General features: G+C 57.1%; 50 protein-coding genes (2 of these 50 running past the window's edge). 27 read left to right on the forward strand and 23 right to left on the reverse strand.

What is annotated here, in order from left to right:
* From BUC26_RS06715 to BUC26_RS06725, 3 genes are all read right to left on the reverse strand, one after another.
* On the reverse strand, positions 1-316 hold the 5' portion of the coding sequence (locus tag BUC26_RS06715) for an HDOD domain-containing protein (protein WP_073374564.1). The gene continues 572 nt to the left of window position 1, outside the view; only the first 316 of its 888 coding nucleotides appear in the window; its start codon is at positions 314-316; its stop codon lies beyond the left edge, outside the window.
* Positions 313-1,980: a bifunctional diguanylate cyclase/phosphohydrolase gene (locus tag BUC26_RS06720; RefSeq protein ID WP_073374567.1), complete on the reverse strand. Its 1,668-nt coding sequence runs from the start codon at positions 1,978-1,980 to the stop codon at positions 313-315. Before BUC26_RS06720 ends, BUC26_RS06715 begins: the two co-directional genes overlap by 4 nt.
* 178 nt (positions 1,981-2,158) lie before the next feature.
* Complete coding sequence (locus tag BUC26_RS06725) at positions 2,159-2,881, reverse strand: hypothetical protein (protein ID WP_073374569.1); 723 nt, start codon at positions 2,879-2,881, stop codon at positions 2,159-2,161.
* Between the two features lie 116 nt (positions 2,882-2,997).
* On the opposite strand from BUC26_RS06725, the gene dnaG reads away from it, so the two are divergent.
* The 9 genes from dnaG to BUC26_RS06770 all read left to right on the forward strand — a co-directional run bounded on the left by dnaG (position 2,998) and on the right by BUC26_RS06770 (position 14,196).
* Positions 2,998-4,800, forward strand: a complete 1,803-nt coding sequence (gene dnaG, locus BUC26_RS06730) for a DNA primase (RefSeq protein ID WP_073374571.1) — start codon at positions 2,998-3,000, stop codon at positions 4,798-4,800.
* Between the two features lie 197 nt (positions 4,801-4,997).
* Positions 4,998-6,659 carry a sigma-70 family RNA polymerase sigma factor gene (locus BUC26_RS06735; RefSeq protein ID WP_084540507.1) on the forward strand — a complete coding sequence of 554 codons (1,662 nt, stop codon included), beginning with the start codon at positions 4,998-5,000 and terminating at the stop codon, positions 6,657-6,659.
* A 113-nt stretch (positions 6,660-6,772) separates the two neighbouring features.
* Positions 6,773-7,885 (forward strand): DNA-processing protein DprA, encoded by a 1,113-nt coding sequence (dprA, locus tag BUC26_RS06740; RefSeq protein WP_084540508.1) that lies wholly within the window; start codon positions 6,773-6,775, stop codon positions 7,883-7,885.
* Positions 7,886-7,938: 53 nt separating this feature from the next.
* On the forward strand, positions 7,939-8,628 hold the full coding sequence (gene rpe / locus BUC26_RS06745; protein WP_073374573.1) for a ribulose-phosphate 3-epimerase: 690 nt from the start codon (positions 7,939-7,941) through the stop codon (positions 8,626-8,628).
* Positions 8,629-8,646: 18 nt separating this feature from the next.
* Positions 8,647-10,236, forward strand: coding sequence for a glucose-6-phosphate isomerase (locus BUC26_RS06750; protein ID WP_073374575.1), 1,590 nt, complete (start codon positions 8,647-8,649; stop codon positions 10,234-10,236).
* Between the two features lie 293 nt (positions 10,237-10,529).
* A complete protein-coding gene (dsrA, locus tag BUC26_RS06755; protein WP_073374578.1) occupies positions 10,530-11,810 on the forward strand; it encodes a dissimilatory-type sulfite reductase subunit alpha in 1,281 nt (426 codons plus the stop codon).
* Between the two features lie 57 nt (positions 11,811-11,867).
* Positions 11,868-12,995, forward strand: coding sequence for a dissimilatory-type sulfite reductase subunit beta (gene dsrB, locus BUC26_RS06760; protein ID WP_073374580.1), 1,128 nt, complete (start codon positions 11,868-11,870; stop codon positions 12,993-12,995).
* A 92-nt stretch (positions 12,996-13,087) separates the two neighbouring features.
* A complete protein-coding gene (locus BUC26_RS06765; protein ID WP_073374583.1) occupies positions 13,088-13,330 on the forward strand; it encodes a dissimilatory sulfite reductase D family protein in 243 nt (80 codons plus the stop codon).
* A 77-nt stretch (positions 13,331-13,407) separates the two neighbouring features.
* The gene (locus tag BUC26_RS06770) at positions 13,408-14,196 is read left to right on the forward strand and encodes a biotin--[acetyl-CoA-carboxylase] ligase (RefSeq protein ID WP_073374585.1); all 789 of its coding nucleotides are present in this window, start codon (positions 13,408-13,410) and stop codon (positions 14,194-14,196) included.
* A 34-nt stretch (positions 14,197-14,230) separates the two neighbouring features.
* On the opposite strand, the gene ahcY is transcribed toward BUC26_RS06770, so the two are convergent.
* Both ahcY and metK read right to left on the reverse strand, forming a co-directional pair.
* Positions 14,231-15,529, reverse strand: a complete 1,299-nt coding sequence (gene ahcY / locus BUC26_RS06775; RefSeq protein ID WP_073374587.1) for an adenosylhomocysteinase — start codon at positions 15,527-15,529, stop codon at positions 14,231-14,233.
* 48 nt (positions 15,530-15,577) lie between these two features.
* Positions 15,578-16,741 (reverse strand): methionine adenosyltransferase, encoded by a 1,164-nt coding sequence (gene metK / locus BUC26_RS06780; protein WP_073374589.1) that lies wholly within the window; start codon positions 16,739-16,741, stop codon positions 15,578-15,580.
* Between the two features lie 355 nt (positions 16,742-17,096).
* On the opposite strand from metK, the gene BUC26_RS06785 reads away from it, so the two are divergent.
* Positions 17,097-18,068 (forward strand): KpsF/GutQ family sugar-phosphate isomerase, encoded by a 972-nt coding sequence (locus BUC26_RS06785; RefSeq protein ID WP_073374591.1) that lies wholly within the window; start codon positions 17,097-17,099, stop codon positions 18,066-18,068.
* A gap of 17 nt (positions 18,069-18,085) precedes the next feature.
* Here BUC26_RS06785 and BUC26_RS06790 read toward each other — a convergent pair whose 3' ends face one another.
* A complete protein-coding gene (locus BUC26_RS06790; protein WP_073374593.1) occupies positions 18,086-20,746 on the reverse strand; it encodes a hypothetical protein in 2,661 nt (886 codons plus the stop codon).
* A 361-nt stretch (positions 20,747-21,107) separates the two neighbouring features.
* On the opposite strand from BUC26_RS06790, the gene BUC26_RS06795 reads away from it, so the two are divergent.
* The gene (locus BUC26_RS06795) at positions 21,108-22,166 is read left to right on the forward strand and encodes a DUF4388 domain-containing protein (RefSeq protein WP_073374595.1); all 1,059 of its coding nucleotides are present in this window, start codon (positions 21,108-21,110) and stop codon (positions 22,164-22,166) included.
* 32 nt (positions 22,167-22,198) lie between these two features.
* Here the strand turns inward: BUC26_RS06795 and BUC26_RS06800 are convergent, their stop codons facing one another.
* The 4 genes from BUC26_RS06800 to larB form a co-directional block, all read right to left on the reverse strand.
* Positions 22,199-22,822: an HAD family hydrolase gene (locus BUC26_RS06800; protein ID WP_073374597.1), complete on the reverse strand. Its 624-nt coding sequence runs from the start codon at positions 22,820-22,822 to the stop codon at positions 22,199-22,201.
* Positions 22,823-22,874: 52 nt separating this feature from the next.
* Positions 22,875-23,603 carry a YkgJ family cysteine cluster protein gene (locus tag BUC26_RS06805; protein WP_073374599.1) on the reverse strand — a complete coding sequence of 243 codons (729 nt, stop codon included), beginning with the start codon at positions 23,601-23,603 and terminating at the stop codon, positions 22,875-22,877.
* Positions 23,600-26,188 (reverse strand): protein translocase subunit SecDF, encoded by a 2,589-nt coding sequence (locus BUC26_RS06810; RefSeq protein ID WP_073374601.1) that lies wholly within the window; start codon positions 26,186-26,188, stop codon positions 23,600-23,602. The genes BUC26_RS06805 and BUC26_RS06810 overlap by 4 nt, the downstream gene beginning before the upstream one ends.
* A 202-nt stretch (positions 26,189-26,390) precedes the next feature.
* Positions 26,391-27,146 (reverse strand): nickel pincer cofactor biosynthesis protein LarB, encoded by a 756-nt coding sequence (gene larB, locus BUC26_RS06815; RefSeq protein ID WP_073374603.1) that lies wholly within the window; start codon positions 27,144-27,146, stop codon positions 26,391-26,393.
* Between the two features lie 303 nt (positions 27,147-27,449).
* On the opposite strand from larB, the gene BUC26_RS06820 reads away from it, so the two are divergent.
* Genes BUC26_RS06820 through BUC26_RS06830 form a run of 3 tightly spaced genes read left to right on the forward strand, consistent with a single transcriptional unit; the run spans position 27,450 to position 29,570 of the window.
* Entirely contained in the window at positions 27,450-28,469 is a 1,020-nt protein-coding gene (locus tag BUC26_RS06820; RefSeq protein ID WP_073374605.1) for a phosphotransferase, read from the forward strand.
* Positions 28,450-29,097, forward strand: a complete 648-nt coding sequence (locus BUC26_RS06825) for a P-loop nucleotide/nucleoside kinase family protein (protein WP_073374607.1) — start codon at positions 28,450-28,452, stop codon at positions 29,095-29,097. Before BUC26_RS06820 ends, BUC26_RS06825 begins: the two co-directional genes overlap by 20 nt.
* A gap of 14 nt (positions 29,098-29,111) precedes the next feature.
* A complete protein-coding gene (locus BUC26_RS06830) occupies positions 29,112-29,570 on the forward strand; it encodes an NIL domain-containing protein (protein ID WP_073374609.1) in 459 nt (152 codons plus the stop codon).
* Here the strand turns inward: BUC26_RS06830 and BUC26_RS06835 are convergent.
* The 3 genes from BUC26_RS06835 to trxA all read right to left on the reverse strand — a co-directional run bounded on the left by BUC26_RS06835 (position 29,560) and on the right by trxA (position 31,714).
* Complete coding sequence (locus tag BUC26_RS06835) at positions 29,560-30,369, reverse strand: outer membrane protein assembly factor BamD (protein ID WP_073374612.1); 810 nt, start codon at positions 30,367-30,369, stop codon at positions 29,560-29,562. The genes BUC26_RS06830 and BUC26_RS06835 overlap by 11 nt on opposite strands.
* 11 nt (positions 30,370-30,380) lie before the next feature.
* Entirely contained in the window at positions 30,381-31,310 is a 930-nt protein-coding gene (trxB, locus tag BUC26_RS06840) for a thioredoxin-disulfide reductase (protein ID WP_073374614.1), read from the reverse strand.
* 77 nt (positions 31,311-31,387) lie between these two features.
* On the reverse strand, positions 31,388-31,714 hold the full coding sequence (trxA, locus tag BUC26_RS06845) for a thioredoxin (protein WP_073374616.1): 327 nt from the start codon (positions 31,712-31,714) through the stop codon (positions 31,388-31,390).
* 491 nt (positions 31,715-32,205) lie between these two features.
* Here trxA and hemL point away from each other — a divergent pair, with 491 nt between their 5' ends.
* Positions 32,206-33,498, forward strand: a complete 1,293-nt coding sequence (gene hemL, locus BUC26_RS06850; RefSeq protein WP_073374618.1) for a glutamate-1-semialdehyde 2,1-aminomutase — start codon at positions 32,206-32,208, stop codon at positions 33,496-33,498.
* 43 nt (positions 33,499-33,541) lie between these two features.
* On the opposite strand, the gene BUC26_RS24500 is transcribed toward hemL, so the two are convergent.
* Positions 33,542-33,883, reverse strand: coding sequence for a hypothetical protein (locus BUC26_RS24500; protein ID WP_425267077.1), 342 nt, complete (start codon positions 33,881-33,883; stop codon positions 33,542-33,544).
* Between BUC26_RS24500 and BUC26_RS06860 the strand changes: the two genes are divergently transcribed.
* The 5 genes from BUC26_RS06860 to rimO all read left to right on the forward strand — a co-directional run bounded on the left by BUC26_RS06860 (position 33,882) and on the right by rimO (position 37,523).
* Positions 33,882-34,256, forward strand: a complete 375-nt coding sequence (locus BUC26_RS06860; protein WP_161949809.1) for an ATP synthase subunit I — start codon at positions 33,882-33,884, stop codon at positions 34,254-34,256. The two genes, BUC26_RS24500 and BUC26_RS06860, sit on opposite strands and share 2 nt — an antisense overlap.
* A 9-nt stretch (positions 34,257-34,265) precedes the next feature.
* A complete protein-coding gene (gene atpB / locus BUC26_RS06865) occupies positions 34,266-34,988 on the forward strand; it encodes a F0F1 ATP synthase subunit A (protein WP_073374624.1) in 723 nt (240 codons plus the stop codon).
* Between the two features lie 78 nt (positions 34,989-35,066).
* Positions 35,067-35,315, forward strand: coding sequence for an ATP synthase F0 subunit C (gene atpE, locus BUC26_RS06870; RefSeq protein ID WP_073374626.1), 249 nt, complete (start codon positions 35,067-35,069; stop codon positions 35,313-35,315).
* A 112-nt stretch (positions 35,316-35,427) separates the two neighbouring features.
* Positions 35,428-36,162, forward strand: coding sequence for a phosphorylase family protein (locus tag BUC26_RS06875; RefSeq protein ID WP_073374628.1), 735 nt, complete (start codon positions 35,428-35,430; stop codon positions 36,160-36,162).
* Between the two features lie 14 nt (positions 36,163-36,176).
* Positions 36,177-37,523 (forward strand): 30S ribosomal protein S12 methylthiotransferase RimO, encoded by a 1,347-nt coding sequence (gene rimO / locus BUC26_RS06880; RefSeq protein ID WP_073374630.1) that lies wholly within the window; start codon positions 36,177-36,179, stop codon positions 37,521-37,523.
* A 20-nt stretch (positions 37,524-37,543) separates the two neighbouring features.
* On the opposite strand, the gene BUC26_RS06885 is transcribed toward rimO, so the two are convergent.
* From BUC26_RS06885 to BUC26_RS06905, 5 genes are all read right to left on the reverse strand, one after another.
* On the reverse strand, positions 37,544-37,825 hold the full coding sequence (locus BUC26_RS06885; RefSeq protein ID WP_073374632.1) for an HU family DNA-binding protein: 282 nt from the start codon (positions 37,823-37,825) through the stop codon (positions 37,544-37,546).
* 244 nt (positions 37,826-38,069) lie between these two features.
* Positions 38,070-38,795: a pseudouridine synthase gene (locus BUC26_RS06890; protein WP_073374635.1), complete on the reverse strand. Its 726-nt coding sequence runs from the start codon at positions 38,793-38,795 to the stop codon at positions 38,070-38,072.
* Positions 38,786-40,564 carry a UbiD family decarboxylase gene (locus BUC26_RS06895; RefSeq protein WP_073374637.1) on the reverse strand — a complete coding sequence of 593 codons (1,779 nt, stop codon included), beginning with the start codon at positions 40,562-40,564 and terminating at the stop codon, positions 38,786-38,788. Before BUC26_RS06895 ends, BUC26_RS06890 begins: the two co-directional genes overlap by 10 nt.
* Entirely contained in the window at positions 40,557-40,823 is a 267-nt protein-coding gene (locus BUC26_RS06900; protein WP_073374640.1) for a hypothetical protein, read from the reverse strand. The genes BUC26_RS06895 and BUC26_RS06900 overlap by 8 nt, the downstream gene beginning before the upstream one ends.
* A gap of 6 nt (positions 40,824-40,829) precedes the next feature.
* Complete coding sequence (locus BUC26_RS06905; RefSeq protein ID WP_073374642.1) at positions 40,830-41,234, reverse strand: secondary thiamine-phosphate synthase enzyme YjbQ; 405 nt, start codon at positions 41,232-41,234, stop codon at positions 40,830-40,832.
* A gap of 225 nt (positions 41,235-41,459) precedes the next feature.
* On the opposite strand from BUC26_RS06905, the gene BUC26_RS06910 reads away from it, so the two are divergent.
* The 5 genes from BUC26_RS06910 (at position 41,460) to BUC26_RS06930 (ending at position 49,732) form a co-directional block, all read left to right on the forward strand.
* Positions 41,460-41,990: a shikimate kinase gene (locus BUC26_RS06910; protein WP_073374644.1), complete on the forward strand. Its 531-nt coding sequence runs from the start codon at positions 41,460-41,462 to the stop codon at positions 41,988-41,990.
* Positions 41,991-42,097: 107 nt separating this feature from the next.
* Positions 42,098-43,735, forward strand: a complete 1,638-nt coding sequence (locus BUC26_RS06915) for a glycogen synthase (protein WP_073374646.1) — start codon at positions 42,098-42,100, stop codon at positions 43,733-43,735.
* A 90-nt stretch (positions 43,736-43,825) separates the two neighbouring features.
* On the forward strand, positions 43,826-44,830 hold the full coding sequence (gene gap / locus BUC26_RS06920) for a type I glyceraldehyde-3-phosphate dehydrogenase (RefSeq protein WP_073374647.1): 1,005 nt from the start codon (positions 43,826-43,828) through the stop codon (positions 44,828-44,830).
* Between the two features lie 248 nt (positions 44,831-45,078).
* Positions 45,079-49,353 (forward strand): PEP/pyruvate-binding domain-containing protein, encoded by a 4,275-nt coding sequence (locus BUC26_RS06925; RefSeq protein ID WP_073374649.1) that lies wholly within the window; start codon positions 45,079-45,081, stop codon positions 49,351-49,353.
* 154 nt (positions 49,354-49,507) lie between these two features.
* Complete coding sequence (locus BUC26_RS06930; protein WP_143165938.1) at positions 49,508-49,732, forward strand: hypothetical protein; 225 nt, start codon at positions 49,508-49,510, stop codon at positions 49,730-49,732.
* On the opposite strand, the gene BUC26_RS06935 is transcribed toward BUC26_RS06930, so the two are convergent.
* Positions 49,729-49,947: a YgaP family membrane protein gene (locus tag BUC26_RS06935; RefSeq protein WP_073374653.1), complete on the reverse strand. Its 219-nt coding sequence runs from the start codon at positions 49,945-49,947 to the stop codon at positions 49,729-49,731. The two genes, BUC26_RS06930 and BUC26_RS06935, sit on opposite strands and share 4 nt — an antisense overlap.
* Positions 49,948-49,981: 34 nt before the next feature.
* Positions 49,982-50,284 carry an ArsR/SmtB family transcription factor gene (locus tag BUC26_RS06940; protein ID WP_073374655.1) on the reverse strand — a complete coding sequence of 101 codons (303 nt, stop codon included), beginning with the start codon at positions 50,282-50,284 and terminating at the stop codon, positions 49,982-49,984.
* 505 nt (positions 50,285-50,789) lie between these two features.
* Here BUC26_RS06940 and acs point away from each other — a divergent pair.
* Positions 50,790-52,778: an acetate--CoA ligase gene (gene acs / locus BUC26_RS06945; protein WP_073374656.1), complete on the forward strand. Its 1,989-nt coding sequence runs from the start codon at positions 50,790-50,792 to the stop codon at positions 52,776-52,778.
* Positions 52,779-52,942: 164 nt separating this feature from the next.
* On the opposite strand, the gene BUC26_RS06950 is transcribed toward acs, so the two are convergent.
* Complete coding sequence (locus BUC26_RS06950) at positions 52,943-53,701, reverse strand: slipin family protein (RefSeq protein WP_073374659.1); 759 nt, start codon at positions 53,699-53,701, stop codon at positions 52,943-52,945.
* 22 nt (positions 53,702-53,723) lie between these two features.
* On the reverse strand, positions 53,724-55,199 hold the full coding sequence (locus BUC26_RS06955; RefSeq protein WP_073374661.1) for an NfeD family protein: 1,476 nt from the start codon (positions 55,197-55,199) through the stop codon (positions 53,724-53,726).
* Positions 55,200-55,497: 298 nt separating this feature from the next.
* On the opposite strand from BUC26_RS06955, the gene alaS reads away from it, so the two are divergent.
* A protein-coding gene (gene alaS / locus BUC26_RS06960) for an alanine--tRNA ligase (protein ID WP_073374663.1) crosses the window boundary here: on the forward strand, positions 55,498-57,671 show its 5' portion. It continues 481 nt past the right edge of the window; the window shows 2,174 of its 2,655 coding nt (coding positions 1-2,174); its start codon is at positions 55,498-55,500; the stop codon falls past the right edge of the window.

Genomic DNA, 57,671 nt, shown 5'->3' on the forward strand with positions numbered 1-57,671 from the left:
CTCGGTTGTTGCGGCAAATGGATTGAAAGGAGGTGAAAACCGCTTTGCCGATAACGATATTGCGAATCTCGTTGAAACCGAGGACCATTACCGCCTTCTCCAGATCGCCCACTTCCCGGGGCATGCCGAAAAAAGCGGAATTGGCGAGTTTGAGAATGGTGGCGCACATCGCCTGATCGGGAATGACCGCCAGCATCAGATCGCGGGCCGAACTCTCGGGATCTCCGGTTACCTGCATGACCTTGGATACCGTAGCAGGAAGGGCCGGCAGGGTGTCGATCTGTTTGAGTATCGAAGTGGAGAAGGAATGCTTCATGACGAGTGACCTGACGTCCTGGCGCCGAGGGTGTGGAGCGATGAATCGATCAGAGCGGGATCGACTTCGAGGAGCCGATGTTTGGCAATGACCTGGAGGGCGCGGCTAACCAGGTCTGGATCGAATTGTGCGCCGGAGCCTTCCGTTAGTTGGGCAATAATGTCTTCAGGCGGTAACCGTTTGCGATACGGTCGATCGGCGTTCATCGCTGCAAGTGCATCGACGAGGGCGAAGAAGCGGGCGCCCAATGGGATTTCGTCGCCCTTGAGTCCTTCGGGAGAGCCAAAACCATCAAAACGTTCGGCATGATGGAGCAGAATCGACCGCTCACCCTGGAAAAAGTCAAAGAGTTCGGTCAATTCTAGCAACTTGTAGGGAAAATCGTTCATTACTTCCCGTTCATCGGAAGAAAATTCCTGCCGTTTTTTTATCATCTCGTTGTGCAGCAACAGCCTGATCGACGTGTGCAGTGTGATCGCGTTCTTAAAGGTGCGAATGAGCGGTTCCGGCAGGTTCATGTGCTGGCCGATCAACTCGACGTACCGGCGAACCGTTTTGATATGCACCTGGTTTTCCTTGCCGGCGATATCCTTGGCCAGCAATTGCAGGGATTCGATGGCAGACTTTTTCGTTTTATCGAGCGTTTTGCTCAAGGTTGCCTTGACCTGAGCCAAATTCTGCTGAGAGGTGTTGGCGCCGGACCGTTCGCCAAGGCGAAAACCGACAACGCGGTTACGACCTTCCGATTTTGCGAGAAACAGCGCCCGTTCGGCCATCGTAATGAAATGGTCCGGATCGTTTGGCTGATGGTCGATCAGCGAGGCGACACCTGCCGAGGCGGTGACCTGGTGTTGTTCCGTTCCCCTGACAAAGGGCTTGTCGGCCAGGTTTCGGCGAATCGACTCGGCGATGGTGACCGCTTCTTCCTGCCCGATATCGGGGAGCAGAGCGACAAAGACCTCACCGCTGAAACGAAAACAGATACCCTTTGGTGTGGTCATGCTGGTCAGACGGGCGGCAAAGTCATTGAGCACGAAGTCGCCATAGGACCGTCCGGCATTTTGATTGAGTTCATCGAAAAAGTCGAGATCCAGGATGAGCAGGGATAGTTCGGTTTGCCGGTCGGTGGCCGAGTCGAATTCACGGGTCAATACCTTGTTGAGATGACGCCGATTGTAGAGACCGGTCAGGCCGTCCCGGGAGGCGAGCACGTCGAGGAAATCGCTGTGCTGCTTCATCGATTGCTGCTGCTGGCCGAGTAGGCGGTCAAGTTCTTCGATCCGCTGCTGCCGCTCGTCCAGGGTGCGTTGCAATGCCCGGACATGACAGAGCAGACGTATCTGACCGATCAGGGTTTCCTCCGACGGTTCGTTCAGGACAGAGCAGAATTTCGGAAGCTCTGCTTGATAAATCGGCGTGGCCGGCAAAAACAGGATTGGAATGTCGGCCGAGCAGTGGGGCGAGGGCAAGGGGGCGATTGCTTCGTCTTCAGGAGAACAAGCAACGACCAGGTCGAAATCGTGGCGTCGACAAAGTACTGCCGCAGCAGTTGACGAGTCGGCTGCGAAGAGTTGGAGACCGTGTCTTTCAAGTAGATTTGAGATCTGCTCAGCCGAGGCGATACCTGCCGTCAGCAGCAAAACTTTCCACTGTGGTTTGTTCATTGCACCTGTTGCTCATTGCCTGGCTGGTTTTCGTGCGACGGGACAGTGCTTCTCGACAGAGTATAGTAATTTGATAAAAAGATTACAAATACAAGGGAAAAAAAGAGGTGGTCGAAAAAGCCGCCGGCGATCCCCGGTCGACAAAAAATCGGGTAGCGCCACTTGCCGCGCCTTGTTCTCAAGGGGAGCAGAGCGTCTTGACGTCAAGCTCGGGCGGGTTTTTCAGCGCCGTATCGAGCAGTGCGAATAAGGGCTTTTTAATCGTTTTCAACGGCGGTAACACCGGGACATCAGGGAGCAGATTGTCCGCCGGCTCGGGAGGGACCATCTCCAACTTGCGTTCGAGCGCGCTTCGATCGCCACTCGTCGTGTTGGTCTGGAGAATTGCGTGGCTTTCATCGTGATCGAGAGAGCGGAGAAATGACAGAATGTTCTGCAAATCATTTTTCTGGTAGAAGAGGGTGATCTGCTCGCGGATGGTTTCCTGTTCTTCTATCAATTGATTGCGGGTTTCCTGGTAGGTCACGGATTGAGTCTGGAGACGCCGATAAATAGATGAGAAGAGCAGTCGCAATCGCGATCTTCTGGTCAGCCCTTTGACCGGATAACCGGCGAACAAGCGTTTGCGGATCGTTGGTGATGAGCAGATATAGGAGTCATAGTAGAGATCATGGGCGATGCCGATGAGCGCCTGGAACTTCCTAATCAGCGATGGTTCGCCAAGCAGGATATAGAGCCTGATCAGATCGAGACCGACGGAAGCTTCGAGTTCAACGGTCGCATCGAGAACCGCTTTGATATAGGCGGCACTGTCCCGCTCGATCATCTTTCTGAAGTTGAAATACCGATCGGCGATGTCTTTTTTAATTTCGTAGGCGAGAACTTTGTCGATATCTTCCATGGTTATTCTCCTGGGGGACGGTCGCGGCAAAAGCATGGCAGTGCTTCGCCATCGATATTATAGTGGATTCGTCCGGGCAAATCACCATCCTTTGACAGACGATGACGGAAGCTTTTATGGAAACATGGGAAGAGGCAACAGCGACGGTCAAACAGCAATCCGATATCGTGCAGGTCATCGGCGAGCACGTCAACCTGAAACGTAGCGGCGTCAGGTATCTCGGTCTTTGTCCGTTTCACCAGGAGAAGACACCGTCTTTTTCGGTCCACCCGGGGCAACAGTTCTACTATTGCTTCGGATGCGGGGCGGCCGGTGATGTCTTCAATTTCGTGATGAACTACCATCACCTCGAATTCAAGGACACCCTGAAGATGCTGGCCGACCGGTGCTCTGTCGAATTGCCGCAACGGCGGCAATCTCCCCGGGAAGCCGAGCGGCAAAAGCGACGCGAATTATTGTTTGCTGTCAACCGGCGAGCCGCCGACATCTATCGCGACTATTTGTGTCGTTTGCCGGGAGGTGCTGCGGCCCGTCGCTATCTGCAGCAGCGTGGGATCAGTGAACAGATCCAGGAACGCTACCAGCTGGGTTATGCCCCGTCTGTCGAGCAGACGGGCTGGCACTTTCTCGGAGCCCAGCTCAATCAGGACGAGCAGCAGGCTGCCCTGACGAGCGGCTTGCTCGCTGCCCGGGAGCAGGGCGGCAGCTATGATCGTTTTCGGGATAGGATCATGTGCCCGATTTTCGATGCTAAAGGTCGCATCGCCGGTTTCGGCGGCCGCATCCTCGGTGACGGCAACCCGAAATATCTCAATTCTCCGGAAAGCGAGATCTATATGAAAAGCCGCTTGCTCTTCGGCCTGTACCAGCAGCGGGATGCGATTCGAAGCCGGCGCCGGGCGACGTTGGTGGAAGGCAATTTCGATCTGTTGTCCCTGGTGACGCACGGCTATGAGTCGGTGGTTGCCCCGCTGGGAACGGCATTGACCGGAGATCAGGTCCGACTGTTGAAAGGGCTGGCCGACGAGGTTGTCCTACTGTTCGATGGTGACGAGGCCGGCATCAAAGCGGCGGAACGCGCCGTCCCGCTCTTTCTTGCCGAGCGGGTCAGCGGCCGGGTGGCGCTGCTGCCGGTCGGGGAGGACCCCGACACCTACATCCGCCAGCATGGGGTGGCGGGGATCAGCAGTGTCGTCGAGCAAGCGGAAACGCTTCCCGAATTTGCCCTGAAGCGGATGGTTGAACGGCACGGGTTGAGCCTGGACGGCAAGACGAAGATCGTCGAAGAATTGAAACCGCTGTTGGCTGCTGCCGACTCGACGTTGCAGCGGTCGCTGGTGGCGGCCCATTTTTCCTCCTTGCTGGGTGTTCCCACGGAGACGCTGCTCGCCCAAGTTGCTCCCGGTTCTTCCGCGGATGAGTCCCGGAAACCGGCTTCGCTATCGCGCGGGTCGGGACAGCGGCCGGAGCCGGTCCCGAAAGGGATGCGGGAACTGCTCGCCTTTATGATCTTCAGGCCGGATCGGTTGGCGGATCTGGAGCAGGCGGGAGCAACGGATGTCCTGTCCGGCAGCATAGGGGAAATCATCGTTCTCCAGCTGAAGCGATTGGTTGATGAGCGCGGCTCCGCGTTGCAGCCGGAAGAATTGTTGTCGAGCTTGCCGGAAGGAGAAGAGCGATCGCTGGTCGCATCCGTACTGCTTGATCCGACGCTTTCAGGCCGCTTCCCCGTCGATCCGAACCAGGAAGAAGATGGTCTGCAGGATATTATCTCCTGGGTGCGGCGCATCGTCTTGAAGAAACGTTCCGATGCCCTGATGAATGATCTTGGCCAGGCCCAGAGAAATAACGATTACGAGCAGATAAACAGCTTGATGCGACAAAAGATGGTGATCGATACGGAGCTCAAGGCACTTTGATCGGGTCAAACGCCTGTTTTTTCACCATTGTTCCAATTAAAGAAAAATGGCCATCGGGTCGATGAAATCTTTCGACACATGATACGAATTGTTGATTTTCATGTACTTATACTCTAATAATAGGTGAGTCCAGACAGGCAGTGACGGTGTATGACCGACTGGGGTGTTTTTGGGGGACGAGATGGCATGGGGGAGTGATGGCGGCAGATGACTATAGCGATGTTGGCATGGACGAATATGAGGCCACGGAAGATGGCGAGCAGTTCGTCAATGACGATGAGGATTCGTCTATCTGGGATCTGACCGGAATTTTTCATCCTGAGGAAAAGGCTGTTCCGGTCGTTTTGCCTGAAGACGTGCCGGAGGATCGGCGCAAAAACGTCAGGGACCGGAGGAAGAGTCCCTTCGGCGATCGGCGTCAGGGGGACCGGCGGCGGCTGTCGAGATCACCGCTGCAAAACGGGACTCATTCCATCGACCCGATGAACATCTATCTTCGTGAAATGGGTAGCCTGACTCTGCTCAGTCATGAAGAAGAGTTGAAGTTAGCCAGGATGATGGAAGAGGGTAAGTTCCGTATTCAGACGGCGGCGCTTTCGACCCAACTCGCGTTTCCGGTGTTGCAGCAATTGGCTACCGATCTGTCGTCCGGTCGCAGCAGGATCTTCCAGATAGTTCACGGTGTCCCCGATAACGAACCGGAACTAGTCAAGCGTGAGACCGAGGTGTTTCTCGACCGATACCGGCAGGCCGCCGAACTCGATGGTAAACGGGCCGAACTGCTCGCCCAGGTGCGGGCGGGGAAGGTGGCAGAGCAGCAATATCGAGGGGTGCGGCGGCGGATTGTCGCCATCGGCGAGCAATGCGCTGCGCTGTTTAGCGAACGGCTGATCTGCCAGGAATGTATTAATTCGGTAGCGGCAGGACTCGAAGAGTTGTCTCGCCGATTTCGACAGGTTCTCATTGCGGTGATGAGGGAGGCGAGTCTGTCTCCTTCGGCGCCGTCAACGGAAGCGTCGTTGATCAATGCCGTTGAAGCTCAGGTCAATCGCCAGTTCATGGGCGAGTCGGGCCTCGATGCCGAGGTGCTCACCGCGCTTTATTCGGAGATCGAGGCCGGGCGTGAAGTTACCAAGTATGCAAAGGAAGCGCTCGTTCGCGCCAATCTGCGCCTGGTGATCTCCGTATCGAAGAAGTTCGTCAATCGTGGTCTGCAGTTTTCCGATCTGATCCAGGAAGGTAACATCGGCTTGATGAAGGCCGTCGACAAGTTCGATTATCATCGTGGATACAAATTCAGCACCTATGCCACCTGGTGGATCAGGCAGGCAATCACCCGGGGGATTGCCGACCAGGGTCGGACCATTCGGTTGCCGGTTCACATGATCGAAACGATCAACCGGTTGCTCAGAGTATCCAAAGAATTCTTATTGGAAGAACATCGGGAGCCGACTCCGGAGGAAATGGCCAACCAGCTCGGTACCGAGGTGAGCAAAGTGAAGACGGCCCTGAAAATCGCCAAGGATGCGATTTCTCTTGATACTCCGATCGGTGATGATGGGGAGACGTTTCTCGGAGATTTTATCGAAGACAGCGATAGACCGGGGCCTGATGCCATTTCGATGACCGCCAGTTTGCGGGAATGCCTGAACCAGGTGATGTCGACGCTGACGCCGCGGGAAGCGAAGGTACTTCGTATGCGCTACGGTATCGACGTCGATTACGATCACACCCTGGAGGAGGTGGGGCGATGTTTTGCGGTAACCCGCGAACGGATTAGGCAGATCGAAGCCCAGGCCATCCAGAAATTGAAACACCCCTCCCGAATTGAGGAATTGCGGGTGTTCATGACTGAATAGTCGTTTCTCCGAGCCCGTTATCACCCCCTCTTGTCGCGTTCCATGGGCGTCGCTCGCCGTTGTCGGGCTGAGATTCATTTGCGTCCTCTTTGCCTGCACGTACTACCGGATGGATGAAACAGACCAGGGATTGGATACAATTGAGCATGGTCGATGGGCTCGGACCGAACGGATTCTGGGCGCTCGTAACCCACTTCGGCTCTCCGGGAGCTGCCCTGGCGGCGTCAGGCGCTGAGTGGCAGGCGTTACCGGGGCTGCGCTGGAGACAGGTTCCGGCCCGCGGGGCAATCATCGCCGGCGGCGAGCGGGTTGACCGGGAATTGGCAGCCCTTGCCGACATCGGCGGGAGGGCCGTCAGTTACCCCGATCCGGATTACCCGAGCCTGCTGCGCTCCATCGCCTGCCCACCGCCGGTCCTTTATCTGTGTGGCCGGAGTGGAGTGGGCAACACAACGGCCGTGGCGATAATCGGTTCGCGTGCCGCCACCAGTTACGGTCGCCGTACGGCCCATCGGTTGGCCATGGATCTGGGTGGCCGGGGAGTGACTGTCGTATCGGGTCTGGCCCAAGGGATCGACGCTGAAGCGCATGCCGGTTGTCTTGCCGGCGGTGGTTTTACCGTCGCCGTTCTCGGTTGCGGGCTCGATGTCGTTTATCCCCGGATCAACGGTCGCCTGTATCGCCTGATTGCCGAAGCGGGACTGTTGGTCAGCGAATACCCGCTCGGCACCAAGCCCGAGGGGTTCCGGTTTCCGGCCCGCAATCGGATTATCGCCGGTCTGAGCAGGGGCGTGGTTGTCGTCGAGGCAGCCCGACGCTCGGGAACCCTGATAACCGTGCAGCATGCCTTGGAAGAAGGCCGAGAGGTCTTTGCTGTTCCCGGTCAGGTCGATTCTGCCAAGAGTGCCGGCAGCCATTGGCTGCTGCAGCAGGGGGCCGGTTTGGTCGTCTGCGCCGACGATATCGCTGAGGGCCTGGGGCTGCCTTCATCTCCGGTCCCGAAGCAGGAGACGGCTCAGGAAGCAGGGGCGATCGACAGTGGAGCCGCCCAGGTGTTGGCGTTGCTTGAACCGTATCCGCTGCTGCGTGACGACTTGCTGCGCCGCTCCGGGCTCGGTTCGGCCCGGCTCAGCGAACTTCTGCTGATGCTCGAGTTGGCGGGATGTGTTGAAATTTTGCCGGGAGACCGGGTGCGGAGAATCGATACAGCCGCCTGTTGTTCGTAAAGCGAGTCGAAAATGTCGAGTAAGAGCGAAAATCAGCTCAAAAAGGAAATGCAATGAACGAGATTTTTCTTGCCCCATCCATCCTGTCCGCTGATTTTACCGATCTCGGCGGCGAAATTCGCGCCGTCGTATCGGCAGGGGCCGATGTCGTCCATGTTGATGTTATGGATGGTCATTTTGTGCCGAATATCACCATCGGACCGTTGATTGTCGAAGCCGCCCGGCGGGTGACCGAGCGCCCGCTGGACGTCCACCTGATGATCAGTGATGCCGATCGTTATATCGACCAGTTCGCCGCCGCCGGGGCCGACTGGATTACCGTTCACGTGGAGGCCTGCCCGCATCTGCAGCGAACGGTCAGTCGAATCCGCGAGCATGGCCTGAAGGCCGGGGTCGTTCTGAATCCGGCGACATCGCTGACCACGCTCGATCATATTCTCGACGATATCGACCTGGTCATGCTGATGTCGGTTAATCCGGGATTCGGCGGGCAATCTTTCATCCCGGCGACGCTGGAGAAGATCTCCCGGTTGCGCCGGCTGATCGATGACCGCGCTCTGGAGATCGGCATCGAGGTTGATGGAGGTATCGGCTTGGCTACCATCTATCGGGTCGCCCGTGCGGGAGCCAACATCTTCGTTGCCGGTTCCGCTGTCTACGGGGCGCCGTCTTACGCCGAGGTGATCGCCGCATTGCGGGTCGAGGCCGTTCGCGGCTGGCAGGATCGAAACGGGCCGGAGTAAGCGGCCCAAGGAGTCGCCATGAAAACAAAACCGACGGAAACGACGATCTGGCAAAAGCTGATACGACTGGCCGAAAAACCGTACGATTTGACTGCACCGGGAGCATTGTCGGGTTCCGGACGGATCGGCACCATGGTTTGCCGATCGGCCGGCCTGCGGCTGCTCTATGCGATGCAGCGGGTCGACGAGCAGGTGCTGACCGCTTTTCAGGAACTCGCCGACGGTTTTGACCTCGTCGGACGATTCCAAGAGATGCGCGGCGGGGCGGTACTCAACCGAATCGATGGCTGGCCGAGCGAGAACCGGCAGGTATTGCATACCGCGAGCCGCGATCTATTTTCCGAAAATCCGTTGGCCCCGGCAGCGACCGCCCAGGCCAAGCGCGAGCTGACACAACTCGAACGGTTTATCTGGGAGGTCGATGAGCGCCACCTGCTCGGTTCTACCGGTAAACCGTTCACGACGATGGTCAATATCGGCATCGGCGGTTCGGACCTCGGTCCCCGTGCAGTCAACGAGGCGTTGCGGGCTTATTATCGTCCCGGCCGACAGGTCCGGTTTGTCGCCAATGTCGATCCCGACGACGCTTCGGCGGTGCTCGCTTCCGTCGATCTGTCCGAAACCCTGGTGACCATCGTTTCCAAAAGCGGCACGACCCTGGAGACCTTGACCAACGAGGAACTGGCCCGAAGCGCCTATCGCAGTGGCGGGCTGGATCCCGCCCGCCATTTTCTGGCGGTGACCGGGGTTGGCTCGCCGATGGAAGATCCGCAGCGCTATCTGCGCTCATTTGCGATGTTCGATTACATCGGCGGCCGCTATTCGACCACGTCGATGGTCGGTTGCGTTACCCTCGGGTTTGCCCTCGGAATGGAGCATCTGTATGCTTTTCTGCGTGGCGCCGCCGAAATGGACGAGGCCGCCGGGCACCCAGCGGTACGCGACAATCTGCCGTTGCTGCTGGCCTTGTTCGGTATCTGGAACCGCAACTTTCTGGGGTATCCGACACTGGCAATTCTCCCCTATAGTCAGGCCCTGCACCGGTTTCCTGCCCATTTGCAACAATGCGACATGGAGAGCAATGGTAAATCGATCACTCGGTTCGGAGAGCCGGTATCTGCAGCCACCGGACCGATTGTCTGGGGAGAGCCGGGAACCAACGGCCAGCATGCTTTTTATCAACTGCTTCACCAGGGGACCGAAATCGTACCGGTGGAGTTTATTGGATTCCGGGAAAATCAGTACGGTCAAGACTTGCCGGTTGACGGCACGAGTTCTCAGCAGAAACTGATTGCCAACCTGCTTGCCCAGGCGGTGGCGTTGGCATCCGGCCGGGACCATGACAATCCCAACCGCCGTTTTGCCGGTAATCGCCCCAGTTCGATCATTGTCGGCAACCGTCTTGATCCGCGGACCATGGGTAACCTGCTGGCACTCTACGAGGCGAAAATCGTCATGCAGGGGTTTGTCTGGCAGATCAACTCGTTTGACCAGGAGGGTGTCCAGCTCGGCAAACAACTGGCGACCGAGTTGCTCGACCTGCTGAAAAGCGGTACCAATAATGGTTCTACAATCGGCGGGGAATTGCTCCGGGAGTTCGAAAAATAAAGGAACAAGCGTTTGTTCCCGGCGCTGAATCGCAGTTCATTTTTGGACCTGGAAACCGCTGCTTTTTTGTTGACAAAAAAACGCTTCGGTTATATCCTCCTCTGCTACATATTTCGCATTGACACGCAGGTTTGTGCCCGCTGATAATGGCTGCAATCTGAAGTGAAGAAGCACAGGCAGAAAGGAGTTTAACGGCCTGAGGAGGGTGGCTCAACTTTCTGTGCGGATAGGTTTTTAGTACAAGAATAATTGGATAGGGTAGCAGTATAAACAGTAATTCAAAGGAGGAAATCATGGCAAAACATGAGACACCCTTGTTAGACCAACTGGAGACTGGCCCCTGGCCAAGCTTCGTTACCGACCTGAAGAAGCAGGCCGAGACCAAGCCGGAGGTGTATGACATCCTCGGCCAGCTTGAACTGTCTTACGAGGATCGCATCACTCACTGGAAACACGGCGGTATCGTTGGTGTTTTCGGTTATGGCGGCGGTATCGTCGGACGTTACTCGGATATGCCCGAAAAATTCCCCGGCGTCCAGCACTTCCATACGATCCGTGTCGCTCAGCCGGCTTCCAAGTACTACTCCTCCGATAATCTGCGTGCGCTGATGACTTTGTGGGAGAAGCATGGTTCGGGTGTTACCAATTTCCACGGTTCCACCGGTGATATTATTCTGCTCGGCACCAAGACCGAAAATCTCGAACCGTTTTTCTGGGATCTGACCCATGAGTTGGGCCAGGATCTCGGTGGTTCCGGATCGAACCTGCGGACCCCGGCCTGCTGCCTCGGTTCTTCTCGTTGTGAATGGTCCTGCTACGATACGCAGGAGGTTTGCTACCAGTTGACCCTGAAATACCAGGACGAGATCCATCGCCCGGCGTTCCCGTACAAGTTTAAATTCAAGTTCTCCGGTTGCCCGAACGACTGTGTCGCGGCCATTGCCCGTTCCGATATATCCGTTATCGGTACCTGGCGCGACGAGATCCGCATCGACCAGGCGGCGGTCAAAGAGTACGTTGCCGGAAACTATCCGGCCAACGGCGGCGCGCACAGCGGCCGTGACTGGGGTAAATTCGATCTGCAGAAAGAGGTCATCGATATCTGCCCGACTCAGTGCATGTGGCTGGAAGGCGACGAATTGAAGATCGACGACAAAGAGTGCACCCGCTGCATGCATTGCATCAACGTCATGCCGCGTGCCCTGCGCCCCGGAGCGGAGCAGGGAGCTTCGATCCTGATCGGCGCCAAGGCCCCGATCCTGGAAGGCGCCCAGATGTCGACCCTGATCATCCCGTTCATGAAAATCTCCAAAGATGACGAATACGAGGATTTGATCGAGCTGATCGAGAAGGTATGGGATTGGTGGATGGAAATCGGGAAGAACCGCGAGCGTGTCGGTGAGACCATGCAGCGTGTCGGCCTGCCGACCTTCATCAAGGTCATGGAGATCGACCCGATTCCGCAGATGATCAAAGAGCCGCGTTCAAACCCGTACGTCTTCTGGAATGAAGAAGAAGTGCCGGGTGGCTTTGCGCGAGACATCGATGAATTCCGTGCCCGTCACAAAGCTTAAGACGAGCTGTCTATTCATTTTTTAGAACAGAATAATTCAGATAGAAGGAGTAGCATCATGGGTTATAATCCAGACAAACCGATGGAAGGTCGTCTCACCGATCTCGGTCCGCCACACTACGAACAATTCATGCCCCAGGTCATTAAAGACAATAAAGGGAAATGGTTGTGGCACGAGATCGTTCAACCCGGCGTCCTGATGCATAAATCGGAGACCGGTGACGAAGTGTACACGGTGCGTGTCGGTTCCGCTCGCCTGGTTACCTGCCAGTTCATCCGCGAAGTATGCGAGATCGCCGATAAGCATTGCGAAGGCAAGCTGCGTTTCACGACCCGGAACAATATCGAGTTCATGGTCGATGCCAAGGACAAGGTGCAGCCGTTGCTTGACGATTTGGCCAGCCGCGGCAACCGTTTCCCGGTCGGTGGTACCGGCGCCGGTGTAACCAATATCGTTCACACCCAGGGCTGGATCCACTGCCACACTCCGGCTACCGACGCTTCGGGCCCGGTCAAGGCGGTCATGGACGAGCTGTTCGAGTATTTCACATCGATGACGTTGCCGGCCCAGGTGCGTATCGCCCTGGCCTGCTGCCTCAACATGTGCGGGGCTGTCCATGCCTCCGATATCGCCATCCTCGGTATCCATCGTAAACCGCCGATGATTGATCACAAGCGGATCACCGGTGTCTGCGAGCTGCCGCTGGCCATCGCTTCCTGCCCGACCGGTGCGGTCAAGCCGGCTAAAGCAGAGGTTGACGGCAATGAGATCAAGACCGTCAAGGTCACCGTTGAGCGCTGTATGTTCTGCGGTAACTGCTATACGATGTGCCCGGCTATGCCGCTGGCCGACCCGGATGGCGACGGTATTGCCATTCTGGTGGGCGGCAAGATATCCAACCGGATTTCTGCACCGAAATTCTCCAAACTGGTCATTCCGTTCCTGCCGAACACACCGCCGCGTTGGCCGGAAGTCGTTGAAGCGGTCAAGACGATTCTTGAGGCCTATGCCAAAGACGCCAAGAAATACGAGCGCGTCGGCGAGTGGGCCGAACGGATCGGCTGGGAGAGTTTCTTCGAGAAGTGCAATATTCCGTTTACCGAGAAGAGCATCGACGATTATCGCTTGGCCTACAACACCTGGCGGACCACCACGCAATTCAAGTTCACCAGCCATGTTAAGTAATTGACTGGATCTTGACGAGAATGGCCCACTCCGCTCTGCGGAGTGGGCTTTTATGCCTCTGTTTACGGGCAATTCAAGAAAAGGAGAATGCTATGGCTCTGAGTGCTGATGAATTGAAAGCTGCTATGGTGGAGAAGGCTGAGAAATCGCCGAAACCTGCTTTGTATGTCAAGGATTTTTATGCCTGCGATCCGGATTCGAAACCGCGGGTGATCAAGAATATTGCCAATGAACTGGTCCGGGAAGGGAAATTGATGTTCTGGTCTTCCGGTTCGACGACCATGTATGCAACCCCCAGTCGGGTCAAAAACGACGATAGGGAAGACGGGGTCTGATCGTTCTCAGGATCTCTCGTCATCTGTAAGCGCAATGCCCGTCAAGGGTTTTGCGCTTTTCTTTTTTTAGTCTTCCGATGAAAACGGCGTATCACGATGAGTTCCTGCCGGTCGTCGATTCCACCAATCGACGAGCCAGACTGCTCGCCGACCAGGGTGCTCCCCATGGATCTGGCGTCCGGGCCGACCGGCAGACCGCCGGCCGGGGGCGTCTCAGTCGCACGTGGTACTCTCCGGCCGGGCGCAATCTCTATTGTTCCTATATCCTTCGCCCACGTCTGTCGCCTGCTGCCTATCCCCGCCTGACCATGGTTGCCGGCCTGGCCGCGGCAGAGTTGCTGCAGCGCTGCTCTCCAGGCGTCAGGGTCGGTTTGAAATGGCCGAACGATCTGATGATCGGCGGCAAAAAGTGCGGCGGCATCCTCTGCGAATCGTCTGTGGATCACACCGACGACAGTCATAGTTTTGCTATTGTCGGTATCGGTATCAATCTCAATCTGACGAGCGAAGAGATGCCGGCAGCGTTGCGATCGATAGCCACATCGCTTGCTATTGAAGGGGCACCACCTGTCGATGCGGCGGTCATGTTTACCGCGCTGCGTGATCAACTGCTCGCCGATGTCGCCGTTTTCGAGACGGAAGGATTTCAGGAGGTGCTGACTCGTTGGCGCCGTTTCGATGTGCTGGCGGGGAAACGGGCAACCTGGGTGGCACAGACGGGCGAGGTGGTCGCCGGCGTCAGTCTCGGACCAGATGAAAAGGGATTGTTACGAATCGAAGATGAATCGGGCGTTATTCACACCGTGGTCTCCGGCGACATCAGCATGGCCGGAAAGCAAGGTACCAACAGAGGATCGGCCGACTGACAAAGCATGTCTGCCGGCCGATCTCGAGGACGATTCAATAGCGGTAATATTCTGGTTTGTACGGACCGTCGACCGGCACGCCGATATATCGTGCCTGCTCCTCGCTGAGAGTGCTCAAGTGGGCCCCGATTTTCTTCAGGTGGAGCCGGGCGACCATCTCGTCGAGGTGTTTGGGCAGGAAATAGACTTGTTTCTCATAGTGTTCCGGGTGGTTCCATAACTCGATCTGGGCAAGAACCTGGTTGGTAAAGGAATTGCTCATCACAAAGCTGGGATGGCCGGTGGCACAACCGAGGTTGACCAGTCGCCCTTCGGCGAGGACGATGATTTTCTTGCCGTCCGGGAAGATCACGTGATCAACCTGGGGTTTGATATTCTCCCAGGTCAAATCCCTGATCGATGCAATATCGATTTCCGAGTCGAAATGACCGATATTACAGACGATTGCCTGATCGGGCATGCGCTCCATGTGCGATCGGGTGATGACGTTGATGTTACCAGTACAGGTAACGAAGATCGACCCGACAGCCGCCGCCTCTTCCATTGTGACGACCCGATAGCCCTCCATGGCCGCCTGCAGCGCACAAATCGGATCGATTTCGGTGACCAGTACGGTTGCGCCCATGCCGGATAGCGCCTGGGCACACCCTTTGCCGACGTCGCCATAACCGGCAACCACGGCGATCTTTCCGGCGATCATCACATCGGTACCCCGCTTGATACCGTCGATCAGCGACTCTCGGCAGCCGTAAAGGTTATCGAATTTTGATTTGGTTACCGAATCGTTGACGTTGAACGCCGGGCAGCCCAGGGTCCCTTCTTTGGCCATTTCATTGAGCCGATGGACGCCGGTGGTCGTCTCTTCAGTGATCCCCCTGACCTGTCGCAATTCATCCTGATATTTTTGGTGCATGACCAGGGTGAGATCACCGCCGTCATCGAGGATCATCGTCGGCCGCCAGCCATCCGGGCCGAAAATGGTTTGATCGATGCACCACCAGAATTCTTCTTCGCTTTCGCCCTTCCAGGCAAAAACGGGGATGCCGGCAGCGGCCATCGCTGCTGCGGCATGATCCTGAGTTGAAAAGATATTGCACGATGACCAGCGGATCTCGGCTCCCAATTGGATCAGGGTCTCCATCAGGACTGCGGTTTGAATGGTCATGTGCAGGCAACCGGCGATTCTGGCCCCTCTCAGTGGCTGCGACGCGCCATATTCGGCACGCAGGCTCATCAGTCCGGGCATCTCCGTCTCGGCGATGGCGATTTCTTTTCTGCCCCAATCGGCCAGGCTCAGGTCGGCTACTTTAAAATCTTGGCTAGGTGTGGACATTGCTACGATTCCTCTCGGGTAATCAGCTTTTCGCTGTAACGATGGTGGTTAGAGTCCGGCGGCGGCCTTCAAGTCGGCTGCCTTATCGGTGCGCTCCCAGGTGAAGTCGTCTCGACGCCGGCCAAAATGGCCGTAGGCCGCGGTGGCCTTGTAGATCGGACGGAGCAGGTCGAGATGTTGAATGATTGCCTTGGGGCGCAGGTCGAAATGATCCAGAACGAGTTGCCTGATTTGATCGTCGCTGATTCGGCCGGTATGGAAGCTGTTGATGTTTACCGAGACCGGCTGCGAGATCCCGATGGCATAGGCGACCTGTACTTCGATTTCCTTGGCGATACCTGCAGCCACCAGATTTTTGGCGATATATCTACCCATATAGGATGATGAGCGGTCGACCTTGGACGGATCCTTGCCGGAGAAAGCGCCGCCGCCATGGGATCCCTTGCCGCCATAAGTGTCGACAATGATCTTGCGGCCGGTGACACCGCAATCGCCGACGGGTCCGCCAATGACAAACCGTCCGGTCGGGTTGATAAAATATTTTGTGTTACGATCGAGCATGTTAGACGGCAGGACCGGTTTGATAATCTCTTCCATGACCCCTTCTTTCAGGTCTTCGTAGTCGATGGAGGGGGCGTGCTGAGTGGAGAGGACGACCGCATCGATGCGACTCGGGGACCCATCGACATATTCGATGGTAACCTGGCTTTTCGCGTCAGGGCGCAGCCATGGCAGGAGTCCTGATTTACGGACTTCGGCCTGACGTCTGGTTAATCGATGGGCGAAATGGATCGGCATCGGCATAAATACGTCGGTGTCGTCGCAGGCGTAGCCGAACATCAGGCCCTGGTCGCCGGCACCCTGGTCAAGATCGAGACCGCTGCCCTCGTTAACTCCCTGGGCGATATCCGGCGATTGCTTATCGATGGAGGTCAGTACGGCGCAGGACTGCCAGTCAAAACCCATTTCCGACGAGTTGTAGCCGATCTCCCGGACGGTCTGTCGGGCGACATCGGGCATGTCGACCCAGGAAATGGTGGTGATTTCACCGGCGATCAGGATCATACCGGTGGTAACCATGGTTTCGCAGGCGACCCGGGCGTTCTTGTCTTTAGCGATGATGGCATCGAGGATGGCGTCGCTGATCTGGTCGGCGACCTTGTCGGGATGGCCTTCGGCCACCGATTCTGAAGTGAAAAGGTATTGTGCCATGATAACTCCAATGATTCTATTGAAAAAGTACTGCTTGTGACAGCGGGAAGACGACGTGCCGGTACGGATCAGAGTAGAGCTGTCTGATCGTGTCACTAACCTCGCATATTGAAGATGTAACGACTCTTTTGTCAAGGATAAACGAGGATCAGGCAGGGAGATGCAGAAAAATGCTGCCGCCCAAAGTGAAAAGGGGGTAGAATGGCGGTAGTCAACTTGACCATCGACAACGGATGGTTACACTTGGCTCTCATTGATCTCGGCACCCGTGACAAGCTATCGCCGATACGGCGGTAATGCCCCGGAATGCCGTAGCAGAGAGGACCGATATCGTGAAACGTAGGTGGGAAGGAATATGTCGTTAGAAGAAGCACAGGAAGTATTGCTTATCGAAGAACAAGGATTGGCCGTTGTGCGTCAGCGCTTGGGGCGGGAGTTCCTGCAGGCCGTTGAGCTGATCCTTGACTGCCCAAGTCGCTTGATCGTAACCGGTATCGGCAAGTCGGGTATTATCGGCCAGAAAATCGCAGCGACGATGAACAGCACGGGGACTCCGGCTTTCTTCCTCCATCCGGTGGAAGCCATGCATGGGGATCTGGGAATGGTGCAGACGACGGATGTGGTCATGGCTATTTCGTATTCCGGTGAGACCGCTGAGCTCAATCTCTTGCTTAGCAGCCTGAAACGTCGTTGCTCAGCTGTCATTGCGATGACCGGCGGCGTGAAATCAAGTCTGGCGGCAGTCGCCGATGTGGTGCTCGATATCACCGTTCCCCGTGAAGCGTGCCGACTCGGCCTGGCGCCGACGGCATCGACGACGGCAACGCTGGCGCTTGGTGATGCACTGGCCATCGTGTTGATGAAGCGCAACAACTTTCAGGCAGCCGATTTTCGCAAGAATCATCCGGCCGGGAGTTTAGGTGCGCGTCTCCAGGTCAGGGTCGATGAAGTGATGTTGACAGGAGACGCTGTTCCTGCCGTCAGTAATGGCGGTTCCGTCAGTGCGGCGGTGGCCGAATTGAACCGGAAAAACCTCGGCGCCGTGGTTGTGATCGGTCGCACGGGACGGGTCGACGGAATCGTCACTGACGGCGATGTCCGCCGGCTGATTGCCGCTGCCGTCGATTTTCCGTCAACGCCGGTGCGGCAGGTGATGACAGCCGATCCGGTGACGATCAGCAACGATAAACAGGCGGTTGATGCGTTGAGCATCATGCAACATCACGAAATTACAGTCTTGCCGGTAAGCGATGAGGACGGCATGCTGCTCGGCATCCTTCACCTGCATGATCTGCTCGGCAAGGGGGAGTTCCGGTTTCTGTTGTAGGACCGGAATACTGTTCATCAGTCGTTGCCGCTGTAGAACTTCCACTCCCCGGTGGAGAGATTGTGGGTGTATTTCATCACCAGCTTCAAAGGTCGACCGCGACCGATTTCCGTACACTCCAGCCGGAAGAGCAATCTGTCATCCAGTCGTTTCTCGTAGATAACGCGCGGATCGATCAGCGATTCAGCAGGTGACGCGGTGTAATGCCTGGTAAAGAGTTCCTTGAAGTTGTCTTCCAGGTAGGAGATCTTGCCGGCCAGGAGCAGATCGGTCTGGGCTTGTGCCACCGCCTGCTCCGTCTCCTTGAGGATGGTGGTAAACTCTGGATCCCCGCGGAATTCACTGTTTTTGATTGTTGCTATAATAGAGCGAAGCTTGTCGATGGCCGTTTGGAAATTCTCTTCCTTCAAAAAACGGGCGGCTTCCTGCTTGTCTCTGATGACCGAGGCCTGCAGCATGGTTCTGGCCAGTTTCTTCTTGTTTTCTTCGGTGTTGCTCTGCTTGAGCAGATCGCTGTTGCTCTCCAGGATGGCGATGGCCCGTTCGTAATTATTGATCGCCTGATCCCACTGCGCTTCGGTAAATGCTGTTTTCCCGCTGTTGATTGTCTCGTAGAGTTCGGCTTTGACCATCAGGTTCTTGATCTCATCCACCAGCGGATCGCCGGCTCCGGCGGTTTTTATCGCGGCATCGTAGGCGGTTCGGTAATGACCAGCAGCAGTTTGCCATCGTTCTTCGGCAAAGGCAATGTCGCCCTGTTCGTGTGCCGTGGCAACGGCGATTTCGGCGAGTCTGGTGGTGATTGAGGCGACGATCTCGGCCTTGTTCTCAATAGTGAGATCTTTGGCCAGTTCCAGTGCCTGTTCGAGATCCTGGGTGGCGAGGACCCATTTCTCGCGCTTGATGAATTCGTCTCCCGAGCGAAGCAGCGTATTGAATTGCGCCTGCTTTTGCCGCTGGCTAATCGCAAAAACCATTTCCTGGTCGATACCTTCCGGTTCCTTTTCGGCAAGGGCTAGCGCCTGATTGTAATTCGCCAGCGCCTCCTGCCAGTCTTCTTTGGCGAAGGAGGTGTCGCCTTGTGCGGCGAAATGGGAGAAGGCGCGAACGGTCTTGACCACCTGCTTCGGGAGATAGCGCCCGTCGTAGTAGAGATTTCCAGCCAAACCTTGGTGGAGCACTTCCGATTGCAGTACGGCCTCGATGTCCTCGATCAAGGTATCCCGGGCGCTGCTCCGGAAAAATTGAACTTGTTTTGCGATGTCAAGGGCCTGCTGGCACTGCCGCTCGGCCTCGGAGAAACGGTTTTGTTTCAGGATGGTCTGGCATTCCGCCATTTTTTTCTCGGCGTTGACGAGTCGCGAGGTGTTCAGGTAGAGGGAGAGTGCGGCAGCACTGCAGACAATGAGAATCACGGCGCCGAGGGCGTAGGGAATCAATTTTGACGTGTGGCGCGCGGTATCTTCAAAGAAGGTTCGGCGATCACTCTTTTTTTTGACCGGCGGCTCGTCGCGTTCACCGGTGGCGATGGCAGCATCCTCCTCGACGAAGGAGGCGGCCTGTTCGTCTCTTTCTTTGGCTGACGGATCGAGCCAGTCTCCCAAGAGTTCCTTGGCCTGGGCGGTGCGTTCCAGGTCTTCTTGCAGGCCGGGATAATCGGAGACGATTTTCTCGACTTGTTTGAAAGCTTCATAAGCCCGTCCGGGATCACCCTGATGTTCGTGATCGCTGCCTTGATTGTACACATCCCGCGCCTGCTGCAGGGCGGCTTTAGCCTGCTCGGTCAGTCGCGAACGCTCGTTGAACTCATGAGTAGGGGAAAGGGCGCCGAGTTCGCTGTTGAGCTCAAAAAAGCGCTTTTGTTTGGCGAGCAGTTTGAAGCGGTCGCTGTCGAAAGCCGGCGATATATCGGATTCGTCAGTTTCGGGAGGCGGTGGAACGATTTCGTCGGTGATCTGATCGCGGTCATCGGAGCCGAAATAATCAAAGTCGGTCTCGAGGAAACTCTCGTCCAGTGTATCGACCGCTTCACGGTCAACCGGAGTCTGTCCTTCGTCAGCCAGGGATAGCTCGTCAGACTGCTGATTGTCGGAGTCGAAGACTGAATCAAAGGAGGGGACGATTTCCCCGGACTCTACCTGATCGTCGTCGAGCAGAAGCGTCATGTCGTCTTCCGAGGTTTGCTCGTCGTGCCGGTCCTTGCCGCTAAAGGCATCTTCTTCAAGCGTGAGATCCTGCTCGTCGAAAGGCAGGCGATCGGGGCTATCCTTGTACCACTTGGCCGCTTCCTCGTTGAAGGCATTGCTCGTCGAAAACACATGGCCCGAAATCATCTGGCCGATATGCAGGATCAAATCACCTATAGTCCGATCTTTTTCCCAGAAGTCGCCGATGCAGATGGCCGCGGGATCGAAGTCGGGATGAAAGATAGGTGTCTTGGGCTTGCAACTTGGTGGGAAATGGGGAAAGCCGAAAGGGATGTTGATGGTTACGATATGGTTATCGCGGCTTTGGATTTCTCCGGAATCATCTTTGTAAATACCGGTAATATGGTATGTGATTTCGTATTTTTCCGGAGGATCGCCATCGAGCGGGGCGACGGTGATAAGCCGGTTGCCGGAGAACTGCCGAGTGATCTCCTGATAGATACTCTCGAGTTGCTTGGTCGCTGTCGCCATGGTTTGACACCGGTTGCTGGAAAAGAGAATTGCGAGCTCAATGCAGCCATTATATCAACTTCTGGAAACAACACCAAAAAAAAATACTCATCAGTACGTAACGTTCGATGATCAGATCGTCGCCGGACCGACCGGGGAAAACTGGTACCGGCAGATGCCAGCGGTTACAAAGAGACAGGCGCTGCCGAGTTGGTGGCGCCACGTGGCAGGGATAGCTTGCATACTCCGCTGATCCGCGTCGGATTTCCGTCGATGGGCACAGAAAAATCCTCGCCAATCGGAAATCACTCGGTATATTGGTATGGTATCGTTATGCTCTCGGGGACTTAAGGCCCAATGGCGAGGTTTTATCGTAATCGGCATGAAATCATTTATTGCGCAGTTCGAGGTCATAGAGGACAACAATTGTCCCCTCTACGAGGTCGGTGAATGTTTTCGTCTGACGGAACGCTCTTTTACACCACCGGAGAAGAAAGAGGTGTGCTTGATTCTGGTGCGTGAAATGACCGAATTGCTGTTCGTCCTGTTGGGAGAGTCGCCAGACGGTTTGGCTGACGGAGAGGAAAAACGTTATAGCTGCAGTGGTTGTACCGGTTTGATCAAATTCCGCCTGATTCCGGGATCCGACGCTGCGGCCGTCGGCGATGAAGAGCTGCCGCTCGACACCGAACAGCAGGCGTTGCTCGGCAGAATTGTCGACTGCCCGCTATTTAAGACCGTGCCGCCCGCTCTGCTCCGCGAAATGATGGAATTTTTCCGGGAAGAGCGACTCAAAAAGGGCAGGATACTGATGCGGAAAGGTGAGCCGAACCTCGATCTCTTTGTGATTTTATCAGGACAGTTGAGTGTCGATGACGGACCGGTACACATCAGTACCCTCGGCCCGGGTGAGATCTGCGGCGAAATGAGCTATCTCGTCGGTAATGTTGCCGGGGCAACGGTGTCTGCTCTTGAGGAAACCATCCTGATTACCATCGGTGGTGAACATTTTAACAGGATTATAGAACAATCTCCGTCGGTGCAATTGTTTATGGCGCAATTGCTTGCCGAGCGACTGGCCAGGGCCAACACCGCCCGATCGCAGTCCTTCGATTCCTGTATGCAGGGTAGACTCAGGGAGATGGCGCCGGCCGAACTCTTCCAGATCTTGCACATGCACCAGAAAACGGGGGTTCTCACCCTCTATCTGAGTGGTCGGGAAGCAGAAGTGGCCTTTCGTGAAGGTTGTATCATCAATGCCCACTATGGGGAATTGGAGAACCAGTACGCTATTTACGCAATTCTTGCGGAGCGGGAGGGTGTTTACATCTTCCGTACCGGTTTGTCGCCGCACCAGATGAAGGCTGCGGAAATAGGTGATTTCATGGCGCTGTTGATGGAAGGGGTCAAACGAGTGGACGAAGACCGCGGTGTGCATTGATGTCATATCGGCTCGGCGGCCGACAACTATACCTATCTTTTGAAAGGATCAAGCTGGCGAATCTGATTGAACGTTTCCACGTGATAATGTGCCGGCAGCGCCGGGTTTTTGAAAGCGATCAGCGGTACGCCGACGGCCTCGGTGTGTTGCCGGTCGATTTCTGAATCGCCGATATAAATGGTCTGCCCGGCGGTGCAGTTGAAGTGGGCAAGGATGTCATGGAGCGCATCAGGGGCGGGTTTGGGGTGGGCGACGTCGCCGGCGGTGACGACTTTGTCAAAATAGCCGTCAAGCTGAAAGGTCTGCAGCAACGGGCGCATCGTTGTTGTGCGATTGGTGGAGATGGCCAGTTTGTAACGCTTCCTGGCAAATTCGAGAAACTCGATCAGATCCGCTTCCATGACCATAAAGTCGAGATAGGGCGTATAGTCAAGTCCGGCCCGGAAGCGGCGGACCTCTGCCATCAGTTCCCGGTGAGCGTGACGAAAGATATGGTTGACTGAATCGGTAACGTTATGCATGTGGACAAACGAGAGTTCGTCCTCATCCATCGGCGGCAGGGAGAAGGCCGCCAGTATATCATTGTAGTATCGACGGTTGGCCTCCCGCGAATCGAACATGACGCCGTCACAATCAAAGACGATCAATTTCAGCATGGTGTCAAGATCCTGGTTGCCGGTGACAGACAGCTGTCGGCCGGACTGTTGTTCAGGAAGCGAACAGGAGGTCGGCAATCCAGCGCAGACCGCACTCGAGCAATGCCTCATCGTCGTGGGCAAGAACCGCGCGGTCGCCGGCTGCATCGGTGATGGTACCCGCCAGCAAGGCTGCGCGAAAGGTATCGAGGTCATAGAGGGCCAGGATAAACGCCTGGCGTTGCGACTCGCTCAGTTGCAGGCCCTGTTTGACTCGATCGTGCTGGGTTATTTGTGCCAGACGGTCGTTGAAACTTTTGTAGGGCGCCAATTCCTGTGACTGCATGTATGTATGTGCACTTGTCAACTGCGGCTCCATCAAACCGAGACAATGAGGCTCATGGAGCAACACAAACTGTTCCTCGAGACCATCTCCGGACGCGATTGCCGCCCGTCCGAGAGGATACATTCGGCAGGCACCGGGGCGATGGCGATAAATAGAGCAGCCCTCGCTGCCGAGAAATACACAGCTGGCAGCACCGTCATCGACCATGGTCAGATACATCTGCGGAAAGGAGTCACCCACTTCCTGTTCGATGATCACATAGCGAGCCAGTACCTCGGTCGATGACAGGCCGGTTCCCTGTCTGATGCGCAGGATGTCATAGGGGGTCAGCGACAATTCGAGTTCGTGGCAACAGCAGGTAAAACAAGCCACGCCCCGGTGACAGGCAAAGGAAAACGGCTCGTGCCGTCCGATCGGACGGTACGAGCCGATGGGCATTGAATTCTGTGTCATCATCTGGTTGCAGTTCGCTTCCAGACAGTCAGCAACGGACTGGCAATGAAGATTGATGAATAGGTTCCGACCACGACACCGGCGAGCAGGGCGAACGAGAAATCATGGATAACCGAGCCGCCGAAAAGGAACAAGGCGAGCAGTACCATGGCCGTGGTTAACGAGATAACGATGGTCCGGTTGAGGACCTGGTTGATACTGTCGTTGATCAAGGTGTTCGAGACCTGGAACGTGTCTTTTTTCTTCATGTTTTCTCTGATCCGATCGAAAACGACCACCGAGTCGTTCAAAGAATAGCCGGCCAGGGTCAGCAGTGCGGTGACGATCAGCAGGGTCATCTCCACGTTGAGCAGCCAGCAGATGCCCAGCACGGCCAGGACGTCGTGGAAGGTGGCAGCCGCTGCCGCAAGGCCGAAACGCAGGTCGAAGCGAAAGGCGAGATAGATGATGACGCCGGCCAGTGAAATAAGGATAGCCTGGATGGCCTTGTTCCGCAGGACGGCACTGACGCTTGAGCCGATTTCCGACTGGCTCTCCAGCACGAACCCTTTTTCACTGAGTTCGCTGCCGAGGATTTCGTCCACCCGGTCGCTCAAGTTGGCCACCACCTCCTCTGATTTCTTGACCTTAACGATCAGCCGGAACTCGTTTTCCACCTCCTGCAACTCGACCTCCGCCATCTCGTTCTTCTGGAATGCCTGACGTACTTCTTCCATTGTAAACGGCTGGCTCGCCTGGTACTGCAGTAGAGAGCCACCGGCAAAATCAACGCCCATATTGGCGGTGCCGCGGGCCACCTGGAAAAAGGCGACCAGACCGATCAGTACGAGCACTCCGGATAGCGCGAAGGTAATGTTCCTGACCCGCATGAAGTCGATCCTGGTGGCGCCGATCATCTCGAGCAGGTGCAGTTTTTTCAGCAGGTGCCGGCCGGACAGGAAATCAAAGACCAACCGCGAGCAGAACAACGCGGTAAAGAGGTTGAAGATAATACCCAGGGACAGGGTCACGGCAAAGCCTTTGATCGGACCGGTGCCGAAGAGAAATAGTGCCAAGGCGGTGATCAGCGTGGTGATCTGGGAGTCGACGATGGTCGACATCGCCTTGCCGAACCCGCCGTCGATACTGGAGCGGACCGATTTGCCGAGCCGGTATTCCTCGCGCATCCGTTCGTAGATCAGGACATTGGCGTCGACCGCCATGCCGATGGCGAGGATGATGCCGGCAATACCGGGTAGGGTCAGGGTGGCGTTGAGTATAGCCAGACCGGAAAAGAGAAAGAGGATGTTGAGTGTCAGAGCAAAGTTGGCAATGACGCCCGACAGCCGATAAAAGATGAGCATGAAACCGATGACCGTGAGGGCGCCGAACAGGCCTGCGGTCAACCCCTTCTCGATGGAATCCCGGCCGAGGCTGGAGCCGACGGTCAGGTTCTGGATGATGTCCACCGGGGCGGGCAGGGCTCCGACCCGCAGCACGATCGCCAGGTCGGACGCCTCTTCATGGGTGAAGCTCCCGGAAATTTGAGCGGAGCCGCCGAGGATTCGTTCTCTGATAACCGGCGCCGACTTGACATTGCCGTCGAGCACGATGGCCATCCGCCGGCCGACGTTGTTTTCGGTCAGGGTGGCAAAGACCTTGCCGCCGCGAGAGGTCAGGTCGATGCCGACATAGGGTTCGTTGAAGGAGCCGCCGATGCGGACCTGGGCGTTTTTGACCATGTCGCCGGTCATCAACACCTTGTCTTCCAGCAGGATCGGCGAAAATGATTCCGCCTGGGTCTGGCGATCGGTGTGTCGTTCGAAATAGATCGTCGTATTGTCCGGCAGGTGCGGAGCGAGCAGTCGGTTGAGTTTGGTCAGCTCTTCGGTATCCTGCCAGTTACCTGACCATTCTCCTGATTCGATGGCCTGCGCGACCAGGCGATCCAGGTCGATGCCGCTGCTTTCGGCGACCAGTTTGAACTCGAGCTGGGCGGTATCGCCGAGCAGTTTCATGGCCCGATCCGGGTCCTTGACGCCGGGCAGCTGGATGACGATTTCATCGGACCCCTGGCGGATGATGACCGGTTCAGCCACGCCGAACTGGTCGATACGATTCCTGATGATTTCCAGCGATTGAGATACGGCGTTATTGTTGATGAAATCGATTTTTTCTTCGCTCAGCCGGAGACTGATCCGGGGGAAGCTGCCTTCCTTGGCATCGACGGTGATGTCCAGTTCTTCATCGAAGCCGTCCTTGACGATTTCTTGAATGGTGTCGACGGCACTGGTATTCGGCACCGTAAAAACGATAGCGTTCTTGTCGGCAGCACTGCTTTGCACGACACTGATGGACTGGTCGGCGAGCGCGTCGCGGAGATCGTTGGCGGCTAGTTCGAGGGTGTTTTCCCGGGCTTTCTGCAGGTTGACCTTGAGGACCAGATGCATGCCGCCCTGCAGGTCGAGCCCGAGCCGCAATCCTTCCGGAGCCATGTAGGTTTTCCACCAGGTGGGCGTACCGGCGTAAAAGGACGGGACGACCGTGACAACGGCCAGTGTGACGAGGAAGGCGAGCAGACCTACCTTGAGTTTCATCGTTGTGTTCATATGAAGGGGTTCCGACAGGGTTGAGAAGAAAATTCGTATCCGTTTCAGTCTATCCAGCCAGGCGATTATAACGTAATGCCCGAATCTTGCAAGGTTGGCCGGCTGTTTGGCGGGAAATAATGGGTTTATCTGCCATCTTCGGCATCAATCACCGGAGCGAAGGGGCGGCCGCTCCTGCGCCAATGACCTACGTAGCGGCAGGTCAGCGATTTCTGTTGATGGCAGCGGCCAGGCAGCCGGCGCCGAAGCCGTTATCGATATTGACCACGGCCAGCCCGGGGGCGCAACTGTTCAGCATCCCGAGCAGGGCGGCGAAGCCGCCGGCGCCGGTTCCGTAACCGACGGATGTCGGAACCCCGATGACCGGGCAACTGACCAAGCCGCCGACCACGCTCGGTAAGGCCCCTTCCATGCCGGCCACGACAATGATTGCCGAAGCGTCACGCAGCTTCTCCTGGTGGGCAAGTAGGCGGTGCAGGCCGGCGACCCCGGCGTCATAGATAGCCTGCACCGGATTGCCGAGATGCTCGGCGGTCAACCGAGCCTCCTCGGCGATGGCAATGTCCGAGGTGCCGGCGCAGATGACCAGGATGGTTCCGCGGACGTCTGGTGGACCGGAGGCGGTGCGCGGACCCGTCAGTAAACGGGCCTGGTGGTGATAGGTGAGTTGCGGCAACTGCTCGACAATCAGCATCGCCTTGTGACTGTCGACCCTGGTCACCAGCAGCGGCCCCTTCTTGTCGAGCATGGCTCGGGCAATGGTGACGATCTGTTCGGCGCTTTTCGCTTCTCCGTAAATGACTTCCGGAATACCGGTGCGGAGCAGGCGTTGGTGGTCGAGGCAGGCGTCTCGAACGGTCTCGGCCGGGAATGAATGCAGCTGGTCGAGGGTTTCTGGAAGTGTCAGGGTTCCGTCGAGCAGGCGCTTGAGCAGTGTTTCAAGAGAGCTTTTGTCCATGCGAGTCACTGGCGAAGAGAGAAGAGACGAACGGCGATCCGAACGACTGTCGGGCACGGTGCAGCCGACATCCAGCCGCACAGTAGCATGTCCCACAGGCAGCTGTAAAGTGCCGGACGATCGGGAGCTCCGGCAAGATATCCGGTCCACCGCGGCGGAGCGCACACTACGTTTTGCGTCGGCGCCTGAAGTCTGGTACAATCGGTGCCCACCGACGGTGTCAAACAGGTTTGCATATCGGTCGGTGATCGTTTGAACTTTTTACCAACGCCGACGCGACCGCGTCAGCGCAGGAGGAACTGTATGAGCGCACAACAGGTGCCGGATTTTATCGTCGCACTTCAGGACCCGGGTTTCTGGGACCATCCGGTTGACGAAATAAAACTCGTTCAGACCCATATCTCCTATGTGGTGATTGCCGGCGAGTTTGTCTACAAATTCAAGAAACCGGTCGATTTCGGTTTTCTCGATTTCACCACGCTGGAGAAACGGGCTTACTATTGTCAGCGGGAACTCGAACTCAATCGCCGCCTCTGTCCCGATATCTATCTCGACCTGGTGACCCTGTCCCGTCGGGACGGCCGCTATCGGCTCGATACCATCGGCGATGTAGTGGAATATGGCGTGAAGATGGTCCGGATGCCGGAGGAGCGGATGATGAGCCGGGTCATCGCTGCCGGTGCCCTGGAGAGGCGCCATCTCGATGCCGTTGTCGATAAATTGGTGCCGTTTTATGCCGCTGCCGCCGGAGATGAAGCGATCCAGGTCTTCGGCCGGGCCGATGCCGTCGGTGTCAATGTCCTGGAAAATTTCCAGCAGACCGAATCCTTCGTCGATGGACCGGCACTGAGTCGCGAGCAGTTCGAGCGGATCGGCGCCTATGCTCGGGCGGTGCTGGCCGATACCAAGCGGTTCGATGACCGGATCGCCGATGGTCGTATCCGTGATTGTCACGGCGATCTCTATTCGGCCAATATCTGTCTTGACGAGCAGGTGCAGATTTTCGATTGTATCGAGTTCAACGAGCGGTTTCGCTATTCGGATGTGGCTGCCGATGTCGCTTTCCTGGCAATGGACCTGGATTATCACGGCCTCGACGAGGAGGCCAACTATTTTCTAGATCGTTTTGCCACGGCTTCGGCCGATCCGAACCTGCTGCGGCAGATTGCCTTTTACCAGTGTTATCGAGCCTACGTTCGGGGCAAAATCGGCTTGTTCACCGCCGCCGACCCCGCCGTTGATGCGACAACTGCCGCAACCTGCACGGAGCAGGCCAAACGTTACTTCCAGTTGGCCGACCGCTATGCCGCCGAGAGCAAGTGAACGGCCCCGCGTGGTCGTCTTTTTCGGCCTGGTCGCTTCCGGAAAAAGCCATCTGGCCAAGCGTTGGGCACGGGTGCACCACTGCCGGTACTACAATACCGATATCGTGCGCAAGGAACTATTCGGTCTTGATCCGATAAGCCGCCAGCAGGCGGAGGTGAACCATGGTATATACAGTGCAGAACACAACCGGGCCACCTATCGGGAAATGATCCGCCGAATGACGGATGATCTCGACCGGCAGCGGACCACGATTGCGCTCGACGGATCCTATCGGGAAGAGCATGAGCGTGAGAAAGTGGTGGCGGCGTGCGGTGCGCGGTGCGATATCGTTTTCATCTATTGTTATTGTTCGGAGACGGAGACCAGGAAACGGCTTGACCGTCGCGCCGTTGATCCGACCGCTGTCTCCGATGGCCGCTGGGAGATCTACCTTCATCAACGCGCGCACTTCCGGGTGCCGACAACCATTGAAGGGGCCCGGTTACTGCTGCTCAATACCGAAGACGAAACCGACAGGCTGATCACAGCTGTCGACCGATTTGTCGAGAGCGACGCCGCGGTCGGACAGGGAGAGGGGCTGCTGTCGCAGAACTCCACGCCGACCGATCATTCGTTGTTGAAATAGAACTAGGAAAACAAGTGTATACACGCATCTATTACTTTCGTTTCCCGAAAGACACCAGCGATCAGCCGGTAATCTACCATGTGATCAAGAAGCATGATGTGGAGGTTAATATCCTCCGGGCCGACATTCTGCCCCAGCGGGAAGGGGTCATGATCCTCGAATTACGCGGGACAAAGGTCAACGTCAAGCATGCCCTGAGCTATCTTGAGGGATTGGGAGTGAGCATCGAACGATTGGCGACGCGGGTCCGTCGAGATGACGAAAGGTGCTTTCAATGCGGTGCTTGCACCGGAGTGTGCCCGGTGGCTTCATTGTCGATCCGCCGGGAAGACATGCGTGTCCTCTTCGACCCCGACAAATGCACCGGTTGCGGTCAGTGTGTCCTGATTTGCCCGGTCCGGGCTATGGAGATGTCCCTGGGGCGGGAATGGTTTGATCCGGAAGGTAGCCGGACCCCGTCGATCAGTCGCTGAGAAAGTCCATCCAGTCCGGCAGCGCCAGTCCTTTGAACCAGCCGGCTATGCCACCGGCGGGAGGGCTCCCGGCTTTGATCATCTCGAGCAGTTCCGTGGCCCGCGGAGCGATACGCGACTCGGGATAGGTGCTCAGGATATACTGCAAGCGAGCCTCTGCAGCTTCGTATTTTTCGGTTCTCAGGTAGAACTGGACGACAAAGAACTCATGGTTGACCAGAAATTCCTTGGCAGCCTTGATCCGGGCTTGTGCTTCCTGGCTATACGGTGAATTCGGGAAAGCCCGCAGCAACTCGTTGAATGCCTGGATGGCCTCAGTTGCGCCAGTGATGTCGCGATCGATCGTGTCAATCTGCTGATAGTTGCACATCGCCTTCTGGTACATGACGTACGGGATGGCTTCGTTGGTCGGGTGGCGCTCCTCGAACTCCCGGTAGAGCACCAGGGCTTCGGCGTAGCGTTCCAGATAGTAATTGGCGTCCGCTGCTTTCAACTCGGCCAGCGGGGCTTCCGGGCTGAAAGGATAGCGATCGAGGATTTCGTTGAAGTATTGCAGGGCCGGGCGATAATTGCCCACGTTGAATTCATCCATGCCCTTGATGATCAATTGCTCGGCCGGCAGGTAGACGTCGACCTGCTCTTCTTCGTCGCCGAAAAAATCTTTGATCGAGGCACAGCCTGAAATGGTGGCGACAAGTGTGACGGTTGCCAGCAAGAGTGACAGCATTCGCAGCAGCCGAAGTGGTTCCATGATGATCGTCGAGCCGGTTTCCCGGTGAGCGTGTCTGGGCGTTGGCATCGTTTTTCGAATTATCTGTTTTTGAGATAGTGTTCAGCGGCGATGACTGCCGTGGCGCCTTCACCGCAGGCGTTGACCACCTGGCGCATCATTTTACTGCGAATATCCCCTGCTGCAAAAACACCCGGCACCACAGTTCTGGTCTCACTATCGGTCCGAATAAAGCCCCATTGATCAGGATCGAGACGGTCCATGGGCAAGATGTGGTTGTTCGGGGTGATGCCGATCAGAACGAAAACCCCCTGAACGTCAAGCGATGATATCGCTCCCCGGTTATCGATAAGCTGCAGCCGCTGCACCTCGTGCTCTCCTTCAATGGCGGTTACCCGAGTGTTCCAGAGGTAATTGATCTTCTCGTTGGCAAACGCGGTTTCCTGGATAATTCCGGTGGCGCGCAATTCGCTGCGGCGATGAATGATCGTTACCCTCTTGGCAAAACGGGTCAGGTAGTCCGCCTCTTCCACGGCGGTGTCGCCGCCGCCGATGACAGCCACATGCAGATCCCGGTAAAACGGGGCGTCGCAGGTGCCGCAATACGACACTCCTTTACCGGTCAGTTCCGTCTCGCCGGGAACCCCCAGCTTGTTCGGCCGGGCGCCGGTGCAGATGATGAGGGTGTTACAGGTCAGAATGCTGCCGTCGATGAAACGTAATTCCTTCAAGCCGCTGTCGGGGAATTCAACCGAGGCGACTTCTGCGGAGACGATATTGGCGTCGAACCGCCGTGCATGAGCAGCCATTTTTTCGGACAACTCGAAGCCGGTTAAGCCGTCCGGAAATCCCGGGTAGTTATCGACCCAGTCGGTGGTCAGTACCTGGCCGCCGGGAGCCCCTTTTTCGATCAGCAGGTGGTCGATCCGGGCCCGAGCCGCGTAAAGCCCCGCCGTAAGGCCGGCAGGTCCGCCACCGAGAATGACGAGTTCGCGATGAGTGGAGTTCATCGACGAACGCTCAGCGGCCGATCCACGATTGCCGCATGCGAACAGGATGAAGGAAGCACATCCGTATCGTTGGCGACTCAGATCGCCTTGTTGATCAGTTCAACGAGCTGTGTCTTGCCGACGGCGCCGGTAATCTGATCGACGACCTCGCCGCCCTTGAAAATGATAAGGGTTGGAATTGCCCGGATACCGAATTTGCCGGGGGTGACCGGATTGTCGTCGACATTCATTTTGGCGATCGAAACCTTGCCCTGGTATTCCTCCGCCAGTTCTTCGACAACCGGACCGATGGCCTTGCACGGACCGCACCATGGTGCCCAGAAATCGACCAGGGTCGGTTGATCTGCATTGATAGCGGTATCAAAATCGGCGTCGTTGAGTTGCAGGACTTTATCGCTGGCCATGTTCCTCTCCTTGCGTGTAGTTTTTCTTTCCTGATCAGCCGGTTAGCGGCTGCTTAAAGCGCGTGAATATAATTTTTTACTTTACCTGCTGCTCTGGGTACTGACAAGGAAAATATTGGTCAGACCGCCTTGTGCAGCGGCATGCGTCTGCAACGTTGTGCATGAATGATGAAAGGTCAAGGAAGCCGATCTGGTTTGACAGCCAAATCTTTGCCGTGATATAGTGCCGCTCCGGAAATATGCAGATCGGCGCGATATCGCTTCTGTCGAGGCCGGCAAATCTACCCGCCCGTTGGACAAGGCTCCCGCCCGACCCGGTAGTGATACATTTTATTCATTAGAGGAGCTTGCAAAATACGGAATTTCGTTCAAGATCGAGGCGTGCATGAAAATTTTCCGCAGGCATAGATGATATTCCGAGGATAAAATTTGATTGATTTGGCGAAATAACAAATTTTCAAGATTCCCATTAGTCCATGATGGAGGCTCAGATGGAAACCAGGCAATCGAAGGCGATGTTCGCCGAGGCGGAAAAGGTTATTCCAGGAGGCGTAAACAGCCCGGTGCGGGCCTGTCGATCGGTCGGCTGTACACCGCTCTTTATCGAGCGGGCGGACGGTGCCAGCCTGTATGACGTGGATGGCAACCGGTATCTGGATTTCGTTTGTTCCTGGGGGCCGATGATCCTTGGCCATGCCCATCCGGAGGTCGTTGCCGCAATCGGCGCCGCCGCTGCTGCCGGTACCAGTTTTGGGGCTCCGACACCGGCAGAGATCACGCTGGCCGAAATGGTGGTCGAAGCGGTGCCTTCCGTGGAAAAAGTGCGGTTTGTCAATTCCGGAACCGAAGCGACGATGAGCGCTGCGCGCCTGGCCCGCGGGTATACCGGTCGTTCGATGGTGGTCAAGTTCGACGGGTGTTACCACGGGCATGCCGACTCGTTTTTGGTCAAGGCCGGTTCCGGTCTGTTGACGCTTGGGATCCCTGGTTCACCGGGAGTGCCGGAGGATATTGTCAAAAACACGCTGTCGATTCCCTATAATGATATCGACTCGCTGGAGAAAACGCTGACCGATGAGCGTCTCGATATCGCCTGCGTGATCGTTGAGCCGGTGGCCGGCAATATGGGATGTGTCTTGCCGGACCCCGCGTTTCTGCAGCGGCTCAGGACATTGTCGACAGAGCGGGGCATCGTGCTGATTTTCGATGAGGTGATCACCGGTTTCCGCCTGGCTTACGGCGGTGCCCAGCACCACTTCGGCATTACACCGGACCTGACCTGTCTTGGCAAGATTATCGGCGGAGGCCTGCCCGTCGGGGCCTACGGCGGTCGGGCCGAGATTATGGACCAGATCGCCCCGGATGGCCCGGTTTATCAGGCAGGGACTCTATCCGGCAACCCGCTGGCCATGGCGGCCGGCATTGCCACCTTGAAGCAATTGCAGCGTCCCGGGTTTTACGAAGAACTCAATGACAAGGCGGCGACCTGTGCCCAGCGTCTCCGGGAGATTGCTGCCGCCGGCGACATACCGGTCCAGATCAACAGCATCGGATCACTGATGACCATGTTTTTCAGCACCGACCCGGTAACCGATTTCGCATCGGCAATGAAGGCCGACACGACACGCTACGCCGAGCATTATTGCAATATGCTCGGCCAGGGCATCTATCTAGCGCCCTCTCAGTTTGAGGTTGCCTTCATCTCCGCGGCGCATAGCGCAAATGACCTGGAAAAACTGCAAAAAATGACTGAATGGTCATTCAAAAAAATGGCAGATAGGTAAAAAATCCGTTGACTTTGCGGGGGATGCGTGCTACCAAACCGAGTTAAATTGGAAGTGGAATCGGCAGTGACAAGGCGTGGTGGCTGAAATGTCCGATGTCAAGAAAGAACTGATGTTTCTTCTCGGTCATTACGGGCATATCGGGATCACCTTCGTGGCATCGATCTTTATCGGGATGGGTGCCGGGATCCTGCTCGATCAAAAAGTGTTTGACGGTCGTACCGCTCCCTGGTTTACCTTTTTCGGGTTGGCTTTCGGGATCGCCGCCGGCTTTAAAAGTCTGTTCGATATTCTCTGGCGTAGCAGCAAAAACATGGAGAAGAAGACAGACGAGGAACAATAGTACGGTGGTGGACACATTATCCCTCAGCAGGATGCTGGCCATGAGCTGGGTATACCTGGGACTGCTCGTGCTCGGGTCATGGTTCATCGTATCCTGGGCCTTTGCCTGGGGGGTGCTGGCCGGCGGTATCGTGTCGGTAATCAGTTTCTGGGTGTCATACCGGGACGTAACCGCATTTATCGATACAATGGCCGGGCAGTCGACGGTCGAAAAAAAGGGCGGTGCTCCCGGGAAAACGAAGCTGCTTATTAAATTCTGGCTTCGAATTGCGGTGATCGGCGTCGTCTTATTGCTGTTGATCAGGTTCGGCGACATCAACGTCTTCGGCTTGATCCTTGGTCTGACAACGGTGGTATTTACAATCACAATGAGCGGTTTCGGCGTGATTTGGCGGTATTACTTCAGCAGGAGGTAAAAGGGGATTATGGAACATCCGATATTGTTCATTTCGATCATCCTGGAGAAACTGGGGTTGCCGGTACCCCACGGGCCGGTCGGACACGGTATTCTCGAGCAATTGTGCGCACCGTACATGACCTATACCTGGCTGGTCATGGCCTTCTTGTTTATCGTTGCCAAACTGACGCTGAGCAACCTGGAGATGGTACCCGGCAAAGGCCAGAATTTCTGGGAGATCGTTATCGGCGGCATGGATGACTTTTTTGCCGACAATATGGGCCGGCGCCTTACCGATCAATTCTTTCCGATGCTCGCCACCTTTGGACTCTATATCGCGGTGGCCAACCTGATCGGTCTCATCCCCGGCTTCATGTCGCCAACGGCGAGCATCAACACGACGCTGGCGCTGACGATTATTGTCTGGGTCTCTCATCATTTTATCGGTTTTCGCGAGCACGGCTTGCATTACTACAAACATTTCATGGGACCGATGTGGTGGTTGGTGCCGCTGATGCTGCCGATCGAGCTGATCAGTAACCTGGCCCGCCTGCTGTCGCTGTCCATTCGTCTGTTCGGCAACATCATGGCCAAAGAAACCTTGCTTGGCATCCTGTTCATGCTGGCCGGCGCTTTTTTCGCGCCGCTGCCGATCATGGTGCTCGGTGTCCTCGTCTCGCTGGTTCAGGCCATGGTGTTTGTCCTGCTGGCAGTCGTCTACTTTTCGCAGGCCCAGGAGCATGCCCATTGATCGGTGACACCGTGTCGCCGTCATCATAGGAAATGAAGGAAGAAGGCCAATTACTCAACTTGTACAAGGAGAAAGAAAATGGAAGGTAATCTGCAACTCGCGCTGATCTGTATTGGCGCCGCGCTCTCCATCGGCCTTGCCGGTCTGGGCGCAGGTATCGGTATCGGCCTCGTCGGCCAGGGCGCCACCATGGGTCTGGCCCGCAATCCGGAAGTACAGCCGAAATTGATGGTCTTCATGATTCTCGGCATGGCTCTGGCCGAATCGATCGCCATTTACGGTCTGGTTATCTCGCTCATCCTGATGTACGCCAACCCGTTGATGTAGCACCGGATCGAGCAAGAGAACCCGCTATGGGTGCAAGAAGGCCGCAGACGAGTTCTGCGGCCTTCTTGCGTTTGTACCATGGCGCCGGCAACTATTCCGCGTCCCTGTGTCGATGACTGACAACGATCACGATATTATCATTCGGCCCCGCCGAGGTCGTAAAGAAAAAGCACTGCCGGAACGGGCGCTGCTGGTGGTCAACCACGCCGAAGCAGGGCTGGCGATGACCGTCGCTCGCCGGATTGGGGCTGCCCACCGTCATCTTGCCCACGCCGACCTGATGGTTGATCGACACGATCGCTTCTGTCTGGCCGGCCCCGCGCTTGGGGCCCCGGCCGCCGTGCTCCTGATGGAGAAGCTGGTGGCGCTTGGCGTCAGGCGCCTGGTCCTGCTCAGTTGTTGCGGCAGCCTCGATCCCTCGCTGCGTATCGGCGATATCCTCCTTGCCGAACGGGCGGTGGTCGGTGACGGGGTTTCCCGCTGGTATGGTACTGCCGATCAGATTTCTGCCAATCCGGAGACGCTTGCCGCCAGTGAGCAGACCCTGTCGGTGCACGGTATGTTCTCGCGACGGGGCGTTCTCTGGTCGACGGATGCCCCCTACCGGGAGCGCCGGTCCGAGTTGATGCTGCTCCGCGAGCAATTCGGTGTCGCCGGGGTCGATATGGAATGCTCGGCACTCTATACCCTGGCTGCCTATCGCAGTGTTGCTCTGGCCGCTCTTTTTATCGTTTCCGATGAGCTTTGGACCGCACGCTGGCGGCCCGGATTCGGCACCGACGCGTTTCGGCGGCAGAGCCGACTCGTTCTGGATACGCTCCTCGGCGATGGACTGGCGGCGGTGTGACGAAGGATCAAGCAATGAAAACCTTTCATCTCGTCAGTCTCGGCTGTCCGAAAAATCTTGTCGATTCTGAACTGGTCTATGGCCTGCTGCTGGCGCAGGGCTGGCAGGGATGCGATCTGCCCGATGAGGCGGCGGTCTTGATCATCAACACCTGCGGTTTTATTCAGTCCGCCGTCGAAGAAAGTATTGACGAGATCCTCAGGCTGGCTTCCTGGAAACAGGACGATCCAGGCAAAAAGCTCGTCGTTATCGGTTGTCTGGTTCAACGCTATCGCCGGCGCCTGGTGGAAGAGTTGCCTGAAGTTGACTTGTTCGTCGGTACCGAAGGCATCACCAGCCTGCCTGAACTGCTGGCCGGTCTCGGCCGGAGCGATATGGCGGAGAGGAAGATGGTGCTGCCTGATCGTTTTCTGATGACAGCGGCGCTGCCCCGGCGACTCTCCACCCCGTTTTTTCGGGCCTGGATGAAGATTACAGAGGGGTGCGACAACCATTGTTCCTATTGCCTCATCCCTTCCATTCGCGGCCCGTTGCGCAGCCGGGAAATTGAGGATCTGGTGATCGAGGCCGATCGTCTCGAACAGGGCGGTGTTCGGGAAATCACCTTGGTAGCGCAGGATCTGACGGCCTATGGCGAGGATCGCGGTGGCCGCGGGCAGCTCGTTTCCTTGCTGAAGGCGTTGCTCTCCGGAACCTCGATCCCCTGGCTTCGCCTGATGTATCTCTATCCGTCCGGAATTACCGATGAGCTGTTACACCTGGCGAGGGCGGAACCGCGGATTGTCCCGTATTTCGATATCCCGCTGCAGCATGTCAGTGACCGGGTCCTGCGGGCGATGAATCGGCGGTATGCGCGAGCCGACATCGAGCAGCTGCTGGGACGTATCCGCACTATCGTGCCGGGAGCGGCACTGCGTACAACGTTTCTTGTCGGTTTCCCCGGTGAAACGGAGGCTGACGTTGAGCAACTGCTCGAATTTCTGCCGATTGCCCGGTTCGATCATCTCGGCGTATTCCCTTATGCCAACGAGGAGGGATGTGCTGCTGAACAGATGGCAGATCATGTGGCCGAGGCGGAGAAGCAGCATCGTCTCGACGCCGTGCTGACCGCCCAGGCGGATATTTCGGCGAATACTCAACAGCGCTTTGTCGGGAGGGTAGAGCGGGTGCTGGTAGAGGGCGTCAGTCGGGAATCGGAGTTGCTGCTCGAGGGCAGGACCCGTTATCAGGCGCCCGATATTGATGGTTGTGTCCTGATCAATGAGGGAGAGACGAGCCCCGGTGAATTCGTCGATGTCGAAATCACCGAGGCTCACGTCTATGATCTGGTCGGCAGGATCGTGACCAGCGGCGAGGATTGAATAAGCGGCGTTGCCAGCAGCTAACGCCCGGTATTCACTTGTTCGCGCAGGTCTTTGCCAACTTTGAAGAAAGGCAGCTTTTTCGGGCTGACCTTGATCTTCTTGCCGGTCTTCGGATTTCTGCCCTCGTAAGAGCCGTAGTGTTTGATCACGAAGCTGCCGAATCCGCGGATTTCAATACTCTCGCCTCGGGCGAGGGCTTCCGTCATCGTGTCGATAACGGTGTTGGTGATGGCAGCTGCCTCGCGATGCGGAAGGCCGATATCCTGCGCCAAGGCTTCTATCAATTCTGATTTGTTCATGCTCTACTCCTGTTTGCGTTAGCAAATAGTTCACGTGCCCAGAGGATCCTTCTGAACACCGCCCCCCCCCCGAACAGTCGATCCTTAAATAAAGAATAAATTCAGGTTGTTAACAGTGCAACCGTGAATGACTGTTTTTACAACAAGAACAAACAGTTACATGACCATATATCAGCAGGTCGTGCTGACGGATGTATAACTCTTTAGATTTAATCAGCTAAATTTGCCTTTGTAAAGGGGAAAGCTATAAAAATATTTTTTTCAGATCGTTTTCATCGAGCATTCGATACCTGCCGGCAGGCAGCGAGCCGAGTTGCAGTTTCCCATAAGCAATTCTTTTCAGATGAAGTACCGGGTGCCCGATGGCACCAAACATTTTACGAACCTGGCGTTTTCTTCCCTCATGGATGGTTATCCGTATTCTGGTGGAGTGCTGATATCGTTTGACCAGTTTGATGACCGCCGGCCAGGTGCGCTGTCCTTCGATCAAAATTCCCCGTTCCAGTTCGGCCAGGCTCTGACTGGCGGGATGTCCCTGGACGAGAGCTTCGTAGGTCTTGGTGGTCTGATGGCTCGGATGGAGGACCCGGTGAGCGAGCTGACCGTCGTTGGTCAGCAGCAGGGCTCCTTCGGTATCGAGATCGAGGCGGCCGACCGGGAAAACGCGGGTAGTCACGTCTTTGAGCAACGAGGTGACGATGGGCCGGCCCTGCGGGTCGGCCATTGTCGTTACATAACCGGCCGGCTTGTTGAGTAGGATATAGACGAGCCCGGTGTCACCGGCGGTAACGAGTTGTCCGCGACAGTGAACGCGTTGCCGCCCGGGATCGATCTTGCAGCCCATTTCGGTTACGACTCGGCCGTCAACGCTGACCTGGCCGTCCCTGATCAACTCCTCGGCCGCCCGTCGCGAGGCTACGCCGCACTGGGCCAGGTACTTGTGCAGCCGAACAGCCGTGGTCAGCGCCATGGCCGGGGAATAATACGCTCGAATTTTTCGTCGACGAGTCGTCTGGTCGGCTCGTCGGTCTCCAGGATGTCGGTATACCAGGGTTTCATCCGGCAATCGAAGACTACCGGCGGTTCCAGACCGACATGGAAACGTCTGACCGAGCTTGTGGCCCCGTGGATGTCAGCGGCAGGCTCGAAACGGGTAAAGATGGTCCAGAGGAACTCCTGCAGTGAGACCGTGGCGGCAGCACTATCGTCAACGAGCATGACAACCGGCCAGTCCTTGAGAGCGGGATGCAGGGCCAGCCGGTCGGCCAGGTCCGTCTCGCTTTGATAGGCGGCTCCTTGAACGACGAGGGTGCCCGGCAGGAAAGTGATCGGCTTGTCGCAGCCGGCCGGCAGGGTACCGGTGAATTCGAGCGGCAGATCCCGAATCGCCTCTCGGCCCAGTCCCATCAGCATCGCTTTCGAGCCCTTGTTGACCGATGGGCCGGTATAATCGAGCGTATCCTGAGAGACATTGGCGAAGACAAAGAGATCGGTCAACCAGTTGACCCGCTCCAGGACATGACGCCAGAGGGCCGGGAAATCGGTTATATCGACACTGCCGTCGGTGATGATCAGAAACTTGCTCAAAGAGAGCTGACCTTCCCCGAGAATTCTCAGGCCGCAGGCAAACGCCTCGCGCGGGTAACGGTCGGCGACGCGGGCGGCTGCCAGACAGTGAAAACCCGTCTCTCCAAAGGTCTTCAAGGCCTTGACCCCTTTCATGACCAGGGGGAACAACGGCGAGAGCAGATCCTGGAGATAGTCGCCGAGGAAAAAATCTTCCTGGCGGGGGCGGCCGACCACGGTGGCCGGGTAGATCGCGCCGCTGCGGTGATAGAGGTGGGAGACCTGAAATACCGGATAATCGTGGGCCAGCGAGTTATAGCCGTAATGATCGCCGAACGGTCCTTCCGGCTGGCGGACATGCGGCGGCACACTCCCCTTGATAGCGAATTCGGCGCCGGCCACAAGGCAATGACCACCTCGCGGGTCGTTAACCATCGGCAGGCGGGAACCGAGCAGCAGTGAGGTGAGCATCAACTCCGGGATATCTTCGGGAAGCGGCGCGATGGCCGCGAGCATTAGGGCCGGCGGGCCGCCGATGAAAAGGGTCAGCGGCAACGACTCGTTTTTCTGCTCCGCCGCAAAATAATGGTAGCCGCCGCCTTTGTGAATCTGCCAGTGGATGCCGGTGGTGGTGTCGCTGTGGCGTTGAATGCGGTACATCCCCAGGTTGTGCCCATGGCCGTCCGGGTGCTCGGTGTAGACCAGGGGCAGAGTGACAAAGGGACCGCCGTCGCTGTGCCAGGAGGTGAGCATCGGCAGGGTGCTCAAACGCGGCGGCTGTTGGCAGTGATCGAGAATCGGTGCGGAACGCACGGTTTTCAAGCCGATTCGGGCGGCATCGAGCAACAGTTGCCGGTTTTCCCAGAGTGTCGCTGCCCTTGGCGGCATCGCGGTTTCAGCCAACCTGACAAGATCGCGAACGAAGTGCAGGGGCTTACTGCCGAAGGCGAGGTCAAGACGCTTGGCGGTACCGAACAGGTTGGTTACCACCGGAAACGACGAGCCTTTGACCCGGTTGAAGAGCAGGGCCGGTCCGTGTTGGGCGATGACTCGGCGATGGATTTCGGCGATTTCCAGGTAGGGATCGACTTCTTCGTCGATCCTCAGCAATTCGCCTTCGGCATCGAGCAGGTCCAGGTAATTGCGCAGGTCGTCGAGTCGTTGTTTAGTCATGATTGTCGGTTGGTTCGGGGTGAGCGTGCTCTTCTTGCAGAAAGAGGCGGTGGTATTCCTGTTTTGACAGATGGCGACGAAGCAGAGCGGTACAGAAATCCACCAGCTGCTCGATTTCCGCGCTGTCCATCCGTTCTGCCAGGGTCGAAGCAAGGGGTTCCCGGCCAAGCAATCGCAGATAGGCTGCACATGAACTGCGATCAAGCTCGGTGCTCAGGCCAAAGCAGATGGCGGCAGGATCGGGAGAAGGTCTGGTCATGAGGGATCAGCCGGCAAGCAGCAGATGGTAGTGCACGGTGCGTGTACGAGGTCCGTCGAATTCGCAGAAGAACAGTTTTTGCCAGGTCCCGAGTTGCAGCCGGCCGTCACGAAGGGCGACGGTCAACGATGATCCGACCAGACTGGCCATGATGTGCGCCGGCGAATTACCTTCCAGGTGGCGAAACGGAAAGTCCAGTGGCACGATCTGGCGCAGTCCGGCGATCAGGTCGTCGCGAACCGCCGGATCGGCCCCTTCATTGATCGTCAGGCCGGCGGTGGTGTGTGGATTGAAGACGAAACACAGTCCGCTTTTTATGCCGTGTGGCACCAGTTCCCGGCTGAGGTGAGAGGTGATGTCAACACACTCCATGGTGGCGGAGGTCTTGATGCTGAACGAACTGCTGATCATGCTTCCCTCGTTGGTGGACGGTGAGCTTGAGAATATTCGGGCGGGATGGCCTAAGTGTTGATACTATAGGTGTTTCCGGTGCCGGCGTCAACTATGACGGGCGGTACGACAGCGATGTGCCACCGATGTGCCGCCGATGTGCCGCCGATGTGCCGCCGATGCGGGCCGTTTTCCGGCGAGTATGCGGTGGCCGGCCGCTGTCGCCGCCGACAGGAGGGCGGATAAATGAAACAATCGTGTTATTTAATCGGCAGCCGTGCTGTCGGCAAAACGTATATCGGAAGACTACTGGCCCATCGTATCGATTATGCTTTTATCGATACCGACGAGTTGATTCAGCAGGAGGTCGGTATGACGATCGCTGAGTTGGTCGGTCAGCGGGGATGGCCCGCTTTTCGTGGTATCGAACGCGACGTGCTGCGTCGCTGCTCCCGGCTCGACCGAGTCGTAGTGGCGACCGGCGGCGGGGCCGTCTTGCACGGCGATGTCTGGCCGCAGATCAAGAAGCGGGCTCTGGTCGTCTGGTTGACGGCGCCCATCGAGGTTGTTTTGCGGCGTATTGCTGACGATCCCGGCAGCGGTTCGCTGCGTCCGTCGTTGACGAGTGGTGATCAGGCAGACGAGTATGAAGCGGTAATGCGTGAGCGGGAACCGCTCTATCGCCGACTGGCCGATCGGACAATTGCTGCCGGCTCTCTTGACAGCGACCGAATCGTGGCCGATATTATTAAGATAGTGCAAACTTTCCAGCAGTGATAGAGAGGTGTCCACCGGTGAAGGTGAAAGACAGGCTTCCGACCCGCGGCCGTGCCGGGGGGAGTCGAAGATCAGGAAGCAGCGGAAAGAAAGGACCGGTAGTCGTCATGTCGGGTAGGGAGACAATCGTTTCGGTCTGGATGCTTGCCCGCGAATACGGACGACTTGCCGGTGCGGGCGGGGTCAAGGATGTCGTCGTCCAATTGTCCAAGACGCTGGCCCGCTGGAACGGTCGGAAGGTCAATGTCGTATTGCCCTGCTACGGTTTCATCGATCCGCCGGCAAACGGCTTTCAGGAGCTTGTCGATCCCCAGCAGCCGGGCCGGCTACTCGAAATCAACGTGGCGATGAACTATGTCGGCAGGGAGCGCGAGGAGCGGGTGCGCGTCTGGCACCGGGTACAGGACAAGGTTTCGATCTATCTGCTCGAAGCGGAGCGGTTCCTGGAGAAGAGCGGGGTGTATACCTATACCCGCCAGGAACAGCAGCGAGAATCATGGAAAATGCAGGGGACAGGACATTTTGACTTTTTTGCGATGAACGTCTTGCTGCAAAAAGCCACGCTTGATTTGATGATCGTGCTCGATGAGCGACCGCAGATCATCCACTGCCACGACGGGCATACCGCAATTACGCCCGCTCTGATGCGCGAATGCCCCGGGTACCGGCACTACTTCCGCAATAGCGCGGCGGTGGTCACCATCCACAACGGTGGTGTCGGATATCATCAGGAAGTATCCGATCTGGAGTTCGTGCAGGCCGTTACCGGGTTGCCGATGCGGGTTATCCTGGCGTCTTGTCTCGAGCACAGTTTCGATCCGTTCATTGCCGCCGGCGACTATGCCTCTATCACCACGGTCAGCGACAATTACGCCCGGGAGTTGCAGGAGTCGGACAGCGACTATCTGACCGGTTGGCTCGGTCACCGCTTGCGTGACCGGGGCATTACCATTGCCGGGATCACCAATGGCATCGATCCGGCCGATTTCGATCCGCGGCAACCGGACGCGGTCGGGATTGCCGCCGGCTATGACCCCGCCGACGAGAAAGACGATCTTTCCGGAAAACGAATTTGCAAGCAGGCGTTGTTTCAGGAGATGGCTTCTCCTCCGGACCTCGAAGATGAAAAGCGTTTCGGTTTCCTCGACGACGACCCCGAGCAGCCGTTGTTTACTTTTATCGGTCGGCTCAGTGATCAGAAGGGGGTAGATATCCTGATTGCGGCGGTGCAATTGCTACTTGCCGCCGACAGCTCGGTCCGTTTCGTCTGTCTGGGCAGCGGCGGCCCGCGGGAAGAAGATGCATTGGCCCGAATTGCCGGCCAAGATCGCCATGCCGGCCGGGTCTGCTTTATTCGGGGATTTGACCCGAAGCTGGCTAACCGGATTTATGCTGCCGGCGATTTCTTCGTTATTCCATCCCGTTACGAGCCATGCGGGTTGACCGATTACATCGCGCAACTATTCGGTAACGTGCCGGTGGTGCATCATGTCGGTGGCTTGGTCAAGGTCATTGACGGCGAGACCGGTTTTGCCTACCGTGATAACACACCGGAGCAGTGTGCCGAGGCGATGCTTCGAGCCTTGGCGGCTTTTGCAGATCGCCAGTTGCTGCGTCGGCTGCAGAAGCAGGCCGTTGATAGGATCTATCGGCACCATACCTGGGCCGAGGTGATGAAAGATTATCTGCAGCTGTATCGGCAGAGCCGCACTCATCATCTTAATCAACGGCGGGACAGGTTTTAGCCTGTCCTCCGCTAGCTAAAAGAACGGTGGGGACAGAATGCATCCTGTCCTTCGCTCACTAAAACGATATCAGCGCACAGGAGGTTTATCATGACCGTACGTATTGGCATTAACGGCTTCGGCCGCATCGGCAGGAACATTTTTAGAGCCATCGCCAGCGACCCGCTCTTTGCCGATATCGAGGTGGCGGCAATCAATGATCTGACCGACAACCAAACCTTGGCACACCTGCTCAAGTATGATTCCGTCATGGGGACGTGTCGTCAGGAGATCGACAGCGACGAGGCGGGGATTATCGTTGATGGGCGGCATATCGCGGTGACAAGTCATCGCAACCCGATCGACATTCGCTGGGGAGACCTCGGTGTCGACTACGTGGCCGAATGCACCGGTATCTTCCGCGATGCGGACGCGGCTGGTGCCCACATCGATGCCGGCGCCAAGAAGGTGGTCATCTCGGCCCCGGCCAAAGGCAACGTCAAAACGATCGTCATGGGTGTTAATGAGGACGAGTACGATCCGACCAGTCATCACGTAATTTCCAACGCCTCGTGTACAACCAATTGCCTGGCGCCGGTGGCCAAGGTGATCCTCGATCATTTCGGGATCAAACGCGGCTTGATGACCACCATCCACGCCTACACCGGAGATCAGCGCCTGCTCGATTTTCCCCATTCGGATCTGCGCCGGGCACGGGCTGCGGCATTGTCGATGATTCCCACCAAAACCGGTGCGGCGGCGGCCGTATCGCTGGTAATCCCGGAGTTGAAAGGAAAATTCGACGGACTGGCTGTCCGGGTGCCGACACCGACGGTATCCCTGGTCGATGCGGTCATGGAGGTGGAGCAGGAAACCACGGTCCCGGAAGTCAACCAGGCGCTCAAGCAGGCGGCCAACCGTTACCTCGGCTATACCGAACTGCCGCTTGTATCAATCGATTTTCAAGGGGATCCACACTCCTCCATCGTCGACGGTCAGTCAACCAAAGTTATCGGCTCCACGGTCAAGGTGATGAGCTGGTACGACAATGAGTGGGGGTATTCGAACCGGATGCTTGATCTGATTCTCCACATGGAGTCGAAACGACCGCTCTAGCATAACGCGATTGCCCGTTCGTGCCGACACCTCCGTGCATTACACCAGGCTGGACGGTTCTGCCGGAGGCTGCATCGCGAAGGCCCGGCGGGCCGGAGAATCAGGCCCGAAGGGCTACGGACAGGACGTCCGAAGCCGGAGGCAGGACCTGCCAACCCTTTCGACCATGATGCCGATTTTCATAGTCAAAGTGGTTCCTGGTCATGCGCGTTGTTGGAACCAGAAGCAGTGAGGTTGAAGACAAGACAATGAGCGGAATATCGGCCCAGCGCCAAATCGACTCCGATGCCCTCAAGGCAAATCTGCTGGAGACGGCCGAACAGGTCGAGATCAGAGCGGATCTGTTGCCGCTTCTCGTTGCCGTGGAGAAGTTTCGCGGTATTCACTCCCAGTTGGAGAGTCTGCTCTATGAGATCTGTCATCCCTACCGCAACTGGCAGCTCATTCTGCCTCTGCTGCGCGGTTTTGTGCTGAAGAACTATCATCACTACAGCAAGGGTGAATACGGACCCACATCGTTTCGTCTCTTTTCCGGTTTGTTCTTCGAGGCTATCGCCGATGCACAGAAGAACCCGCTCTTACTCAGCCAGATCTTCGAGGCCCAGTGGGCCTGGCTGGATAAGCTCGTCTCCCAACTGGAAGCCGACGACCTGGAGCGCTACGAGCCGACCATCAACGAGCTGATGCTGCGGCTGGTCAAGCTCGATCAACAGGACGGCGAGATTCTGATGCATCTGGTCCATGGCCAGCAGTCGGTCAAACGGGTGATCAACCGGCTGCTCCACCTGTGCGATCGGGCCGCGGTCAGGCTTGATCTCGGCCCGGTTGCCAAGCTGCTCACTGTGTTTCTCAGGAAGAATTACGACTACTGGCTCGGCGAGGACGACCCGCTTCCCTGGTATCTCGAGCGGTGCGACATCACACCCGATGATTTTCACCAACAGCAGGCTTTTGCCGCCATTTCCCACGAAGCGATACGCGGTTATCGTGCTGACTTGCAGACCATTGAGCACGAGGCGGCCGACCCGGAATCAGCGGTCCGGCGGTTGCTCGAACTGCCGTCGCACATCGATATCGTGCGGCTCTATAAGGAGGTCCCCGCCCATCTCAGCGGCATCGACGTCAACGATGCCAGCGGTCAGATTCAGGGCGCCGATGCCGCCGCGGTGCTGGACGAGAACCACAAATTGCTGTTCATGTTTAAAATCATGGACACGCATGGACTGCACCTGATTCATGAAGAAACGCTTCGGGAAATCAACCGCAGCCTGGTGATCCTGGTCAGGCAGCAGAGCTTCGAGGAGATCGAAGAATTCCTGCTGACCGCGTTTCGCCTGCTCAAGGTTAACGTCAGAAAGTATCCGCATACCTCGCTGCAATGCATCCAGGTCCTCGGCGGGGAAGTGTTCAAACGCGGTAACAGCCGCATGGTCGAGGCCTTTCTCTGGGGCGTCGTGCGCTTTGGGTTCCAGCCGGCCAATGTGACCGGGGTCGACGAGAACTGGCAGCCGATCATCAATCCGGCCCATCTGAGCAATATCCGGGTCTGGCTGCACCTGATAATGCAGGAACCGAAATGGTGCGCGACCCTGTTCTCGGCGCTGATCATTCATCTGAAACTGACCGGCACCTGCGTCAAGGATACCGACCTATTCCAGCGTGATATCACCGAGCTGCTCAATCATCAGATCGAACCGATCTATAACCTGACCAAACAGTTCACCAAGTTGATGCCGGTTTTTTTCAACGAGATCGGCGCTGAAGGCGACCTGCGTGACGTGTCGACCGCGCTGGACGAGACCCATCGCCGCAAGGATGTGCTCATCCATTTCCTGAGAAAGCAGAGCCATGTCGAGAGCTCCAATCTGATCGTCGACTTTATCAGGGTGATCTTCACCTTCTGGCGAACCAGGGACAAGGATGCGCTGCTGCCCCATCTGCCCCCGGAGATCTACAGCCGGGTAAGGACCAAGGGGCCGCTCATTGACGAACAGGTGGTGCTGGCCGAGCGGGTCATCAAGGAGTTCGATCTGTCCCAGGTCGATGACCTGCTCCATGTCCACCAGCAGGACCTGCAGCGTTTTCTTGATGATCAGCAGGATTGCAGCGAGGAAGAGCGGGGCCGATACGCATTGCTGGCCCGCATGTTCAAGCTACTCCATAAAAAGTACAATCTCGGGTTTCAGGAACTTCGCTCCGAGCTGTTGCAAGCTGCTCGAGAAGGCTTTCCGCAGATGGAGGAGCTGCTGCAGAAGCTTGACGAGCGGGATATCGAAGGGGTCATCGAATCGGTCCTCGACGCCCTGGAGCAGTTACGCCAGGACATCCTGTCCGACGAGCGGTTCGAGGCCCGTGAGGAAATCTATTACAAGCGGCATATCGCCGTTGATATCCCGTCCGTCTACGGCCGTTACCGGGAACGGAAATTCGACAGTCTGTCGTTGACCTTCCGTCTGGAAAACCTGGCCAATATCTACCTGGAGATGCTGCCGGAGACGGTGAACCTGTCATTTATCACCAAGGCGACGTTTTACGTGATCGCCCGCTGTCTGAAGTTGTACCGGCGGGCGCTGCATATCGACGGCATCGCCTCCCGCAAGCTCGACACCTACCTGGCGCTGCTCACCTCGTCGCTGAAGATCCGGCGCTTCAGTTACACCCAGTATCTCGATATCTTCCGGGGGTTGTCCGAAGGCGTCAAGGACGTCATTTATGCCTACTATACCAACATCCACCAGAACAATCTGTCGCTGATCATCCCGCAGATCGGCCGGGACAACCTGCTGCCCCGCTATCGCTCGCTCTACAACGACGAGCAGATGGCCAATACCGTGCACAGCCTGTCCGAGGCATTTTTCCGGGACCTGATCGCCTCTTCGTTCGGTCTGCAGCATCTCGATAATTTCATCCTGCGGGTGATCCAGACCCTTGAGAGCCAGCGAGAGATTCTCGATGAGGATACTCTCGATCTATTGATGACCTATAACCCGGAAAAGGCCATCTCACTGCTCGACGAGGTCAACCCGTATACCGATGACCTGATTCATCTCGGCAACAAGGGATTCAACCTGATCACTCTGACCGAGGACCGATTGCCGGTGCCGCCGGCTTTTGTGTTGACCACGGAAGTGTTCCGCTGCCGCGAGGTAATTTTTGATTTTTCGAAGGCGAGACAGGAGCTGATGCGGCAGATCCGCTCGGCGCTGACCCATATCGAGCAGCAGACCGGGCAGGTTTTCGGAGCACCGGAGCGGCCGTTGCTGCTGTCGGTGCGCAGCGGCAGCGCTTTGTCGATGCCGGGTATGATGGCGACTATCCATAACGTCGGGCAAAATGTTGAATTGGTCGAAGAATATATTCAAGCACACGGCAACGAATACTTTGCCTGGGACAACTATCGCCGGTTCCTGCAATCGTGGGCGATGGTCTCCGGAGTGGAGCGGGAGGCCTTTCAGGAGTTGATGAACGAGGCCAAGGCTCGACACAACGTGGCGCTCAAACGGCAATTCACACCGGAGCAGATGAAAGAGCTGGCCCTGCGCTACCAGAAGCTGGTGCGACGGCAGGGCCTCGGAATCCCCGACGATCCCTGGCTGCAATTGATTGGAGCAGTGGAAATGGTTCTTGATTCCTGGGACAACCAGAAGGCCCGGGATTACCGGCGGATCATGGACGTCTCCTCCGACTGGGGGACGGCGGTGATCGTGCAGGCCATGGTGTTCGGCAACCGCAGCGAGCGCTCCGGCTCCGGAGTGTTGTTTACCGCTCATCCCTACCGCAAGGTGCAACGGGTCGCCTTATGGGGCGACTATGCCTATGGTGATCAGGGTGAGGATATCGTCTCCGGTCTGGTCACCAGTCATCCCATCTCTGTTGAACAGGCCGAGCTTGATGGGCGCCCCCGGCATGATACCCTTGAATTGAAGTTCCCGAAAATCTATCAGCGCCTGCTTGCCGTATCCCGGGAGCTGGTCTACGAAAAACGCTGGGATGCCCAAGAGATCGAGTTCACCTTCGAAGGCCCGGAAGCCGGCGATCTCTGGTTGCTGCAGACTCGGGACATGATCACCATCAAGCAAAAAGAGCATTTCAGTGTCTTTGTTGAATCCGAGGAGTTGACCGGATCCTTGCTCGGCAAAGGAATCGGGGTGTCCGGCTCTGCCTTGTCCGGCAAAGCAGTGTTTACCGAGGAAGACATTGCCCGGCTGCGGTCCGAGGAACCGGAAACGGCGCTTATCCTGATCAGACAGGACACGGTGCCGGAGGATATCACCGTGATCTCGCTGACCGACGGCTTGTTGACGTCGCGCGGCGGCCAGACCTCACATGCCTCCGTGGTGGCGGTGCGGTTAGAAAAGACCTGTGTGGTCGGTTGCCGTCAATTGCGCGTCTATGAACGTCACTGCGAGATCAACGGTCATCGGATCGAGTCTGGCGATCACGTCTCCATCGACGGGCGCAGTGGGACCTTGCTCAAGGGGCGCCATCCGATTCGGGAAGAAATGCATATTCTGCCGATTTAGGTGGTGCATTGTTTCGTGGTCGACCGGCACCGATCAACGTCATTCCCCAACAGCCCGGACCGGCGGCACAGGGTCGCCAAGGGTGCTGGATCGTGGTGTGTCCGATGAACGGCGGCTGGTGGATGGTGGTTTGGAGATGGAGGAGGTAAACCGAATGAAAAAAAAGACCCAGCCGTTTCTCAAAGGACCGGCCCTGCTTGCACTGGCGCGCCGGAAAGCCGGTAGCCTCGGTATTGATCCGAGTAAGCACAAACTCGTCGAGTTGGTGCATCTGGTACAACAGCGGGAAGGCCACTGTGCCTGTTTCCGGAGACAGCGGGAATGCCAACAGCGGGCCTGCTGCTGGCAGGCTTCCTGTGGAGCGACGATGCGCGACTAGATCTGTCGCCGTTGTTCCGGAACACCCAGCGCCTTGAGAATGGCGCCAAGCGGGCAGAATTTCGAGAAGCCGAACTGCAGCAGGTTAGCGCCGACAAAGGCGGTGAACAGCAACCAGTAGCTGCTGTGAAAGAGCGGGCTTGCCTCGACGCCGAGCGACAGGCTGAAGAGAATAAAAAAGCCGGCGATGGCGTGAATCCAGTCGGTGATGGTCATGATCTCCTCCCAGCTTTCCTTCCGGTCGATTCGTTTATTCGTGTTCTGGACAGAATAAATGACGCATATTCTGGATAAGTTCGAGAATGCGCCGATCGGAAATTCGATTGTAGATGAAGTTGGCGTCTTTGCGAAAGTCGATGATTCCCTGACTTCGCAGGATATTGAGGTGCTGTGAAACATTGGCGTTGGTGGTCTTGACCTGGTGGCGCAGATCGCCGACGGACAACTCCTGTTCCTGGAGCAGGCAGAGAATTTTCAGGCGAATCGGGTGAGACATCGATTTCAGCAGCTTGGAAATGATTTCGATCTGCTCGTCTTTTACCGCAGCATCCATCGTGGCTCTCTCCTTTCATTCTTTGACGATCCGGAAACAGGCTGGTTGTGGTTTGGCTAAATTTTAGCTTTTAATTTAATTTTCAAGTAAAATTTGTAAAGCATTATTTTCCATGGCGGAAAACAATGACCTGTGACATACATTCGTTATGCGATGTGATCTCGACCGGGGATTGCGTGGCCTTGAGCCCGGTTCGAAGAGCACGTCGATATCCCTTTCAGCCCCTCGGAAGCGTTTTTGCAAAAACCGTATCGATCGATACGGAAGAGACGCGATCGCCCGGAAAAAGAAGAACCGGCGGTCGAGAAATAGCGGCCATTACATCAAAAAAATTGATTTTGATGTTAATCTATTCTAGATTGTGTGCGGGAGTGGCTAAAACAATCACGGTGCTCTGGAGACCGCGTGATTGTAGCCCGCTGCAGTTGATTTGTCAGCGAAGAAAAATGATCCCGGACAACAGGGGTAGCGGCCGGGCTGGAGAATTACTGGAAAGGAGAAACAAATGATTGATGTTGATGATAAAATCACCAGCTTGTTAAGTGAAAAACGAGTGTTCGAACCGCCGCAAGCCGGCCGGGAGACTGCTGCTGTCGGCGACCTGGAAAGCTATGAGCGGGAGTATCGCCGATCCATGGATGACCCGGAAGGGTATTGGGCCGAGCGGGCGCGCGAACTGGTGAGCTGGTTTACGCCGTGGGATCGTGTTCTTGATGCCGATTTGAGTAAACCGGAGGTGCGCTGGTTCGACGGGGCGACGCTCAATGTTTCCTATAATTGTCTCGATCGGCACCTGGCCAGCGGCAAACGCGACAAAACGGCGATCATCTGGCAGGGCGAACCGGATGAGGAAGTGCGCCGGTTTTCCTATGGCCAGTTGCATGAAGAGGTCTGCCGTTGTGCCAATGTCTTGAAAAAGATGGGCGTGAAAAAGGGTGACCGGGTAGCGGTCTACCTGCCGATGATTCCCGAACTGGCCATCACCCTGTTGGCCTGTGCCCGGATCGGCGCCATTCACTCGGTGGTGTTTGCCGGTTTTTCCGCGGTCAGCCTGCAAAATCGTATTCAGGACTGTGAGGCCCGTATCTTGGTGACTGCCGACGCGGTCCTGCGGGCCGGCAAGATCATTCCGCTTAAACCCAATGCCGATGAGGCCCTGGAGCAGTGTGAGTCGATCGAGCACTGTTTGGTGGTCCGCCGGGCCGGCTATGAAATCGGTATGCAGCTCGGGCGCGACAGCTGGTGGCATGAGGAGATGGAAGACGATGCGATCACCGCGGTCTGTGAACCGGAGCCGATGGCCGCCGAGGATATATTGTTCATTCTCTACACCTCCGGCTCCACCGGAAAGCCGAAGGGCGTCGTCCACACCACCGGCGGCTACCTGACCTATGCCCTGCACACGACGCAATGGGTGTTCGACTTGAAGGACGATGATGTCCACTGGTGTACCGCCGATATCGGCTGGATTACCGGTCACACCTACATCCTGTACGGACCGCTTGGCCTGGGCGGGACCACGGTGATGTTCGAGGGGGTGCCTTCCTACCCGGGACCGGATCGTTTCTGGCAGCTCGTCGAGAAATTCAAGGCGACCATTTTCTACACCGCGCCGACGGTCATCAGGGCCTTGATGCGCCATGGCGACGAGCCTCTGAAAAACAGGGATCTGTCGTCGTTGCGGATTCTCGGTTCGGTCGGCGAGCCGATCAACCCGGAGGCCTGGATGTGGTATCACCTGAATGTCGGCGGTGGTCGTTTGCCGATCGTCGATACCTGGTGGCAGACAGAAACCGGTGGAGTCATGATCTCGCCGCTCCCCTATGCAACTCCCTTGAAGCCGGGGTCGGCAACTCGGCCGCTACCCGGTATTGATGCGGCGATTCTCAATGAAGAAGGACAGCTGGCCGGCGCCAACGAAGGTGGCCACCTGGTTATCCGCCGGCCGTGGCCCGGGATGTTGCGCGGTGTATTCGGCGATCCGGAGCGCTACCGGACGACCTACTTCGAAGAATTTCCCGGTTTCTACGATGCCGGCGACGGGGCACGTTGTGACGAGGACGGCTATTTCTGGATCATGGGCCGTCTCGACGACGTGATAAATGTTTCCGGCCACCGTCTCGGCACCGCCGAGATCGAGTCGGCCCTCGTTTCCCACCCACGGGTTTCCGAGGCGGCGGTAGTCGGCATGCCCCATCCGATCAAGGGGCAGGCCATCTATGCCTTTGTCACGCTCAATGACGGTGTGGATGAGACGCCGGAACTGCTTACCGAACTGCGCGTTCACGTGCGCACCGAAATTGGCCCGATCGCGTCTCCCGACTCGATTCAGTATGCGCCCGGCCTACCGAAAACACGCAGCGGCAAGATCATGCGCCGCATCCTGCGCAAGATCGCCGCCGAGGACTTTGCGGATTTCGGGGATATCTCGACGCTGGCCGATCCGGGCGTCGTCGATGACCTGATTGCGGCCAAACAGTCGCTCAATCAATGAGCGGAAGCTTCGCCTCTTCGACACTCAATTCTTGATCCCCGGTCGAGCCGGGCAGGGTGTTTACAACACCTCTGCCTGGCACGACCCGTCCCTGAACTGCTCCTGTCGTGAATTTGCTTCGGGTGATTGCCGGCTTGTTGCGTCAGCCCCGGTAGCGGCCGGCCTCACGGTTGTTTCCCGAGCATCCCCTTGATGGTGTCGATGGGTACCGGAAAGATGATGGTCGAGTTCTTCTCACCGGCAATCTCGCCCAGGGTCTGCAGATAACGAAGCTGGATGGCGTTTTCGCTCTCGGCCAGTTTCTGGGCCGCCTCTACCAATTTCTGCGCCGCCTGCTGCTCGCCCTCGGCGTGGATCACCTTGGCGCGCCGTTGCCGTTCGGCCTCGGCCTGCTTGGCGATGGCGCGAATCATCGACTCGTCCAGGTCGACATGCTTGATCTCGACATTGGTCACCTTGACGCCCCACCCGTCCGTCTGGCGGTCGAGGATCTGCTGGATATCCTCGTTGAGTTTGTCTCTCTCGGACAGCATCTCGTCGAGTTCATGTTTGCCGAGCACGGAGCGCAGTGTGGTCTGGGCCAGCTGGCTGGTTGCGTCCATAAAGCGCTCGACGGCGATGATCGCTTTTTCCGGGTCGATGACCCGGTAATAGACCACCGCGTTGACCTTGACCGATACATTGTCGTAGGAGATGACGTCCTGGGTCGGCACGTCCATGACCACCGTACGCAGATCGACCCGCACTATCTGCTGGATGAACGGGATGACGATGATCAATCCGGGTCCCTTGACCTTGTCGAAGCGGCCGAGGGTAAAGATGACGCCACGTTCGTATTCACGCAGGATTTTGATCGTGTAGGCGATCAAGAGAATCAGCAGGACGACTATTATCGACGTGAATTGCAGTAAATCGATACCCATGGTTTTTCTCCTGGTTACTGGTTTACCGGTGGCGGCCGGTGGTTGACGCCGGCTCAGGCGTAACGGTCAGTACGAATCCCTGCGGCTCCATGCCGGTGATGCGCACCGTCTCACCGGCACTAACCGGTCGCTCGGCACGGGCCGACCAGTCTTCGCCCTGGACATGGACTCGACCAAGACCGTCGGTGAAATCGTCAACCGCTTCGGCCTGCAGGCCGATCATTGCTTCCCGGCCGCTGCTTCTTCGGGGTTTGGCGATGGTGCGGGCGGCATGCCAGACGATGATGCCGAAGATGGCTGCGGAGCTGACGGCCATGCCGGCGATCAGGCCGGTGTTGATCCGAAAATCGGGGACATCTGTATCGAACAGGATGATTGAACCGAAGATCATGGCGATGATGCCCCCGATTCCGAGGATGCCAAATGATGGCATGAAGAGTTCCACCGCGATCAGGGCTAATCCAAGCACGATAAGTGCCAGACCGGCGTAGTTGACCGGCAGGATCTGGAAGGAATAGAGGGCCAGCAGCAGGCAGATGCCGCCGATAACGCCGGGTACCAGTGCACCCGGATTGTAGCCCTCGAGAATTAACCCGTAGATACCGACCATCAACAGCATATAGGCCAGGGTCGGGTTGGTGATAATGGCCAGCAGGTCGGTACGCCAGTCGGTCTGTATCTCGATCGGTGTCAGGCCGGCGGTCGACAGGCGGTGCGAGCCCGATTCCATCTGCACCTGGCGGCCGTCGATGGCGGTCAACAGTTCCTCCAGGTCTCCGGCTATCACGTCAATGACGTTTTCCGCCAGCGCTTCGCTGGCGGTCAGGCTGACGGCTTCTCGTACCGCCCGTTCCGCCCAGTCACCGTTGCGGCCATGCCGCTCGGCCAACCCTTTGATGTAGGCGACCGCATCGTTGATGACCTTGCGGCTCATGGCATCTCCTGCCGGTTGTTCCGGTGCGGCCTCCTGCCCTGATGAGTCGTCCTGTCCATCTTCGGCCTCTTCGCGGTCTTTTACCTTGTTCCAGGCATCCCGCGCCCGTTCAAGAAGGGAAGGTTTGTCCTGCCCGCCGCCGATCTGCACCGGGGTCGCCGATCCCAAGTTTGTCGAAGGGGCCATCGCTGCGATATGGCTGGCGTAGAGGATATAGGTTCCGGCGCTTGCCGCCCGCGAACCGGCCGGGGCTACCCAGGTGGCCACCGGTACCTCGGCAGCCAGGATGGCCCGAATGATATCACGCATCGAGGCATCGAGTCCGCCGGGAGTATTGAGGCGCAGCACCAGCAGACCGGCATCCTCTTTTTCCGCTCGGGCCAGGCCGCGCAGGATATGGTCGCGGGTGGCCGGGCCGATCGCATCGTCAACGGTCAGCACAAAAGCTTTTCCGGCTTCGGCCGGGTCCTGCACTGCCAGAGCGCGGCCGCCGATCACCGCCAGAGCGGCGAGAAAAAGCAGCAGGCAGGTGCCTAACCATCTTGCTTGCTGTAAAGGTTTCATAGCTTCAAGATAAAGCGGCCGGTCTGCTGATTCAAGGGGTATGGGTCCGCCAGATGGCCGTTGACAGAAGAATTATTCGGGATTGCTGGCAAGAGAAGCGATTTTTCTCGCCGTCGGCGTCGGCAACCGGAGACAAAATAGTTTACTAATGCGCTATTTCTTGTACTTTTGGGCGAACAACTGAAATGACGTAACCGGCGATGGGGTATCTTTTCCACTGGTTCGAGCGGTTCGAATGACCGGTAACGGGAAGACGGCGAAAGTCCGACGCCGGCTAACAAGACAACGGGAAATGCATATGACAGGAAATGAAATACGTGCCAGATTTCTGGAATATTTCAAGAAAAACGGGCACACCGTCGTCGAGAGTTCTTCGCTCGTGCCCCAGAACGATCCGACCCTGCTCTTTACCAATGCCGGGATGGTCCAGTTCAAGACGGTATTCATGGGCGAGGAGAAACGGGATTATGTCCGCGCCGTTACCAGCCAGTGTTGTATGCGTGCCGGCGGCAAACATAACGATCTGGAGAATGTCGGTTATACTGCCCGGCACCACACCTTTTTCGAGATGCTTGGCAATTTCTCCTTTGGTGATTACTTCAAGGAGCAGGCCATTGCCTATGCCTGGGAATTCCTGACCGAAGAACTTGGTCTGCCGAAAGATAAACTGTGGGTGTCGGTTTTTCAGGACGACGATGAGGCCTTCTCCCTGTGGGAGCAGGTGGAGGGGCTGCCGTCCGGCCGGATCGTGCGGCTCGATGAAAAGGATAATTTCTGGGCAATGGGTGACACCGGCCCGTGCGGGCCGTGTTCGGAAATCCACATCGACCAGGGTATCGAGGCCGGCTGCGGCCGGGAGGAATGTGCCGTCGGCTGCGATTGCGACCGTTTTCTCGAGTTGTGGAACCTGGTATTCATGCAGTTCAATCGCATTGAAGACGGCTCTCTGGAACCGCTGCCGAAACCGAGCATCGACACCGGTATGGGTCTGGAGCGGGTGGCTGCGGTTCTGCAGGGCAAGTTCAATAACTACGATTCGGACCTGTTCACCCCGGTGATTTCTCGACTGGAGCAGCTGTCCGGTCGCCGCTACGGCGCGGATCGCTCCGATGATACGGCGATGCGGGTCATCGCCGACCATGCTCGGGCGACATCTTTTCTCGTCGCCGACGGGGTGCTGCCGTCCAACGAAGGGCGCGGTTATGTGCTGCGCCGGGTGATGCGCCGGGCGATCCGCTTCGGCAGGAATCTCGGCCTCGGTTCCCCGTTCATGTTCGCCGCCTGCTCGGCGGTGGTCGATTCGATGATCGGGGCCTACCCGCGTCTCCGTGATACGTTGGAGTTGCTTGAAAAAGTGGTGAACAACGAAGAAGCCCGCTTTAGTGAGACGCTTGAACACGGCCTGGCCATGCTCGATGAGGAGATCGCCCGTCAGCGGCAGAGCGGTACGCCGCGGATCGATGGCGAGTTTATTTTCAAGCTCTACGATACCTTCGGTTTCCCGGTCGATATCGTGCGTGATATTTCCCTGGAGCGGCAGATCTCCTTTGATGAAAACGGATTTCAGGCCGCTATGGAACGGCAGCGGCGGCAATCGCGGGCATCGCGGAAGGGTGAAGGGGTTCAGGTCAAGGACGCCGGGGTGAAACAACTGATTGAATCCGGGACCCGCTGCAGCTTTATCGGCTATCAGGCGTTGCAGACGACGACCACCGTGCAGGCCCTGCTCGATGAAGCGGGGCAGCAGGTTGCGGAGTTGGCTGCGGGCGGGCGGGGCCGGTTGTTTGTCGAGGCCACCCCGTTCTATGCCGAGTCGGGCGGCCAGGTCGGTGATGTCGGTGCGGTTATCTGGCCCGCCGGTCGGGCAACGGTCGAGACGGTACGGACCGAGGCGGACGGAGTGATCTTGCACCACGTGCTGGTGGCCGAAGGCACCCTGAGTTTGGGTGCTGAGGTCGAGATGGCCGTATCCGAGGCAGTCCGGCACGATACTGAAGCTAATCACAGCGCCACGCATCTTCTGCATGCAGCACTCCGCCGGACGCTCGGAGACCATGTGAAACAGGCCGGATCGCTGGTAACGCCCGACCGTCTGCGTTTTGACTTCACCCATTTTTCGGCGCTGACCGATGCGGAGATCGAGGCGGTCGAGGCACTGGTCAACCAGCAGATTCGTGCCAATCGGCAGGTCGGCACGAAAACGATGAGCCGGGCCGAGGCCTTCGATGAAGGCGCCATTGCATTGTTTGGTGAGAAATATGGCGAAACGGTGCGCCTGGTGCAGATCGATGCCATCAGCAAAGAATTGTGCGGTGGTACCCATGTGCCTGCGACCGGCGCCATCGGCCTTTTCAAGATCGTCGCCGAAACCGGTATTGCCGCCGGAGTGCGCCGTATCGAGGCAGTTACCGGACGTGCTGCGCTGGAACTGGTCCAGTCGTTGGCGCGGCGGGAAGCGGCGTTATGCCGACG

Origin of the sequence: Desulfofustis glycolicus DSM 9705, assembly GCF_900130015.1 — a bacterium.
GTDB lineage: Bacteria > Desulfobacterota > Desulfobulbia > Desulfobulbales > Desulfocapsaceae > Desulfofustis > Desulfofustis glycolicus.

Coding starts and splice junctions, on each gene's coding strand:
- BUC26_RS06720 (WP_073374567.1), bottom strand. CDS start 1,980: ATGAACAAACCACAGTGGAAAGTTTTGCTGCTGACGGCAGGTATCGCC.
- BUC26_RS06725 (WP_073374569.1), bottom strand. CDS start 2,881: ATGGAAGATATCGACAAAGTTCTCGCCTACGAAATTAAAAAAGACATC.
- dnaG (WP_073374571.1), top strand. CDS start 2,998: ATGGAAACATGGGAAGAGGCAACAGCGACGGTCAAACAGCAATCCGAT.
- BUC26_RS06735 (WP_084540507.1), top strand. CDS start 4,998: ATGGCGGCAGATGACTATAGCGATGTTGGCATGGACGAATATGAGGCC.
- dprA (WP_084540508.1), top strand. CDS start 6,773: ATGAAACAGACCAGGGATTGGATACAATTGAGCATGGTCGATGGGCTC.
- rpe (WP_073374573.1), top strand. CDS start 7,939: ATGAACGAGATTTTTCTTGCCCCATCCATCCTGTCCGCTGATTTTACC.
- BUC26_RS06750 (WP_073374575.1), top strand. CDS start 8,647: ATGAAAACAAAACCGACGGAAACGACGATCTGGCAAAAGCTGATACGA.
- dsrA (WP_073374578.1), top strand. CDS start 10,530: ATGGCAAAACATGAGACACCCTTGTTAGACCAACTGGAGACTGGCCCC.
- dsrB (WP_073374580.1), top strand. CDS start 11,868: ATGGGTTATAATCCAGACAAACCGATGGAAGGTCGTCTCACCGATCTC.
- BUC26_RS06765 (WP_073374583.1), top strand. CDS start 13,088: ATGGCTCTGAGTGCTGATGAATTGAAAGCTGCTATGGTGGAGAAGGCT.
- BUC26_RS06770 (WP_073374585.1), top strand. CDS start 13,408: ATGAAAACGGCGTATCACGATGAGTTCCTGCCGGTCGTCGATTCCACC.
- ahcY (WP_073374587.1), bottom strand. CDS start 15,529: ATGTCCACACCTAGCCAAGATTTTAAAGTAGCCGACCTGAGCCTGGCC.
- metK (WP_073374589.1), bottom strand. CDS start 16,741: ATGGCACAATACCTTTTCACTTCAGAATCGGTGGCCGAAGGCCATCCC.
- BUC26_RS06785 (WP_073374591.1), top strand. CDS start 17,097: ATGTCGTTAGAAGAAGCACAGGAAGTATTGCTTATCGAAGAACAAGGA.
- BUC26_RS06790 (WP_073374593.1), bottom strand. CDS start 20,746: ATGGCGACAGCGACCAAGCAACTCGAGAGTATCTATCAGGAGATCACT.
- BUC26_RS06795 (WP_073374595.1), top strand. CDS start 21,108: ATGAAATCATTTATTGCGCAGTTCGAGGTCATAGAGGACAACAATTGT.
- BUC26_RS06800 (WP_073374597.1), bottom strand. CDS start 22,822: ATGCTGAAATTGATCGTCTTTGATTGTGACGGCGTCATGTTCGATTCG.
- BUC26_RS06805 (WP_073374599.1), bottom strand. CDS start 23,603: ATGATGACACAGAATTCAATGCCCATCGGCTCGTACCGTCCGATCGGA.
- BUC26_RS06810 (WP_073374601.1), bottom strand. CDS start 26,188: ATGAACACAACGATGAAACTCAAGGTAGGTCTGCTCGCCTTCCTCGTC.
- larB (WP_073374603.1), bottom strand. CDS start 27,146: ATGGACAAAAGCTCTCTTGAAACACTGCTCAAGCGCCTGCTCGACGGA.
- BUC26_RS06820 (WP_073374605.1), top strand. CDS start 27,450: ATGAGCGCACAACAGGTGCCGGATTTTATCGTCGCACTTCAGGACCCG.
- BUC26_RS06825 (WP_073374607.1), top strand. CDS start 28,450: ATGCCGCCGAGAGCAAGTGAACGGCCCCGCGTGGTCGTCTTTTTCGGC.
- BUC26_RS06835 (WP_073374612.1), bottom strand. CDS start 30,369: ATGCCAACGCCCAGACACGCTCACCGGGAAACCGGCTCGACGATCATC.
- trxB (WP_073374614.1), bottom strand. CDS start 31,310: ATGAACTCCACTCATCGCGAACTCGTCATTCTCGGTGGCGGACCTGCC.
- trxA (WP_073374616.1), bottom strand. CDS start 31,714: ATGGCCAGCGATAAAGTCCTGCAACTCAACGACGCCGATTTTGATACC.
- hemL (WP_073374618.1), top strand. CDS start 32,206: ATGGAAACCAGGCAATCGAAGGCGATGTTCGCCGAGGCGGAAAAGGTT.
- BUC26_RS06860 (WP_161949809.1), top strand. CDS start 33,882: ATGAGCTGGGTATACCTGGGACTGCTCGTGCTCGGGTCATGGTTCATC.
- BUC26_RS24500 (WP_425267077.1), bottom strand. CDS start 33,883: ATGGCCAGCATCCTGCTGAGGGATAATGTGTCCACCACCGTACTATTG.
- atpB (WP_073374624.1), top strand. CDS start 34,266: ATGGAACATCCGATATTGTTCATTTCGATCATCCTGGAGAAACTGGGG.
- atpE (WP_073374626.1), top strand. CDS start 35,067: ATGGAAGGTAATCTGCAACTCGCGCTGATCTGTATTGGCGCCGCGCTC.
- BUC26_RS06875 (WP_073374628.1), top strand. CDS start 35,428: ATGACTGACAACGATCACGATATTATCATTCGGCCCCGCCGAGGTCGT.
- rimO (WP_073374630.1), top strand. CDS start 36,177: ATGAAAACCTTTCATCTCGTCAGTCTCGGCTGTCCGAAAAATCTTGTC.
- BUC26_RS06885 (WP_073374632.1), bottom strand. CDS start 37,825: ATGAACAAATCAGAATTGATAGAAGCCTTGGCGCAGGATATCGGCCTT.
- BUC26_RS06890 (WP_073374635.1), bottom strand. CDS start 38,795: ATGGCGCTGACCACGGCTGTTCGGCTGCACAAGTACCTGGCCCAGTGC.
- BUC26_RS06895 (WP_073374637.1), bottom strand. CDS start 40,564: ATGACTAAACAACGACTCGACGACCTGCGCAATTACCTGGACCTGCTC.
- BUC26_RS06900 (WP_073374640.1), bottom strand. CDS start 40,823: ATGACCAGACCTTCTCCCGATCCTGCCGCCATCTGCTTTGGCCTGAGC.
- BUC26_RS06905 (WP_073374642.1), bottom strand. CDS start 41,234: ATGATCAGCAGTTCGTTCAGCATCAAGACCTCCGCCACCATGGAGTGT.
- BUC26_RS06910 (WP_073374644.1), top strand. CDS start 41,460: ATGAAACAATCGTGTTATTTAATCGGCAGCCGTGCTGTCGGCAAAACG.
- BUC26_RS06915 (WP_073374646.1), top strand. CDS start 42,098: ATGTCGGGTAGGGAGACAATCGTTTCGGTCTGGATGCTTGCCCGCGAA.
- gap (WP_073374647.1), top strand. CDS start 43,826: ATGACCGTACGTATTGGCATTAACGGCTTCGGCCGCATCGGCAGGAAC.
- BUC26_RS06925 (WP_073374649.1), top strand. CDS start 45,079: ATGAGCGGAATATCGGCCCAGCGCCAAATCGACTCCGATGCCCTCAAG.
- BUC26_RS06930 (WP_143165938.1), top strand. CDS start 49,508: ATGAAAAAAAAGACCCAGCCGTTTCTCAAAGGACCGGCCCTGCTTGCA.
- BUC26_RS06935 (WP_073374653.1), bottom strand. CDS start 49,947: ATGACCATCACCGACTGGATTCACGCCATCGCCGGCTTTTTTATTCTC.
- BUC26_RS06940 (WP_073374655.1), bottom strand. CDS start 50,284: ATGGATGCTGCGGTAAAAGACGAGCAGATCGAAATCATTTCCAAGCTG.
- acs (WP_073374656.1), top strand. CDS start 50,790: ATGATTGATGTTGATGATAAAATCACCAGCTTGTTAAGTGAAAAACGA.
- BUC26_RS06950 (WP_073374659.1), bottom strand. CDS start 53,701: ATGGGTATCGATTTACTGCAATTCACGTCGATAATAGTCGTCCTGCTG.
- BUC26_RS06955 (WP_073374661.1), bottom strand. CDS start 55,199: ATGAAACCTTTACAGCAAGCAAGATGGTTAGGCACCTGCCTGCTGCTT.